Source organism: Cohnella sp. GCM10012308 (assembly GCF_042649185.1).
GTDB lineage: Bacteria > Bacillota > Bacilli > Paenibacillales > Paenibacillaceae > Cohnella.
This window is the reverse complement of sequence record NZ_JBHRYU010000007.1, coordinates 56,023-113,693: the sequence shown is the minus strand read 5'-3', so window position 1 is coordinate 113,693 and position 57,671 is coordinate 56,023. Positions and strand designations below refer to the sequence as shown.

Annotated in this window: 44 protein-coding genes (2 of these 44 only partly in view); 4 read left to right on the top strand and 40 right to left on the bottom strand. The window is 58.1% G+C overall.

Annotated elements, in window-relative coordinates:
- The 36 genes from ACFOTD_RS11040 to upp all read right to left on the bottom strand — a co-directional run.
- On the bottom strand, positions 1-1,950 hold the 5' portion of the coding sequence (locus ACFOTD_RS11040; RefSeq protein ID WP_378118580.1) for an S-layer homology domain-containing protein. 894 nt of this gene lie to the left of the window's left edge; only the first 1,950 of its 2,844 coding nucleotides appear in the window; it begins with the start codon at positions 1,948-1,950; its stop codon lies beyond the left edge, outside the window.
- Positions 1,951-2,446: 496 nt separating this feature from the next.
- Positions 2,447-6,232 carry an S-layer homology domain-containing protein gene (locus ACFOTD_RS11035; RefSeq protein ID WP_378118578.1) on the bottom strand — a complete coding sequence of 1,262 codons (3,786 nt, stop codon included), beginning with the start codon at positions 6,230-6,232 and terminating at the stop codon, positions 2,447-2,449.
- Positions 6,233-6,465: 233 nt separating this feature from the next.
- A complete protein-coding gene (locus tag ACFOTD_RS11030) occupies positions 6,466-7,596 on the bottom strand; it encodes a glycosyltransferase family 4 protein (RefSeq protein ID WP_378118823.1) in 1,131 nt (376 codons plus the stop codon).
- Positions 7,597-7,743: 147 nt separating this feature from the next.
- Positions 7,744-8,511: a WecB/TagA/CpsF family glycosyltransferase gene (locus ACFOTD_RS11025; RefSeq protein ID WP_378118576.1), complete on the bottom strand. Its 768-nt coding sequence runs from the start codon at positions 8,509-8,511 to the stop codon at positions 7,744-7,746.
- A 2-nt stretch (positions 8,512-8,513) separates the two neighbouring features.
- Positions 8,514-9,791 carry a polysaccharide pyruvyl transferase family protein gene (locus ACFOTD_RS11020; RefSeq protein WP_378118821.1) on the bottom strand — a complete coding sequence of 426 codons (1,278 nt, stop codon included), beginning with the start codon at positions 9,789-9,791 and terminating at the stop codon, positions 8,514-8,516.
- 136 nt (positions 9,792-9,927) lie between these two features.
- On the bottom strand, positions 9,928-11,967 hold the full coding sequence (locus ACFOTD_RS11015; RefSeq protein WP_378118574.1) for a DUF5693 family protein: 2,040 nt from the start codon (positions 11,965-11,967) through the stop codon (positions 9,928-9,930).
- Between the two features lie 575 nt (positions 11,968-12,542).
- Positions 12,543-14,246, bottom strand: coding sequence for a phospho-sugar mutase (locus ACFOTD_RS11010; protein WP_378118572.1), 1,704 nt, complete (start codon positions 14,244-14,246; stop codon positions 12,543-12,545).
- A 90-nt stretch (positions 14,247-14,336) separates the two neighbouring features.
- On the bottom strand, positions 14,337-14,777 hold the full coding sequence (gene fabZ, locus ACFOTD_RS11005; protein ID WP_378118570.1) for a 3-hydroxyacyl-ACP dehydratase FabZ: 441 nt from the start codon (positions 14,775-14,777) through the stop codon (positions 14,337-14,339).
- A gap of 191 nt (positions 14,778-14,968) precedes the next feature.
- Positions 14,969-15,487 carry a CDP-alcohol phosphatidyltransferase family protein gene (locus ACFOTD_RS11000; RefSeq protein ID WP_378118568.1) on the bottom strand — a complete coding sequence of 173 codons (519 nt, stop codon included), beginning with the start codon at positions 15,485-15,487 and terminating at the stop codon, positions 14,969-14,971.
- 249 nt (positions 15,488-15,736) lie between these two features.
- Positions 15,737-15,970: a DNA-directed RNA polymerase subunit beta gene (locus ACFOTD_RS10995; protein ID WP_378118566.1), complete on the bottom strand. Its 234-nt coding sequence runs from the start codon at positions 15,968-15,970 to the stop codon at positions 15,737-15,739.
- A 132-nt stretch (positions 15,971-16,102) separates the two neighbouring features.
- Positions 16,103-16,948, bottom strand: a complete 846-nt coding sequence (locus tag ACFOTD_RS10990) for a flagellar hook-basal body protein (RefSeq protein ID WP_378118564.1) — start codon at positions 16,946-16,948, stop codon at positions 16,103-16,105.
- 22 nt (positions 16,949-16,970) lie between these two features.
- Positions 16,971-17,837 (bottom strand): flagellar hook-basal body protein, encoded by an 867-nt coding sequence (locus ACFOTD_RS10985; protein WP_378118562.1) that lies wholly within the window; start codon positions 17,835-17,837, stop codon positions 16,971-16,973.
- Between the two features lie 28 nt (positions 17,838-17,865).
- The gene (gene mreB, locus ACFOTD_RS10980) at positions 17,866-18,861 is read right to left on the bottom strand and encodes a rod shape-determining protein (RefSeq protein WP_282913130.1); all 996 of its coding nucleotides are present in this window, start codon (positions 18,859-18,861) and stop codon (positions 17,866-17,868) included.
- Between the two features lie 93 nt (positions 18,862-18,954).
- Positions 18,955-19,242 carry a sporulation transcriptional regulator SpoIIID gene (gene spoIIID / locus ACFOTD_RS10975; RefSeq protein WP_090116189.1) on the bottom strand — a complete coding sequence of 96 codons (288 nt, stop codon included), beginning with the start codon at positions 19,240-19,242 and terminating at the stop codon, positions 18,955-18,957.
- A gap of 205 nt (positions 19,243-19,447) precedes the next feature.
- A complete protein-coding gene (locus ACFOTD_RS10970; protein WP_378118559.1) occupies positions 19,448-20,590 on the bottom strand; it encodes an HD-GYP domain-containing protein in 1,143 nt (380 codons plus the stop codon).
- A gap of 163 nt (positions 20,591-20,753) precedes the next feature.
- Positions 20,754-21,494, bottom strand: a complete 741-nt coding sequence (locus tag ACFOTD_RS10965) for a peptidoglycan DD-metalloendopeptidase family protein (protein WP_378118558.1) — start codon at positions 21,492-21,494, stop codon at positions 20,754-20,756.
- A 73-nt stretch (positions 21,495-21,567) separates the two neighbouring features.
- Complete coding sequence (gene spoIID / locus ACFOTD_RS10960) at positions 21,568-22,890, bottom strand: stage II sporulation protein D (protein ID WP_378118556.1); 1,323 nt, start codon at positions 22,888-22,890, stop codon at positions 21,568-21,570.
- Positions 22,891-23,069: 179 nt separating this feature from the next.
- Entirely contained in the window at positions 23,070-24,479 is a 1,410-nt protein-coding gene (murA, locus tag ACFOTD_RS10955; protein ID WP_378118554.1) for a UDP-N-acetylglucosamine 1-carboxyvinyltransferase, read from the bottom strand.
- Positions 24,480-24,708: 229 nt separating this feature from the next.
- Positions 24,709-24,960 carry a DUF1146 family protein gene (locus tag ACFOTD_RS10950; RefSeq protein WP_378118552.1) on the bottom strand — a complete coding sequence of 84 codons (252 nt, stop codon included), beginning with the start codon at positions 24,958-24,960 and terminating at the stop codon, positions 24,709-24,711.
- 40 nt (positions 24,961-25,000) lie between these two features.
- A complete protein-coding gene (locus ACFOTD_RS10945) occupies positions 25,001-27,172 on the bottom strand; it encodes a S8 family serine peptidase (protein ID WP_378118550.1) in 2,172 nt (723 codons plus the stop codon).
- A 477-nt stretch (positions 27,173-27,649) separates the two neighbouring features.
- On the bottom strand, positions 27,650-34,936 hold the full coding sequence (locus tag ACFOTD_RS10940; protein WP_378118548.1) for a cadherin-like beta sandwich domain-containing protein: 7,287 nt from the start codon (positions 34,934-34,936) through the stop codon (positions 27,650-27,652).
- Positions 34,937-35,157: 221 nt separating this feature from the next.
- The gene (locus ACFOTD_RS10935; protein ID WP_378118546.1) at positions 35,158-39,360 is read right to left on the bottom strand and encodes a cadherin-like beta sandwich domain-containing protein; all 4,203 of its coding nucleotides are present in this window, start codon (positions 39,358-39,360) and stop codon (positions 35,158-35,160) included.
- Between the two features lie 246 nt (positions 39,361-39,606).
- Complete coding sequence (locus ACFOTD_RS10930) at positions 39,607-40,068, bottom strand: Dps family protein (protein WP_378118544.1); 462 nt, start codon at positions 40,066-40,068, stop codon at positions 39,607-39,609.
- Positions 40,069-40,153: 85 nt separating this feature from the next.
- Positions 40,154-41,164 (bottom strand): YpdA family putative bacillithiol disulfide reductase, encoded by a 1,011-nt coding sequence (locus ACFOTD_RS10925; RefSeq protein WP_378118543.1) that lies wholly within the window; start codon positions 41,162-41,164, stop codon positions 40,154-40,156.
- A gap of 138 nt (positions 41,165-41,302) precedes the next feature.
- Positions 41,303-41,704, bottom strand: coding sequence for a F0F1 ATP synthase subunit epsilon (locus ACFOTD_RS10920; RefSeq protein WP_378118541.1), 402 nt, complete (start codon positions 41,702-41,704; stop codon positions 41,303-41,305).
- Positions 41,705-41,728: 24 nt separating this feature from the next.
- Positions 41,729-43,135, bottom strand: a complete 1,407-nt coding sequence (atpD, locus tag ACFOTD_RS10915) for a F0F1 ATP synthase subunit beta (protein ID WP_378118539.1) — start codon at positions 43,133-43,135, stop codon at positions 41,729-41,731.
- 76 nt (positions 43,136-43,211) lie between these two features.
- The gene (gene atpG, locus ACFOTD_RS10910; protein ID WP_378118537.1) at positions 43,212-44,087 is read right to left on the bottom strand and encodes an ATP synthase F1 subunit gamma; all 876 of its coding nucleotides are present in this window, start codon (positions 44,085-44,087) and stop codon (positions 43,212-43,214) included.
- Positions 44,088-44,171: 84 nt separating this feature from the next.
- Positions 44,172-45,686: a F0F1 ATP synthase subunit alpha gene (gene atpA, locus ACFOTD_RS10905; RefSeq protein ID WP_378118819.1), complete on the bottom strand. Its 1,515-nt coding sequence runs from the start codon at positions 45,684-45,686 to the stop codon at positions 44,172-44,174.
- Positions 45,687-45,728: 42 nt separating this feature from the next.
- Positions 45,729-46,274, bottom strand: a complete 546-nt coding sequence (locus ACFOTD_RS10900; RefSeq protein WP_378118536.1) for a F0F1 ATP synthase subunit delta — start codon at positions 46,272-46,274, stop codon at positions 45,729-45,731.
- Positions 46,271-46,756, bottom strand: a complete 486-nt coding sequence (gene atpF / locus ACFOTD_RS10895; protein ID WP_282913115.1) for a F0F1 ATP synthase subunit B — start codon at positions 46,754-46,756, stop codon at positions 46,271-46,273. Before atpF ends, ACFOTD_RS10900 begins: the two co-directional genes overlap by 4 nt.
- 115 nt (positions 46,757-46,871) lie before the next feature.
- On the bottom strand, positions 46,872-47,093 hold the full coding sequence (gene atpE / locus ACFOTD_RS10890; protein ID WP_090116173.1) for a F0F1 ATP synthase subunit C: 222 nt from the start codon (positions 47,091-47,093) through the stop codon (positions 46,872-46,874).
- A gap of 35 nt (positions 47,094-47,128) precedes the next feature.
- Complete coding sequence (atpB, locus tag ACFOTD_RS10885; RefSeq protein WP_378118533.1) at positions 47,129-47,884, bottom strand: F0F1 ATP synthase subunit A; 756 nt, start codon at positions 47,882-47,884, stop codon at positions 47,129-47,131.
- A 1-nt stretch (position 47,885) separates the two neighbouring features.
- Positions 47,886-48,296 (bottom strand): ATP synthase subunit I, encoded by a 411-nt coding sequence (locus ACFOTD_RS10880; RefSeq protein WP_378118531.1) that lies wholly within the window; start codon positions 48,294-48,296, stop codon positions 47,886-47,888.
- Positions 48,293-48,544 (bottom strand): AtpZ/AtpI family protein, encoded by a 252-nt coding sequence (locus tag ACFOTD_RS10875; protein WP_378118529.1) that lies wholly within the window; start codon positions 48,542-48,544, stop codon positions 48,293-48,295. Before ACFOTD_RS10875 ends, ACFOTD_RS10880 begins: the two co-directional genes overlap by 4 nt.
- Before the next feature lie 368 nt (positions 48,545-48,912).
- Positions 48,913-50,052: a non-hydrolyzing UDP-N-acetylglucosamine 2-epimerase gene (wecB, locus tag ACFOTD_RS10870; RefSeq protein ID WP_378118527.1), complete on the bottom strand. Its 1,140-nt coding sequence runs from the start codon at positions 50,050-50,052 to the stop codon at positions 48,913-48,915.
- 32 nt (positions 50,053-50,084) lie between these two features.
- The gene (gene upp / locus ACFOTD_RS10865; RefSeq protein ID WP_378118526.1) at positions 50,085-50,714 is read right to left on the bottom strand and encodes a uracil phosphoribosyltransferase; all 630 of its coding nucleotides are present in this window, start codon (positions 50,712-50,714) and stop codon (positions 50,085-50,087) included.
- A gap of 174 nt (positions 50,715-50,888) precedes the next feature.
- Between upp and ACFOTD_RS10860 the strand changes: the two genes are divergently transcribed.
- The 4 genes from ACFOTD_RS10860 to ACFOTD_RS10845 all read left to right on the top strand — a co-directional run bounded on the left by ACFOTD_RS10860 (position 50,889) and on the right by ACFOTD_RS10845 (position 54,744).
- Positions 50,889-51,575, top strand: a complete 687-nt coding sequence (locus tag ACFOTD_RS10860; RefSeq protein WP_378118524.1) for an S-layer homology domain-containing protein — start codon at positions 50,889-50,891, stop codon at positions 51,573-51,575.
- Between the two features lie 127 nt (positions 51,576-51,702).
- Positions 51,703-52,014, top strand: coding sequence for an acetyl-CoA acetyltransferase (locus tag ACFOTD_RS10855; protein WP_378118522.1), 312 nt, complete (start codon positions 51,703-51,705; stop codon positions 52,012-52,014).
- Between the two features lie 262 nt (positions 52,015-52,276).
- Positions 52,277-53,593 (top strand): MFS transporter, encoded by a 1,317-nt coding sequence (locus tag ACFOTD_RS10850; RefSeq protein WP_378118520.1) that lies wholly within the window; start codon positions 52,277-52,279, stop codon positions 53,591-53,593.
- Positions 53,594-53,709: 116 nt separating this feature from the next.
- On the top strand, positions 53,710-54,744 hold the full coding sequence (locus tag ACFOTD_RS10845; protein ID WP_378118817.1) for an NADH:flavin oxidoreductase/NADH oxidase: 1,035 nt from the start codon (positions 53,710-53,712) through the stop codon (positions 54,742-54,744).
- 717 nt (positions 54,745-55,461) lie between these two features.
- On the opposite strand, the gene ACFOTD_RS10840 is transcribed toward ACFOTD_RS10845, so the two are convergent.
- The 4 genes from ACFOTD_RS10840 to ACFOTD_RS10825 form a co-directional block, all read right to left on the bottom strand.
- Positions 55,462-55,998 (bottom strand): hypothetical protein, encoded by a 537-nt coding sequence (locus tag ACFOTD_RS10840; protein ID WP_378118518.1) that lies wholly within the window; start codon positions 55,996-55,998, stop codon positions 55,462-55,464.
- Positions 55,999-56,145: 147 nt separating this feature from the next.
- Positions 56,146-56,925, bottom strand: coding sequence for a DUF4247 domain-containing protein (locus tag ACFOTD_RS10835; protein WP_378118815.1), 780 nt, complete (start codon positions 56,923-56,925; stop codon positions 56,146-56,148).
- Positions 56,922-57,437 (bottom strand): DUF4178 domain-containing protein, encoded by a 516-nt coding sequence (locus ACFOTD_RS10830; protein WP_378118516.1) that lies wholly within the window; start codon positions 57,435-57,437, stop codon positions 56,922-56,924. Before ACFOTD_RS10830 ends, ACFOTD_RS10835 begins: the two co-directional genes overlap by 4 nt.
- 24 nt (positions 57,438-57,461) lie before the next feature.
- On the bottom strand, positions 57,462-57,671 hold the 3' portion of the coding sequence (locus ACFOTD_RS10825; protein WP_378118514.1) for a DUF350 domain-containing protein. Its footprint extends 195 nt past the window's final position; only the last 210 of its 405 coding nucleotides appear in the window; its start codon lies off the right edge, out of view; it ends in the stop codon at positions 57,462-57,464.

Below are 57,671 nucleotides of genomic sequence, written 5' to 3'. Positions count from 1 at the left end.
ATTTTGGGTGTTAAACTTCACACCGCTCGTATCCGTATAGGAGTATTGAACAACTGGCGCATTGACCGCAACAGCGTCTTCGTTGAACTTGAACACAAGTTTTTTACCATCGATGAATGCGGATTGCAGGGCAGGAGCAGCCGTATCCTTCGTAATTGTAACGCTCGTCGTGTAGTCAGCGCCGGTGTTGCCGACAGCATCCTTATAGCCGCTGATCGTTACGGAAGAGTTAAGGAAGTTAGCGCCGTTCAACCAGTTGTTCAGGTCGAACGTAACCGTGAATGCGCTGGAATCGTAGTTGCCACCAACAACATCCGTTTTGCCAGTAGCACTAGCAACACCGCCGTATACTACGTTAGCAGCAGACTTGCCGAGAGCTTCGCTGTACTTAACGGTCAGAACCGTTCCGTTGATCGTAGCAGAAACTACAGTCGGAGGCGTCGTGTCGTTAGGTACTTGCAGCGTAGTGTTGTACTCGAACTTCGTGCCAGCAAGATCTTGCGCGCCAACGATGTTCAGTGTGTAGTTCGTGTTCTTGCTCAGGCCTGTGATGTTGATCGAAGTAACATCAGTATCAGCGTCAACATTGTTGGTATAACCAATGCCAGCATGGTTCAGTTCAATAACAGAACCGTTGATGGAAACCGTACCAACCAGACTTGCAGCCTTGACAGGCTCACTGAACTTGATGGTAGGAACCGTACCCAGCCAAGTAACTTCAGTTACCGCAGGAGCCGTGGAGTCCGTCAGTTGAACAGCTTGCTTGTAAGCCGTCAAGGATTGACCGGAAGCAGACTTCAGACCGGATTTCACTTCGAATTGTTGGTAAGATCCAAGCCGGCTAACGAAGTTATCGAAAGTCAGCGTTGCAACCGTCTTGTCAGAACTCAAGGAAACGGACTTCGGATAAGTCGCGTTGCCGCCACTCAGAACAAAGTAAGAGTCATTAGTATTGAGCGAATAAGAAACGCCACCAACGGACGTACCTTCTTGAACAGCTTTGTTGAAGGTGACTGCAATTTGCTTGCCGTTCAATACTGCAACGGAAGAAACTGCGAATCCGCCGATCGTAACTTCCTTCTCAACTGCAGCGGAAGCCTTGTCGCCGTCGTATGCAACGACAGTGAACTTGTAAGTACCAGCAACTTGCTTAGTAGTCGTGTACGTGAAGGTCTTGTCGTCCTTCAGCGTAGCAGCTACTGCAGTAGCCGTACCTTGAGCAACCTTAACGCTGTCAGCAGTGCCGACAACCTTACCAGCTACAGTGATCGTATCGTCAGCGTTAACCGTGACCGTTACGCCATCAAGAACCGGACGGGCCTTGAGTTGCGTCACGACGTAAGCAACGTCGATCGTTTGGCCACGCGTAGCGTTAGCCTTGTAGTTCGAAGGAACAGCCAGGCCAGCGTTGGTAGCAGCTTGGATGTACGGGCCAGCCCATGCGGACGAACCAGCAACAACAGCGCCGTCAACCGGCTTGAGGCCAGCGAGGGTAACAGCAACCTTGATCACTTGCTCAACAGTTACGTTCAGCTTAGGACCAAACTTGCCAGCGCCGATACCGTTTACCAGACCAGCGTCGGAAGCGGATTGGATAGCCGTGAAGTACCAGTCAGCAGCCTTAACGTCAGAGAAAGAAGACGTCGTGTTGACCAGCTTCAGACCGCCAACGCTAGCAACGATCGTTGCGAACTCAGCGCGAGTCAGCGTGGAGTCCAGACGCGGATTGCCGCTTGGATCACCCTTAAGAACACCTTGATCAACGAACCACTGATACTTTTGAGCAGTGGTCAGTTCAGTTGTAGCGGCAGATGCCATAGAGGCAAACATGCCGAATACCATAGCGAGTGCTATGAGAAGAGACAAACTTTTCTTCATAACCTTTTTTTCTCCTCCTCGGAAAGGACTCTGTAATGTTTGTGTAGAAGATTTGTAGCTCGATTCTCTCATCGGTGTGTCACCCCCTCTCCGGAGTTGAGCGTTGTCTATAATTGATGTCTGCACATGTCTATGGTAGTAGAAGCATGTCGCAGAAACTCGTAAACACGCAGAAAATGGCCAGGGTAAATAATGCCACTTTGATCATTATACATGCGAGCAAACCTAGCGTAAAGAGAATTCTTGGAAAAGCTAGCCGCTCGTATGCCTTAAGTCCCTCTTGCGAGTCACATGATGTTAGACGCAGTTCGTCAGGAAAAGTTGCGTCGTTGCTCATTTTTTTTGAGCGTTTTTTTTTCCGGATTTGTCCTGACTACTTTTACACGGAATCATGGGCATCCAATCATGCTTGTCTTTCTTCCTCAACCTTCTATGTATAACTTAAGACTTCCATAGTATAGCCTACGTTCACTGGCGTCGTCATTGTCAAAAGTTTTCCTCCAGCGCACAATTCTATGAAAAATGAGAAAGGGAGCTGCCGCACCAGCGGCAACTCCCTAACCTATCATTAGAGTTTCTTCAGCTTTTTCATGACGCGCTGCGCAATTACAGCGGCATCTGCACGGGACAGATTCGAATCCGGCTCATAGCGGAAGGTCGCCTTGCCGCCTGCTGCCACCGTGTTGGCGATACCGGAAATGAAGCCCGCCTTGTTGACCGCCAGAATGGAGCTGACTGCGTACGCATCCGTGGTAGAAGCGTCAGTGAAGATCTTCTGCAGAGAAGCCAGATCTTTCTCGGCATCCGCGTTGCTCTTGACCAGGTTCATGGCTCGTGCAATCATGACGGCCGCTTCGCCGCGCGTCAAGTTATCGTTCGGCATGAAGAGTCTTGGCGACTTGCCACGGATATATCCCTTTTTGACCGCCGTCTCTACATAACGATAGTTCCAGTAAGGCTGATCCGGATAATCGAATGGCTGCACGTCGTCGAATGTCATGTTGTTAGGGTCGTATTGAAGCTGAATGCCCATAATCTTGACCAGCATCTGCGCGAACTCGCCGCGCGTGATGTTCTCGTATACGCCGAAGGAATTCGAATCCTTGTTATTCATAACGCCGTGCGAGAAGATCGACTCCAACGCGAGACGCGCGTACTTGTGACCGATGATGTCGCTGAAGCTGTACCGCAGCCCCATGACCGTGTAGTAACCGAAGCCGTCGAACGGCGCCGTCACCGTTTTGCTCGACGTATTGACTACGCCGCCGATGTTTTCCCATCCGTTGCTCGTATACCGCCACATGCTGAGGTTCTGACCGTAGGCATTGGAGATATCCGCGTCGTATTTGATGGTGATCGTACCGCGCTGCGAAGGCTCGAGCCACTTGGAAGGATCGTATACGCGGCCGTAGAACATATTGCCCGCTTGGTACGGCTGCATCGGATCGACGAGGTTGAAGTCGCCGGTAGGTGTCGTCGTGCCGTCGAAGTATCCCGCATCGATCCAGAATAGATTGGATGCCATGCTGAAGTTCGTCTTGGGACGCAGACGGTCCGTCGCATAGGAATCGGTAGCGACCGTTTTGATCATGCCGTCCTGCGCGTTACCCGCGTTGTCCGTTTCGCCGACCGCATTATATTTCTTGACCGTACGGCCGTCCGTGCGATCCGCAATGCCGAAGTAAATCATCTGAGAATTGAACAAATCCACCGTCTTTACGTCTTGGCCCGGGCTGGAATTCGCCTGTCTCAGGAACGTGTTCTTCGGGAAAGCAAGCTGCAGATCTCCCGTGAAGATCGAGAGCTTGCCGGAAGCTGCAACCGAAGTCTTGTACTGGGCCGTGATCGAATCATCCGCCGCATAAGTAACGTCGAAAGAGCCGTTTACTTTTTGCGTGCCCGACACGACCGTAAACTTCACCGAGTTTTTGCCTGCCTTGAGATTTTGCATCTCATAGCGGAAGATATCGCCTTCGCCCTTAACCATCGCGATCTTGCCGATCAGCACTTGGTCGGCGCCCTCCGCCTTGATGCTGATCTTCAGGAAGTTGGCGTTGATTACAGCTTCGTTGGGCAGCTTGGGCGACAAGATCAGATACGGGGACAGATCCCGTATGATCGTAATTGTCTGGGAGACGGTATTAGTACCCTTCCGCAGAATAATGGTAATGTTCGTCGCGCCGGAAGTCGGGAGCTTGATCTCGGACAGACGGATCTGGAATTCCTTCTCGCCGTTGCCCGAATCCAGCATGTAATCTTTTTTAGGCAGCGTTGTTGCATACATATCAATGTAAGGAACGATGGAATCCGTCGTAATCGGATCGGTCAGCGACAACGTCGTTCCGGTAACCGTACCCGCCGCGACTTTGTTACCGTCAATCTGAACTTCGAGAGAATCGAACTCAACGACCTTGAACAGCAGGTCCAGAGATTTTTCCGTCGTCGTATATTCATTGTCGTCCGTAACCGGGAACTTCACCGCGGTATCGGAAAACTTCCGTTGTGGCAGCGTGGTGCTGTCGTTGGACGGCGGCAGCACGTAAGGCACAGGATGCACGTTGGTGATGACCGGCGCTTCTTTGGAGAACAGGTAAATCGTAACCGATGTCGAGACCGGAATTCCGTTTGCCGTACCGGTAAATGTCAGCGTGTTGGCACCGGCGACCAATGTCAGCGCGCTTGGCGTCAATTTGAAGGTGCCGCTGGAGGGGGTGACGACAATGTCCGCCACGCCAGCCCCCCGCGACACGACTGCGCCGTTCAACGTAGCCTTGATGGTGTTCAGCTCGGCGTTGCTGCCTAGATTGAAGTTCAGCAGACGACCGACGATATCCCGCGCCTTAAATTCGGCATCGCTGCCGAACGTCTGTCCGGTAAACAGGTTGTCAATCTGAATCGCAGGCGCCGGGTAATAAGTCACGTTGCGTACGATTGAATTAGACAAGCCGCCGCTTGTGATTGTAAAGGTCAGCTTCAAATCGCCTGCGGGCAAGGATTTAAGCTTGATGACCGGATAGCCCCCGACAGTTGTACGTTGATCCTTATCGAAAAAAGCTGGAGAGGTTACATCGACGCCGTTTTGCTCCACCTTCAGCGTTGCTGTGCCGGTCGTCCCGAAGTTGCTCGCTTCAAGCACAATCCACAAAGGAAGCTGCGAGATGGATGTGTTGTTGGAGAAGTTTGCGCTTGATGGGTAGGTTATCGTGTTGTCGCCGCTGTTCTCGGTAACTCCGTATGCTTGCTTCACGCCGGTGATGACAGGCGATCCGCCTTTTAGGTAGGTAAATGCAACAAGGTCAACGGCCGAAGAACTTGGCCCGATAATCTTAAACGTATAATCCCCATTGGCGCTTAATGAGAACACGCCGGTGGTGGCAAAACTGTAAACCGCATAATCGGTTGTCGATTCAATGAATGTGCCAGGTATCGTCGTTGACGCAATCGGCGCGCCGGCCATGAGGTCGGCGGTTTTGAACAGTTGAATCGTAAAATTCGGAGGAGGAGAGCTGGCAGTCACCGGATCAGTCGTTGGAAGAATCAACCTTCCTGCAAGACTGTCGTTGTCCACATCCGCGCTGATCGTCGGCTTGCCGTCCAGTTGAATCGTGCCAAGCGTTACATTGTAAGCCGTCAGAGAAGCATTGTAATAGATCAATTGACGGGTTAACTGATAGGTCTTGCTGCCGTTACTGGCGATAATCGTAAGCTTGTTCAGTCCATGCGTCAACGCGATGCCGGACAGCACGTAGCTGGATCCGGATCCACCGAACATCTCTGTGCCGTTGATCGTTACCTTGGTTGCATTAGGAGCCTTAAGCGAGATCGTGGCGGTCGGGTTCGTCGTGACGATCGAGACGCCCTCCGGCAACGTCGTGCCGTCGATCAGCTTAACCTCGGAGATGACTGGTACGTTAGTGAAATATACGTAGGCATCCCCCGTAACCGCGTTACCCTGAGTATTCGTGCCTGTCACTGTGATTCGGTTCAGACCGTCATAAATCTGGACGGCCGTAAAGCGAAACCCGCTGGTACCTGTGATGATCGGAATGTTGGAGCCCGTGGATGACTCGGCCACTTGGTATATAGGAGCTTGGGTGACGGGGTCGGTGCCCGTCCTAACGAGCTTTTCGATCTTGTAGCCCAGGCTAGATTGGGCGACGCTATTGAACGTACCCGCAATATCGATGATATTGCCGTTCACATCGGTCGGCGATGTGACAACGGTGCTATAATCATCGAACTGAAAATAAGCCGATGCTGCGTCTGCCTTCTTGGCGGGCGCCCAGGGAAGCAGTGTCGCGACGAGCGCCAGCGTCAGCATCCAAGCGACAAACCGTTTGTTCGTAAGTTTCAAAGGAAAAGTCCTCCTTGTGCGGGATCGATAGTCATAGGCACGACAAAAACGGAATAAAGGAATGCACACCACCCTGCCTGCCACAGCGGACAGTTATCGTACCTTTGTTATCGGCCGGGCGGGTCCAATTGTTTAGCCATTTCCCCCATAATAAGACCCCGTACCCATTCGACCCGTTCAGGCATAAGAAAAGCCCTGCCCGCAAGCGCGGAACAGGGCCGTTAGATTCTAAGTTACTTGGAGCGCGTACCCGCCGTTTCCTTAACGCGCATGCGCGTGAGGAAGTTCAAGATCGGACGCTTCGACTTGTCCACGATGCCGATGAGCTCGGCGCCGATCTGCAGCAGTACGAGCAGCACGCAGATGACGACGAAGGTCAGCCAGTTGCCGACGCCCGAGTTCGAGAACACCGACTGGAGTACCGCGCAGGCGCCGAAAAATGCGGCGACGCCGTAAATGATCAGCACGGTCTTGCGGTGACTGAAGCCGAGCTGTTGCAGGCAGTGGTGAAGATGGCCTTTGTCCGGCTCGAAGATCGGCTTCTTCTGCACGCGACGGCGGATAATCGCAAAAAACGTATCCGACAGCGGCACGCCGATCAGCAGAAGCGGCGTCACGAACGAAACGACGGTAATCTGCTTGAATCCGAGCATCGACAGCATCGCAAGCGCGAATCCGAGGAATAGCGCGCCGGAATCTCCCATGAAGATTTTGGCGGGATGGAAGTTGAAGAACAAAAATCCGATAATGCCGCCGAGCAGCACCGCGCACAAAATGACGACGGTCCCTTGGCCCATCAGGGCGGACATGACGAGGATCGAGCTGATGGCGATACCGGATACGCCGGCCGCGAGGCCGTCGAGTCCGTCGATTAGATTGATGGCGTTGGTGACGCCTACGATCCAGAAGATCGTGAGCGGAATGCTGATCCAATCGGTCAAGGACTGGCTGGCTGCACCGAACGGTATATTAACGAAGTCCATTTGAATATCGAAGCCGAAAACAACGACGCAAGCCGCGGCGATCTGCACGAGCAGCTTGAGCTTGGCGGACAGCTGAAACCTGTCGTCCAGCGCGCCCAGCAGCACGATGAGCGAGCCGCCCGTCAAAAGCGCGCCGATCAAACGCTTGTCGTGAGCGCTGAACCAATGATCGGGAATAAGCGGCAGTAAGAGAAGAATAATGACCGTAAACGAAGCGTAGAAGGACAGGCCTCCGAGCCGGGGCATGATCCGCGTGTGCACCTTGCGGTAATTCGGTTTGTCGACCGCGCCGACGAGAAATGCGAACTTCTTGACGAGCGGCGTCAGCACGAGCGCAAGCGCGAGCGATAGCATAAATCCGGTGATCCCGATTCCAACCATCCAGCCTGTCGGCATTTTTACATCTCCTTTAGCTTATGTACCGGAATGAATTATACGCTCCGGCACGGGAATGAACAAGCCAATAATTTCGCCGAATTCCGGCAAAAAAGGCCGTTTTCCTGCATTCAGGTTCGTTTTCACGCGTTTTCATTTCGTTTGTAAAAGGTTATCGCCGTCTCTTGCCACTTTGATCGCGAATTGGGGAAGTACCATCATTCGCCTGATCCGGGTCGGCTCCTTAAGCAGCCGGTAAAACCACTCCAGCCGCAGGCGAATAAACAGCGCAGGCGCGCGCTTGGTCTTGCCGGCGAGTACGTCGAAGCTGCCGCCGACGCCCATCATGACGGGTACGCCGAGCGCGGCCTGGTGCTTCGCGAGCCACGGCTCCTGATTATCCATCGAGCGGGCGACGAACAGCAGATCGGGCTTCGCCTCGCGGATGGCAGCCACGACGGCTTCATCGTCTCTGTCGGTAAAATACCCGTTGCGAACGCCCGCGAATCGAACGCCCGGATAGAGCGAAGCCAGTTTAGCATGGGCCGCGTCCACGACTTCCTGCGAAGCGCCGAGCAGGTAGACGCTCCAATGGCGGCGGTCTCCCTCGCGCATCAGCTCATGCAGCAGGTCGTAACCGGCTACGCGTTCGGCGACGGGTTGACGGACGCGGCGCGCCGCCCACACGACGCCGGTGCCGTCAGGCACGACGAGCTCCGCGGTCGCCAGCGCGCGGCGGAAGTCGGGGTTCTGCAGTGACTTCATGACCATCTCCGGATTGCCGGTGACGACCCGATGGCTATTACGGAACGCTACGGCCTTAATGAGATGAGCGACCGTGTCGGCCATATTCATTTTAGAAAACGGTATGCCGTAAATCGATACGGTCGGAAAACTGCGGGCTTCCGCGGTCTGAGACATGATTATCTCCCTCTAAGTTCCAGGCAGGCTTCGACGATTCGCTGCGCCGGTACGGCCGCTTCTTCCTTCAGTCGCCGGATGGCGCTGTAATGGTCGATGCGCCACTGTGCCGGATCTTCTATGAATTGGACGGCCTTGGCCGAAAATTGTTGCAAGTCGATCGCGTCGACGGTGCCGATCGGCCGGTCGCCGAGGCGATGCAGAAATTGGTCGATCTTCGGATCGTAGGACAATCCGAGCAGCGGCACCTCGCGGTTCGCGGCATAGATGAGCGAGTGAAGCCGCATGCCGACCAGCAGGTCGCAGCGGTCGATCTCGCGCAGCATCTCCTGCGGCGCATCGTGCGCGGGCGCGATCTCGGCCGCGGCGGCGGCATCGCCCAGCCGCTCGATCACGTAGCGCGACGCATCCTCGTCCGCGCCCTCGTGAAAGGGCAAAAAGCGCAGCCGCACCGGCCGCTGCCGCGCCAGTGCCGCCAGCGCCGCGGCGATCCGGTCCAGGTCGGACCGGTCGCCGCGCCAGAACCGCACGGACACGCCGACTAGCGGCGGCCTGTCCGTGCCGCTCCCGCGCGCCGCGCCAGCGCCTTCGGCTGCCGCGGCTTCGCGCCCCTCGGCCCCCGCATCCGCGGCGCCGCCAAGCCCCGCCGCCCCCGCGCCTTCGGCCGCGCGAGGCGCACCACCCGCAGCGTCGCCAGCAACAGCGGCGCCGCGCACCTCCGCCGCGCCGCCCGACGGCGGCAGCGGCAGCCCCATGACCGGGTCCGGCACGACCGCGACCCGGTCCTCCGGAACGCCGAAGCCGGCCAGCAGCCCGGCCGATTCGGCATCCCGCACCGACACGTACGACGCCTTGCGCATCGCCCGCGCGATGAACGGACCGAACATTCTGCGTTTCACCGGCCCGATGCCCTGCGCATAGATGAACGAAGGCTTGCGCGCCCAGCGCGCCATCTCCAGGATACCCAGATAATACGGGATCGACCCGAGTCCGGTTGCATCCTGGAGCAAGCTGCCGCCTCCGCTGATGACGCCGTCGCTGGCGGCGATCGCTTCGCGCACCTCTCGCAGCTTCATGCGCGGCACCGACCAGACGCCGTATTGCCGGGCCGTCCAGGTCGGGTCTCCCGACAGGACGATCGGCTCGACGAACACGCCCTGCTCTTCGCCGGCCTGCTCGAGCGCGTTCAGGATGCTGAGCAGCACCGCTTCGTCTCCGCTATTGCGGAAGCCGTAGTAGCCGGACAATACCAGCCGCAGCTTCCGGTCCGTTTTTGCCATACCCATTATGCCATGCACCGCCTATGTTTACCTTAAATTCAGATGAATGCGGCCCGGGCCTCCCCTGTTAAGCGGCAGCTTCGAGCCCTTGTAGGCCGCATTATCCTTTACCCCGTTCGCCCTTTGCGGAACGAACTCACTTCAACGCCATTTGCTTTCTCCATGCCGCCCACAACCGCTCGAGCACCTGCCAGACGACGATCAGCACGAGTCCGATCAGGAACCCGATGCCGAGTCCCAGCAGATCCCGGGTAGCGGACAGCACGGCCGGCGTATGAATATGCGCGAACGTGTCGACCATCGACAGCTGTCCGATCGTGGCTGCGACGATGATCACGAGCGGCCACTTCGGATAGCGGAGCGACAGGAACAGGCCGAGGAGCATGAGCGGGTGGCCCATGGCGAATTCCTTGAATCTCGGACGTACGTGGAAGGTCGTCTCGAGGAACGTGCGCAGCTTCATCTCGATGCCGGATGCGGAGCCGCCGTTGCCCGTGCGAGTCAGGTAATAGTAGCCCGCCGCCAGCAAGAAGACGCCGATGATGACCCAGAACACCTTGATCGGCATGACGAGCAGTTGACGAATATTGCCCCAGAATCCGTTCGCCGAGCCGTAGAAAAATACGTACAGCGCCACCAGCGCGATCGGCGCGAGATGGAGCAGGCTCACGCCGCGGAACTGCTGCAGCACAAGCTCGTACGTAATGTCGTTCAGCAGCGCGATAACGAACGGAATGGCGATGACGGACAAAATCGCCGTGCGAATGTAGAGCATGATCGCGGAGCCCAACCGGCGTCCGGCGGACATGCGGAAGTTTTCCGGGCGGTTCCTTCTGGCCCGCAGCAGTCTGACCAGCGTTACGACGGAAACCGTCGGCGCCGCGATCGCCGCGAAAAGCGCCAACGCTTGCGTGAGCAGCGACGAATTCGTCGCAAGGACGCCCGCGCCGCCGATAAAGCCGAGGATCGTCACCGGCAGCAGCAGCGGCGGCAGGAACAGCCCGATCATCAGCGCGATAAGCGATACCGCGCCTGCGATGGCCAGACCGCGCCACACCGTTTCGGCCGGTGCCTTGTGGATCTTGAAGGCATGCGCCTCGCCGGTCTCGAAGCCGAAGTCGCGCATGCGCTCGATCGCGCCGTTGTCGCCGGTGAGCGCCGTGATGATCGTTTTGTCGATCGGATGCGTCACTCTTGCCAGCTTGTCGTTGCGCGCAGGCGCGGCGTTCAGGTAGATCATTCGAATGTTGCGGTCCTTCACCGCCAGCACGAGACGATCCTTGAGCGTCTCCGGGCTGATCACCATCATCTCGGCCTCGGACACCGAGTGCAGACGGATCGCGTTATAATCGAGCTTCTGGGCGAGCGCGCCCATGCCGAGCTGCGGCGCCTTCAGATTCTCGATGACTGCGATGCCGAACCCGCCATCTTTGAGCTGTTTGGCGAAGTCGTCAAGGCTCTTTTCCTCCGCCTGATTGTTATAGCCTGTCACGGCCTCGCCGTCGAAAATGATACGGGTCGCGCCCATCTCCTTGAATGTGGCCAGCCAATCGGCGACACGCGCGGCATCGTATGGCTGGGTACGATCGGAGATACGAGGCACGAGCATGAACCCGGCATCGTGTATCGCCTGCATGGCTAGCGGATTCGGTTCCATCGGGCGCAGTCTGGCATCGTCCGGTCCGACACCGATGATGATGCCGTCGCGGCCTTTTGCGGACCACGATTCGATACTGATTCCGGCCTGCTTGAACGCATCCTCGACGATCGGCCTAATCGCAGGCTCGGTATCCGGCTTGTTGAACAGCACGTATGTACGATTGTCGCCCGGCTGGCTCAGGTCGCCTGCCAATTGTGCCGCCTGCTGCGCGGAATACACGGTCAAGTCTCCCGTCAGACTCAGCTCGTCCAGATTGCTTTCGAACACCGCCATTGCGTTTACGCCGGCGTCCTTCAGTTTTTGGAGCTGTTCTGCGGCAAACGCCTTCGGATCCGCCTGCGTAGCCGCGATCGTCAGGATGTCCTTGTAATCCACGATGATTTCCACTTTGTCCGCCGAGTTCTCCGTCTGCACGCGCGCATAAGCGACAGGCAGCGATCCCAGCACGCCAAGCAGCACGACCCACCAGAGCCATTTCGCCAGTCTGCGATTCCATTGTTCCAGCCATACAGGCACGACTTCCACTCCCTTTTATCACATAGACGACGGCGCACGTTGGATGCCAACGCTTCGAACGGACGCCGAAATTCTCAAATAGCGCGAATTAAATGTAGTATTGCAGTTATCCGGACATTGAATGCCGAAAACGCAACATTTTCCTGTGCCTTGCCGCGATCGCCCGGACACCCCGACATACGCGGCTCTTTTTATAGACGTCGTCGCCTTCGCACAAGTTTCGCGCGTTGCGCCCGATAGTCGGCATAAAGCTTCATTTCCCGCGCAACACCGCGACAAGATGCGACATCACGCAGACACAGAGACGCCTTGCGTCTTAACTCTGCCTTATCTCTTCTTTGCCTCTATCCTTCCTCTATCCTGCCTCTATCCTGCCTCTATCCTGTCTTGCCCCTGCTAGTCCAAGCCGACAGCCTTCGGCCGCGTTCATCGTCCTCAATCTCGTCGCCCTTGCGTCACTCGTCTCGTCACCCCTAAGCCCCTCGTCTCTCCGCCCAAGCGCACAAGCGCCCGCAAGCCATGCATCGCGCATGGCTGCGGGCAAAATGGTGGCCGGAAAACACGCGTGCTTCGCTCTAGCTAAGTGCGTCCACGCGTGCCATGACCGCGGTGACGAGCGCATCCAGCGCCGCATTCGCGCCGCCTAGGTCGTCGCCGCGGACGGCGAAGTATACTTTGATCTTGGGCTCGGTTCCCGAAGGACGGAGGCAGAACCAGGAGCCGTCCGCGCGAAGGAACTTCAGCACGTTCTCCTTCGGCAGGCCGTCCAGTCCCAGCTCATAGTCGAGCGCTTGGTCCACCTTGATGCCGCCAACCTCGGCCGGCGGGTTCGTACGCCAGTCCGCCATGATCGCGGCGATCTGGGCGACGCCGTCCTTGCCCTTGAGCGTGCGGGACTCCAGCTTCTCGAGGTACGTACCGTACTTCGCATAAAGCTCGAGCAGGACATCGTACAACGTCTTGCCCTGCGTCTTATAGAAAGCGGCCGCCTCGCAAATGAGCAGCGAAGCAACGACAGCATCCTTGTCGCGCGCGTAAGTGCCCGCCAGATAACCGTAGCTCTCCTCGTAGCCGAAGAGGAACGCGTGCTCGCCCGTCGCTTCGAACTCGGTCATCTTTTCCCCGATGTACTTGAAGCCGGTCAGCGTATTAATGACCGCGCTGCCGTAGGAACGCGCGATATCTGCGCCCATCTCGCTTGTCACGATCGTCTTGATGACGGCGCCGTTGGCCGGCAGCCGCCCCTTGGCCTCCAGATTGGAGAGCAAATAGTGCACCATCAGCGCGCCCGACTGATTGCCGGACAGCACGACGTACTCGCCCTTGTCGTTCTTGACTACCGCCCCCATGCGGTCGCAGTCCGGATCCGTGCCGATGATGATGTCCGCGCCGACTTCGTCCGCGAGCTTGATTGCGAGCGTGAACGCCTCGTGCTCCTCCGGATTCGGAGACTTGACGGTCGAGAACATGCCGTTTGGCTGCTCTTGCTCCGGCACGACGTGAACGTTCGTAAAGCCAGCCGCGGCAAGCACCCAGCGCACGGGCATGTTGCCCGCGCCGTGAAGCGGCGTATAGACGACGGAGAGCGCCGATCCCGCGCCGCTTTTCAGCACCTCGGGGTGGACGGATTGGGCGGCTACCGTATGTACGAAGCGATTGTCTTCGTCCTCGCCGAGCCAGACGATAAGTCCCTGCGCTTCGGCTTCGCCCTGGCTGATGCGCTTGACGTCGTCGAACGCGTCGACCTCGCGAATCCCGGCGATGACTTGCTCGGCCTGATGCGGCACCAGTTGACATCCGTCCTGGCCGTAAACCTTGTAACCGTTGTATTCGGGCGGGTTGTGGCTGGCCGTCACGACGACGCCGCCGGCGGCCTTGAGATCGCGTACGGCGTACGAGAGCTGCGGCGTCGGACGCAGCGAACGGAACAAATAAGCCTTGATGCCGTTCGCCGCCAGCACTTGTGCCGTCTCGAGCGAGAAAATATCGGAATTATTGCGGGAGTCGTGCGCGATGACGACGGAGGGAGACTCGAAATTGCGCAGCAAATAATTGGCGAAGCCCTGGGTTGCGCGGCCGATCATATAACGGTTCATCCGGTTCGTGCCCGCGCCCATTACGCCGCGCAAGCCTCCGGTGCCGAACTCGAGCTCCCGGTAAAAGCGGTCTTCGATCTCCGCGGGCTTGTCCGCGATCGCGCGCAGCTCCTCCTTGGTCGAGGCGTCTACTTTTGGATTGTTCAGCCAGGATTCGTACACTTCGTTAGCAGCATTGGTCATCAATTTCTCATCCTTCCGTCTATGGTCTCTTTATCTATACCCAGGCGCCGCGCTTCCCGTCACAGGCAGCCCGGCGCGCCGGAGCCTTACTCATTTCCCCTTCGCCGGATCCGTCAGCGCGAACATCAGCACGCCTTCGGCTACGACCTTGCCGTCCACCTTTGCGGATGCCTGTCCCTTGCCGACAGGCCCCTTCAACCGAATAATCTCGACCTCAAGCGTGAGCGTATCGCCCGGCGTCACCTGTCCGCGCCAACGGAACTCGTCCACGCCTGCGAACAGGCCGATCTTGCCCTTATTTTCCTCGAGTCCGAGAATCGCCGTCGCCCCGACCTGCGCGAGCGCCTCCAGGATCAATACGCCAGGCATGACCGGGAAGCCCGGGAAATGTCCCGCAAAATAAGGCTCGTTCATCGTCACGTTTTTGAGTCCGACCGCGCGCTTGCCCGGTTCGAGCTCGAGGATCCGGTCGATGAGCAGGAACGGCTGGCGGTGCGGAATGATTTCCTGGATCTGATTGATGTCGAGCATAATAAAACTCCCTCCGAATATAAGGCGACCTAGGAATAACTGCGTGGTCCGGCGCCCATACTATGTATAATCCTTCCGCGTACTGCAGCCGCGAAGGTTGAATATAAGAGGGCTTGCCTCCGGTGCCGATCGCTTCCCGCGCGGCCTTGCGGCAAGTCCTTTTGTCGCCTTTCGGGCCTGCATCGCGCTATTCAGGCGGACTTCGTCTCGCTGTTCAGCTCTTTAAATGAAGTGAAGTAAACGAAGGACGTCGCGAACGACAGTCCGACGGCAATCCAGAGCGCGACGACGCCTCCCGGCTGGTCCAGGATCAGCAGGACGATAGCCAAGTAATAAATGACGGTCGTCAGCTTGCCGAACGAATTGGCGGGGACCGTCCGCTTGCCCCGAAAATGAAAGAAGGTGCCGGTCGCGATCATCCCTACCTCGCGAAACGCCATTGCGCCCGCAGCAGCCCAGGGAATGTCTCCGTCCGCCAGCAGCGCGCCGACGACGGCCAGCATCATGAGCTTGTCCGCCAGCGGATCGAGCATAATGCCGATTTGCGTAACCAGGCCGCTGCGCCTTGCGATATATCCGTCAAGCATGTCGGTAAGCCCGGCCGCGAACACGACGATCAACGCCCATATGGGATGTCCGTTCAGATATAACGCCAAGAAGACGGGGATCAGGAGAAAGCGGGACATCGTCAACAGATTCGGCACATTCACTGCCGGAGCCACCCTTTCGCCATCGGATCCGCGAACGCGATCGCGAGACCGTTGTCAGCTTTTATTATACCGCCAGTCCTGCTTCTGGTAAAATCCCGTTCCATCTTCACGGGTCAATGATACCATATGTATCGTATTTGCGCATAAAAAAACTCCCCTTGCCATCAGACGGGGGAGCCTCCTTGTAGACCTTCCATTCTCGGCGTCTGCGCATCCGCAGTGCGCATGTCCATCCATCCCGAACGGCGGCTAACGGCTGCCCTCGAAAATGAGATCGTACATATGCTTCCAGGTATTCCAGTCGAACACGTCCGACCAGTCCTGCTTGCCCAATACCGCGTAACCGATCCCAAGCCCCGCCAGGAGCGCCAGAATACAGAAAACCGGAATGAGCAAAACTTTGACGCTAGTCCAAACGATCAGCATCATGAGCCGTCCTGCGGACCGCCGCTTCTTGTCCGTCGGACGCTTCGTCGCTGACACGGTAGATCCTCCTTCAGAATAAAGAAGCCCGAATAAATCATTGCTCTCGAGTCAATTTATTCTAAGCTTTGGGTCGTAATTGCGCAAGCGGGCCGGCTATAACGCCGGACCGCCAGCGGTCGTCAGGCCGCGTCAGACGCGAAGATTGGCCGCCATCTGAGACATTTGGTCGCCGGAGCTGAGCGCCCTGGCGCTCAATTGGTAGGCGCGCTGGACGTTGACCAGATCGGCCATTTCGTCGCCCAGGCTGACGTTGGACTCCTCGAGGAAGCCCTGGCGAATCGCGATGCCGCCGGACGCGTCGGGTCTCGCGACGACATTCGCCACGACGTCCGCTACGTTTACGTCCGAAGGCACGCCGTACAGATTGTCGGCGACGGCCTGCAGCAGCTCGGGCTTATTAACCTCGACGAGCCGCAGGGTTCCTAGCTCGATCGATTCGTTGCCGTCCGCGGAACGGGCGCTCAGACTGCCGTCCGCACCGACGATCAGCTCGTAGTTGTTGGGCACGCGAACAAAAGTATCCTGACCTTGCGGCGAGACGGCGACGACCGGGTAGCCTTCGGCCGTTGTCAGGATACGGTCGCCTTCGTTCGTCGGCGACAGCTGGAAAGCGCCTTGCCGCGTGAAGGCGCGCGCGCTGTCGAGCGTGCCGCCGGAACGCACCTCGAACAGGGCGTTTCCTGCGATGGCGAGGTCGGTCAAGCTGTCCGTTTGCTGCATGGCGCCCTGGGTCATGTCGATCTGCTGGCCGACGACGCGCGCGCCCCAGCCCTGGGTGAAGCCGAGCGGCGTGCGACGGCCCGGCAGCTCGAACGATTTTTCGTGCGGCTGGATGTTCGTGAGGATATCCTCGAACACCGTGCTCTTGCGCTTGTAGCCCTTGGTGTTCACGTTGGCGATATTGTCGGCGAGTACGTCCAGCTTCTGTTGGAGAGCGCCCATGGACGCGGCTGCGCTGACGACGGAGTTATTCATCTCGATTCCCCTTCGCTTCTAGTTAGACTCTGCCGACATCGTTGACTGCCTTGTCCAGGCTGCGGTCGTAGTACTGGACCATTTTTTGGTTCGCCTCGTAGGCGCGCAGCGCGCTCATCAGATCGACCATCGACTGCGAAGCGTCCACGTTGGATCGCTCCAGATAACCCTGCTTAATTTCCACGCGCTCGCCGGCCTGTACTTGTCGCAGCCCGTTGGCGTCGCCTTGGTAGACGTATTTGCCGTCGCCCTGGCGGACGAGCTGATTGGGATCGCTGACCTCGGTAAGGAGAAGAGCCGGGCTGCCGGCCAACGGCTGCTGGGTCTCCTTGTCGACCAAGCGGCCATCCGCCGTGACCTGTACGTTGTCCCAGGTGCCGTCCACGCGAATGGCTTGTCCGTCCACGCCGAGCACTTGCATCCCGTCCGGCGTAACCAGCGTGCCGTCCGCCGTCGTGCGGAATCCGCCGTCGCGGGTGTAACGACGCTCTCCGTCCGCGTTCTGCACCGTGAACAGCGCCTGCGGCTGATAAGAGACGGTGCCGTTCGCGTCCACGAACTTGCCGGAGCCGTCGAACACTTGTCCGTCAACGAGGATATCGGACACGAGCGCCAGATCCTGGCTGCGTCCCGTCTCGTTCAGGTCGCCCTGACCCAGGTTGATCAAGCTCTCTTCGGCAAAAACGCCGGTGTTGAGCTTGCCGATCGTGCCCTTGGTATCGTCCGGGCTGCCCATCAGCGAGATCAGCATCTCGGGGAATGCCCGGTTCACCGAGTTGACGCCTTTGTACCCTGGCGTATTCAAGTTGGCGACGTTGTTCGTCACCGTGTCGTGCCTACGCTGCTCGGCGATCATTCCCGCAGCCGCAGTATACAATCCTCTGATCATGTTGCAGTTCCCTCCCGTTGTGAGAAAGCTACTTGCGGCGCGCCATCTTGTCGAGATGATCGAGCATGATGCCCGTCCCCTTGACGACGCAGTGCATCGGGTCTTCGGCGATCAACACGGGTACTTTGAGCTCGTCCGCCAGCAGCGAGTCGAGGCCGTCCAGAAGCGCCCCGCCTCCGGTCAGAATGACGCCCCGGTCGATGATATCGGCCGACAGCTCGGGCGGCGTCCGCTCGAGTACGGCTTTGGCGGCGACGACGATGGACGATACCGGCTCCCACAGCGCCTCGCGGACCTCGTCCGCGTGAATCGTCACGGTGAGCGGCAATCCCGAGACCATATCCCGTCCCCGGATATCCATCTCTTCTTGCCGTCCCCCTGTATATACGGTGCCGATCTTGATCTTGATGTCCTCGCTTGTCCGTTCTCCGATCAGCAGCTTGTATTTATTTTTAATATATCTCATAATAGCGGCGTCGAACTTGTCCCCCGCTACCTTAAGCGACGAGGCAGTCACAATGGCTCCCATGGACAACACCGCGACGTCGGTCGTGCCGCCGCCGATATCCACGACCATATTGCCGCTGGGCTGGAAAATATCCATGCCGGCGCCGATTGCGGCCGCCTTGGGCTCTTCCTCCAGGAACACTTCCTTCGCTCCGCTGCGCTCCGCAGCTTCGCGAATCGCTTTTTGCTCAACCGAGGTGATATTGGTCGGCGCGCAGATCAGGATGCGCGGACGCCCGTACCAGTTGCGGCCTCCGACCCGCTGAATGAATGCCTTCAGCATCATGTCCGTAACTTCGAAGTCGGCGATGACGCCGTCCTTCAGCGGGCGGATCGCGATGATATTGCCGGGGGTGCGGCCGACCATGCGGCGCGCATCCTCCCCGACGGCCAGCACCCTGCGGGTGTCGTTCTCTATCGCGACAACGGAAGGCTCGTCGAGCACGACGCCCTTGCCTTTGATGTGGATGGAAACGTTCGCCGTGCCCAAGTCGATTCCGATGTCTTTGCTGAACATATGAAATAACAAGCCTCCAACGCATAGATATTCCTTGTAGTATTCGCCATGATTTCTAAAAATCCTCTAACAAATCTAATGATATGACAAAAATTACGCCTTTGCTACCGCGAATACTTCCCGCTTCTTGATCGTCGTTTTCTTATACTTGATCTTGGTCGCCTCGCCGCCACGCAGGTGCCGGATCGACTTGTGGTACTCGAGGATGTGCTTGACCTGATCGGCCAGGTCCGGATTGATCTCCGGCAGACGCTCGGTCAGATCCTTATGCACCGTGCTCTTGGAGACGCCGAATTCTTTGGCGATGGTCCGAACCGTATTGCGCGTCTCCACGATGCTGCGGCCGATCTTGATGGTCCGTTCTTTGATGTAATCGTGCACGCTCCCGCCTCCCTGCTCTGATTGATTGGTACAGTATATGAGGGGGACGTTCACTTATTCTTTGTAACCAAGCCTGACAAGCCTATAAAGTCCGCAAGCGGCGGGGCTTATGGGTCAAATGGACTTCTAGTGCGTCCTAATAAACGCAAAAAAAGACGAGCCCAAAGGCCCGTCTGGCGTTATCTCTACCGTCGGTCTCAACCGCTCACCCCTTGATGGACACGGCCCGGGACACGTAAATGCGAGCGTTTACGTTAAGATCGATCTCATACGGAGACGGCACGCGGCCGTCGGCTTCCCGCACCACCAGCACGACCGGCTTGTGCGCGGGCCGATTTGCCGTATCCTTGACGATCGCAGTCTCTCCGCTGCTGAGGAGCACGGCCATCCCCGCCGGAAAAATCGTGAGGTTTTTGAGAAACGAACGCACGACGCCGATGCCGAACTCGTAATTGCCTGCCGCGAACATATATTCCATCGCCTCGCAAGGCGGATAAGGATCCCGATGATGGCGGGGAGAGAGCAGCGCGTCGAATACGTCTGCCAGTCCGACGATCTGCGCCATGTCCGGAATCTTGTCCTGCGCGACTCCGTATGGGTAACCTTCTCCTCTATAACGCTCGTGGTGAAGCAGCGCGCACTTGGCCGCAGCGTCCGGCACTTCGCGCATGCGCCCCAGCGCGTGATATCCGAGCGTCGTATGCTGCTTGACCGCCTCCATCTCAGCCTCCGTAAGCTTGCGTCTCGCGCGGAGCAGATCGGGCGAGATGCGCGTCATGCCGACGTCGAATAGCAGCGCCCCGACGCCCAGTTCGTACTGGGCGCTCGCGTCCATCCCGCCCGATGCGCCGATCACAGCCGACATAAGCGACACCTGCAGCGTATGGTCGAACAACGATTGATCGGTCTGCCTCAGCACGCTGAGCTCCTCGGCCACCGCCCGGTGGCCGACCGCCGAGAGCAGGCGCTCCCGGTAGCCCCGTTTGAAGTTCGCAAGCTCGGCGAGAGGCAGCGCAACCTTGCTGTAGTTTTCTTCCGTCTCTAAAAAACGGATCAGGCTGTGATGCGTCTCCTGAAGCTGAACCGGATCGGCGCGCAGCAGCTCGATCTCCTCGACGTTCCTGACCTTCTCGTCGGGCCGCAGCTTCATGCGGGAAGCCAACAGCGCTTCGGCCGCCGCACCGCGCTTGCCGAGGGCTACCGATTGAAATCCGAGGTTTTGCAATCGATCTATGTATTGCGACGTAAGCTCCGTGCCGGCCTCGAGCATGACCAATCCGTTTTTACCGTATACCGGCCTGTCCAGCACATCGCCGGGGTGAAGTTCGTCTACAGTCACGAGCTTCATCTATCACGCGTCCTCTCTGAAGTCGATAGATCCTTGGTAGTATCAATTATGGTACTATCGTAACACAAATGCCATCATTTGGTCAGCTATTAAAACGCAAAAATAGACAGGGTTGCCCTTGCGCGCCGCCACGCGCCTGGGCAACCCTGTCATAAGTACCAGATTACTGTTGATCTCCGATCAGCGAAGCCGGATCCACGGTCTGACTGTTGCTCTTGACCGCAAAGTGGACGTGAACGCCTTCGTCCTTCTCCAGTTCGCTGACGCCGGCCGTGCCGAGCACATCGCCTTGCTTGACCGAATCTCCTACCTTGACCTTCAGCTCTGCCAGGCTTTGGTAGACGGTGACGAGACCGTTCGGATGCTTGATATTAATCTCGTAACCGTTTTGCGGCGTCTGCTCCGCTACCGTCACTTCACCGCTCATCGCAGCCTTGACGTCGAACGCCTTGCCATCCTTGCTCGCGAGATCGATCGCCGTGTGCGGCGTGAACTGGTTGTCGTGCTTGACCATAGCGGCTGCCTGTTCTTCTTCTGTGCCGTTCTCGTTGTAGTACGGCATAGACACCGACATCGCGTCACGGTTGGTCACCGGCCAGGCGAGCGTCTCTCCGCCTGCCGCTACCGGCAGCGCGTCCGGATCCTCGGCGATCTGACCGTCTGTGCCGACTTCCTGTTGCACGCCTGCGGTGCTCGCTTCGTCCTTCGGCTTGCCGCTCGTTCCCGAGCTGGCGTTCAGCCAGAGGATCGTTACGATAATTGCCGCTGCGGCCATGTACATGGCGGGGAACACCCACCGCTTGGCGAAAAACCTTTTCGTTGCCGAAGGACGGGACGACGAGCTGACGACACTTCTGGTACTGCCTGGTTCGATCTTGCCGTTTGGTTTGTTTGAATCATTCATTTTTTATCACCTCAGTAACAGAGTGTTGCCAGGTGATAGTTTTTTAAACATGCCTTTTGCAAGATTAAGGGATTTATAGCTTAGCAGTGTCGACGCTCGCGGATTGAAGCGAGGTCACCGTCTTCAACTGTATGCCCGTATAGTAGTGAAGCACGATGTCCGCGGCGGTCGCGCCCGTCTTCGCCATCCCCTCCGCCCCCCACTGGCTCATGCCGACGCCATGCCCGCTGCCGTAGGTCGTTATCGATATTTTCCCCTTATCAATCTTCCAGTCGAACGCTGCCGACCGCAACCCTAGCAGTCTGCGAACCTCGATGCCCGACAGCGTCTTGCCGCCGACGGTCGCCGTACTCACTCTTTTCCCGTCGGTCCAGCTATTAATAACGGCGGCCGGCCGTTTGCCGAGACCCGTCAGCGTCGCCAGCGACTTGACGCCGAGCTTGCGATAGAATTCGCTTAGCTTCATTTCTACGGTTTCCTCGGCACGGGGCGAATCTTTGCGATCCCAAGGGCTGCTCACCGACACCAGATAAGGCAAATCCGCCGCGAAAACATCTTTTGCGTTTTCCGTATAGCCGTTGCTGCTTGAAAAGTAAAGAGACTCGATAGGCGCGCCGCCGTATACCATTACGATGCCGCGCGTCCGCCGTACCGCCTCGTCCACCGCTACCCACGCCGCCGGATTTCCCTTCTTGAGCTCGTCCATCTCCGCACGGGAGCGGTAGACTTGATGGGTCACCGTATCGGTCACGTCCGCGCCGCGGACAGGCACCCCGGACCGGTCCTCGTTCCACAGGCGGCGTATCAAATAGGTGCGCGCCGCGATCGCTTGCGCCTCCATTGCGGCCGGCTCGAAGTCCGTCGGCATCTCTGCCGCCACGACGCCTTTGACATATGTCTCCAAGCCTGCGCGTTCAACCCTCTTATCGTCGGATAAGTAGACGCGAACGACGAGCGCGCTGTCTTCGCGATCCGCTTGCAGCCCCCGAGCCGCCTCTGCTGCGGACAGGGCGCCTCCGTCCTGCACCTGCGTTTTTGACGACTCCCCGCCATCTTTTTCGCGTGATTCGGCGCTATTCTCTTTGGATGCATCTTTTGATATAACGACGCTGGCCGGCTCTTCATTCTTTTCTCTTACGGTGTCCGTAACCACTCCCATGCCCGCGCCCTCTTCGATGACCTGCGCCTGTTTCGTCTCTCTCGCGTGGCGTTCCGCCCAGGACCAGCTTGCAAGCAATGCGCCCGTGCCAAAGGCCAGAACGAGCAACAGGCCAACCGGCCGCAAGCCGCCTCCGCCGGTGCGCAGAAACCTGCCTTTTAACCTGCCCCTTCGACGATTCAGGCGTACCGTATACAACCCTTTGTTGCGATCCGCTTGTCCATCTTGTTTTTGCACGTCTTCGACCTTCCTCTCTTCGTTGTCCTTTTCCTCGCACGCTACCAATCTATGAATGGCGCGAAGTCGCTAGAACAAAACAAAGAGAATGCAAAAAAGCCTTCGTGCCCGGGACCGGGGTCAAACGACTCGGTCCAAGGCGCAAAGGCGCGGGGATGATAAGTGCGATTAGAGGAAAATCACGCCAGCGTCGGTTGCACGCGCAGCATCGCTACGCTGTCCGATGCGACACGCTCTTCGGACACTGCCTGAAGCGAGCGCCGGACGGCGGGCACGGGCGGTGCTTGAACGACAGCTGCGGCAGCGGGCGCCGGGGCCGGAATTTCTTCGCCCTCGCCCAGGCGGCTGATATCCGCGCCTAGCGCGGCCAGCTTACCGACGATATCCATGTAGCCGCGGTCGATGTGATGCGTACCGGTCACCTCGGTGACGCCTTCCGCAGCCAGGCCTACGCAGATCAGCGCAGCTCCCGCGCGCAGATCCGTTGCGCAGACAGGAGCGCCGGACAACCGCTTGCCGCCGGAGATGACGGCGGTGCGGCCTTCGATCTTAATGTCGGCCCCCATCTTCGCCATCTCTTCGACGTGCATGAAGCGGTTCTCGAACACCGTTTCCGTCACGATGCTCGTACCCGGGCTGGCGAGCAGCAGCGCCATGAATTGCGCCTGCATGTCGGTCGGGAAGCCCGGATAAGGCAGCGTCTTGACATCGACGGCCTTGAGCGGGCGATTCGCGAAAACGCGAATGCCGCTGTCGTCCGCTTCGATGCCGACGCCCATCTCCTCAAGCTTGGCGACGACCGGACCCAGGTGGTCGCGGATCGCGCCTTCGACGTACACGTCGCCGCCGGAAATAGCCGCGGCGATCATGTAAGTGCCGGCCTCTACCCGGTCCGGAATAACCGTGTGGCGGATGCCTTTAAGACGCTCTACGCCCTCGATGCGGATGATGCCAGTGCCTGCGCCGCGCACCTTCGCGCCCATGGCATTCAGGAAGTTGGCGAGATCGACGATCTCAGGCTCCTTGGCGGCATTCTCGATCGTCGTGACGCCGTCCGCGGTCGCGGCTGCCATCATGATGTTCTCGGTTGCGCCTACGCTGGCAACGTCGAGGTAGATGCGCGCCCCGCGCAGTCGTCCGTCTACCTTGGCTTCGACCGAGCCTTGGCCGAAGCCGATCTCGGCGCCCATCGCCTCAAAGCCCTTGAGGTGCTGGTCGATCGGACGGGTCCCGATCGCGCAGCCGCCGGGCAGCGAGATCTTGACCTTGCCCTCTCGGGCGAGAAGCGGTCCCATGACGAGGAACGACGCCCTCATCTTGCGAACGAGCTCGTATGGCGCCTCGTGCGAGATCAGCCGGTGCGCACGCAGCGTCACGCGGGATTCGTGGCGAAGCGCCTGAACGCCAAGCGCCGAGAGGACTTCCAGAATGTTATACACATCGTCCAAGGCGGGTACGTCATCGATGACGCAAGACCCTTCCTCCGCCAACAGAGTGGCGGCGAGGATCGGCAGGACGGAATTTTTGGCGCCGTGCACGCGGACAGTCCCATTAAGGGGACGGCCGCCGCGGACGATGATTTTGCTCATGGGTGGTTCCCTCCGCGGGTGTAGAATCATTTCCGGAGACCGTGCTTTCACCGATTCCGGCTCCAGAAAACCCAAATTTCATCATACCACCGTCCGTCGGTTCGGTACAAGCGGCATGTTATGACAAACTACAAACATTTTGTCCGTCAAGATTCGCCCTCAGGCGACTTGCTTCTGCTTTATTACCCATTGTGATCATTTTGATTCGACGTTATGCGGAAAATATCCGCTACGACGAATTGAACAAATGCCTTAGCGACGAAGCCCAGTTCCAGTAATCCAGCACGAATCCGGCCAGCAGGCGTCCTGCGATGATCGCCAGGATGAGCTGCGCGAGCCGCGTCCTCGGACTTTTGGGATGCCGGAAAAATTGTTCCCACTTGACCTCCTGCAGCACGACCCACGCTACCGCGATGAATCCGAGCGTGATGAAAATGGAGAACAAGCTGTCCCAGCCCATTGAGTAATAAATGGATTCCATCCGCCGACAACGCTCCTTATAGCCGCAATTCCAAAATGTTTCAGTGGGCGCTCGTCACGCCGAAACGATAATACGCGGAACGATCCGCGCGATCGGCCGTGATCCGGGCATAATAAGTCCCGGCAGCCAGCTTCTGCGGAACGTTCAGGGAAGCGCTCTGCGCCTTGCTGGACCATTGGCCGAGCGGCTTCAGTGCTTTGTCGTATACCGCCAGCTTGAACGTCGAGCCCTCCGGTATGCCGTCGAGCTTCCATGCGAAGTTGCCGCCCGTCGTCTTGAACCGGAACCAGTCCGCGTCTTCCTTGGACGAGATGAGCCCTTTGAGGATGCCTGCATCCCCGGAAACGAGCGCTGCGGCCGTCAGCGGACCGTCGTTCGGCTCGCCCAAATCCGCGTACGTAGTAATGTATTCCAGTCGGACCGTATAGGTCCCTATCACGGGCGGCGCCCCGTCGGCGGCTGCGTTGCTGACCCCTATGTAGTATCTGCCTGCCGGCGCATTCTTGATCGTAGCCGTCTCCGGCAACCCGTCGCCGTTCGTGTCCGTCCGGACTTCGGCCTGCCCGGCTCGCTGCAGCGTAATCGCAGGGTCGATGCGCGTCGTGTCCGTCTCCACGGTTACTTTTAAGGTGCCCGACTGGGGCAGCTTGACCGTTGTCCAATCGTTGTCGTCTTCGCGATCGAACGTCCCTGTCCAAGTCTGCGTGCGGGGTTCGATCGCATAAGCCGAATCCCGCGACGCCCCGGGCTCGGTCCGATCCGCCAGCATTCGGAAGCCGGAGGTGAGCCGGTAAGGCAGCGACGATGCTCTCGCGGAACCGTCCACCCGCAGGTAGTATTTGCCCTTGGCTACCTTCCAAGTCATCGTTCCACCGCTTGCGCCGCTCGCAGCGGTCGGAGCGGTCGGATTAACGCCTCCCGGACGGTATAGCGACAATTTAACCGCGGCGGGGCCGATGTCAAACAGGTTCGTCTGCATACGTACGGATAGCATCCCGTCTGCATGCGCTTCGACCGCGTACCAGTCGGTATCGAGCGAGCCGCTCCATGCCGAATAGACCTCCGTGCCCGGAGGAAAGGGCGACGCCGACCGCTGCGCTCCGTTAGGCTCGCGCCAATCGGCTGCGAACGCGGCCGCCAAAGCGCGATCCGCGCGTACGAGGCCATAGCCCGTCGCGTCGTCGCGGCCCTTGGCGCCGATATCCTCGGCCGTGCGGCGCAGCGTCTCGCGGAGGAACGCAGGCTTCCAATCCGGATGCGCAGCCCGCAACAGCGCGATGGCCGCAGCCACTTGAGGCGCCGCCATGGACGTGCCTTCCATGGCAATACGGCCGCCGCCCAGCGCGAGCGTATCGACCTGCCAAGACGCGGCGAGATCGACCTCGGGGCCTCCCGTCGAGTTGATCTGGCCCTGGCCCGCCTCGGCGCCTGCCACAGCCACCACGGTCGGATAGGCGGCCGGATATTGCACCGCCGCCCGATCGCCAAAATCGGCCGCGTCATTGCCGGTCGCCGCGACGAGCAGCACGCCCTTCGATTCGGCCAGGTCGATGACGCTGCGCATGCCGGGCGCGTCCCTGCGGAGCCCGAGAGACAGTACGACGATGTCCGCGCCATGCTCGATGGCGTAGCGGATCCCGCCCGACAAATGCGATTCGTCGCCCTCGCCCTTGTCGTCCAACGCCTTGACCGGCATCAGCTTCATCTTCCATGAAGCCTCTGCGTCCTTACCCGCTTCGGCCGCGGCTGCGATGACGCCGGCCACTGCCGTGCCGTGCCCGTTGTCGTCCTGCGGCGGCTTTTTGTCATCCAGCAGATTGACGCCTTCGGTCAGATAAGGCTGGAGCGCCGCATTCTTCAGATCGATGCCCGTATCCACGATCGCAATCGTACCGGTAACGTCGCGTCGCAGCAGCTTCCAAGCATCGGCAATGCCCGTCTCCTTAAGAAAAGAAGCGTTCGTTAACGCCGCGATCGCGACCGGCTTACGTGAAGCGGAGGTTCTTGCGGCCTTGCCTAAGCGGTCCGCCTGCTTTGCAGTCGCGGGGAAAGCGGACGCGCCGAGTTTCGCCGCCTCGGCTGCCTCAATCCGCCCGTCATCTGCGGTCAATCGCGAATCCGGGGAACCGGTCGCCGCCAAAGCTGTGCCAAGCAGCACAGCCACAGCCGCCGTACGAACCGTACGCCGTTTCCCATTTAATCCTGCTGCCATTCTTGCCACGCCCTTGCCTGTCAGTAAGTGAAGCTATGAGTATATACCCACATTTTGGCGTTCAACCAACACGTATCCGTCATTCGACATATGTAATTCGAATCCGTGGGCGGGACATAAGGCCGAGCAGTATCCAGTCATCGCGAATCCAGCCTAATATATATCGCTCATTCATTATTCATGCATTTGCATGCTCTATCAAGTTAATAATATTTAATGCTCGACGCGCGCTGTCTCATCTTTTTCTCATAATCGGACCGCCGTCGATTCCGGTTACCACTCCATTCCCGGCACCGTCCCCCCAATGCTAGACCGTGTCGCTTTCATATCTTATAGCTATTCTATTTTTCGACATCATTTCCCTTCTTTCGGGATAAAAAAAGTACTTAGGTCACGGTTATAGACGCGGAGTCCCTATTAAAAAAACAACCCGGCTCAGAGGAAAAGTTCCTCTAGCCGGGTTATCCCAATTTATTTTTAAGCTGCCTGATTAGTCCCCGCGCCAAAACTCAAAAGGTATACGGCGGTCCGATCGTTCTGTTGGACCACAACTTTATAAGTTCGAACATCGCGATCCGACTCCAGCCAGTTCAACGGGAGATTCCAATGCCAATCCTCATTGACTCCCGTACGCGCCAGCGGCTGATCGTCGTCATCCATCGCATAAATCTGGACGTTGCCCGACAATTGAGAGACTCGCAGCTCGACGCCGGTCGGTATCATCGTATTGTCGTTCGACCAGAAATAGGCGCCTGGCCTCTCGTCATTTCCGTAAACGAAACGAGGAATCGACGCAGACGTCCATTCAAAGCTCCCGCCCTGAAATTTGGCTTGGAACAACGGCATACTGACTGGCGCGAACACGCCGACTGCCCGCGTGACCGAATGATTCGCCGAATCATTATGCGTAAAAGTGCCTTCGTAGAGGGAATTCGTGAAATACCAACCAACAAGATTTGAAGCCCCCTGCCCTTCCAAGGTGCTGATTTTCACTTGGGGCGACTCGGAGGACGCAAACCAACTGGACGGCAGTGTTGCATAATAAGTATTTTGCCACTTAATCGCTCTAACACGTTCCGGGCTTGTGCCCTCCGTCATGTTGGTTACAACGACAGAGTTCCAATTATAAACAACGAACTGGTACGTAGCGGCAGCAGTATCTTTCCCGTCCCATTTGACTTGCACCGTAAGCCTGTTAATACCGCTATCCGGATACCAGCGCTGCTGATCTGCATCGAATTCGGATCCGTCTGTCTCAAAGTAGAGATGGTATCCGTCGGGAGTGCCGAAATTCATGCTTAACCAGTCGCCATCCTCCAGCTCGAGTGCACCCGAATTCCAAACATCGCTGCCTCCGGACGTCCATGATACCGGTACGTCACCATTGATCTTGGCGGCTTCCGTCAACAACCGCTCCACTTGAATATGATAGACGCTGGTTGTGTAGGACCCATCAACGGAACTGACTTCGAGCTCGTACTCCCCGGCTTCGTTCGGTGCGAGCGCATGCGCTTCGTCGTCGTCATCCCATAACCAAGGCTCGCCGTTAACGGTCAAGCTCATATGATCCTGGTCGGCGGAGACGGCATGCACCACCATCGACTCGGGCGCTCCGTACGGAAGATAGACGGTATAATCGTATTGTCCTTGATCTACAGACACCATTTCGCTGCCGATTCGCAGGCCGCTGAGCTGGGCGGGAGGGACAGCTCCTTCAACCCTGTTAATCGTAAGCGTGTAAGTTCGCTCTATCGTGCCCGTTGGATCGGTAACCTTGATAACAACCGCATTAGGTCCTGTAGTTAGTGAAGAGAGATAATACAAATTCCCTTCGTTATTCGGTTTTTCGCCGTTCAGCGTCAATTCTAGCTTGCCGTATGTCGAGCGCGGTGCCGCAGTAATATATGCGTATTCAATATCAGCGTCCACATACGCGGTATAGTTCAGCCCGCTCCGCTCCATCACGATCGGCTCGAACGCATGCGCGTAATCCTTCGTCAGACTGAACGAATCCGATGACGTATCCAATCCTCCCTCTTCCGACGCTTCGAGTTCGGCAGCCGTTCCAGCGAAGACCACCCAGTCCGTCTTATGGTAAAACACGATCTGTCCTTCAGCTGCTATCTCGAATCGCTGAAGCGTCGAGACATAATGATATCCCGGCGTCAGATCGAGAGATAAGGATAGCTTCGTATCGTCATCCAAAGGATAGTTATTCCCGTCCACCGTCACTTGCTCGAATGTGTTCGTCCCGTTTTCGGATTGGGCCAGTCCTACTTTCATCTCTAACTCGTTCTGGCCGGCTTCCTCGGAGACAATCGCATAATATCGGCTATAGCTCTGGCCTTCGTTTCTGTCATTGAAGCCTTCGGCCGGCTTCCAATCCACCGTATGCTGACCTACTTTGGCATTCAACAGACCGAAGCCGGGATTGTCGATTCCGACCAGAAGCGTCAAGTCGTACACATAAGTCGCTCCCTCAACGCTATCAACCTCGAGCACGAATTGATAAATGCCGTGTTCCATTGCGTCTATCGTGAAGGAATACGGATAATTTCCGTTACCGATATATTTGGGGAGCTCCTCGCCGTTTTTAAGAAGTCTTGCATCGGACACGATCGACTTATCGAATTTCATGTCAAAATACAGTCCGTTGCCGGCAAAGTCTACTGAACCAACATAAGACGGCGTAGCCTCTGTATCGTCGGCCACCCAAGTGTAAAGCGGACGCCCCTCGCCGAGGTTGTTAGTCATCCATTTCGACAAGCCGAATATGGATGCCGGGCCATTGCCAATCACTAAATTTATTTCGGTCTCATAGTCTTCCTCATCACTAGGATACAAGACAAGCGTATATTCTCCCGTACCCGGTGCCGGATGATCGATCGTCTGCGTCCAATCTCCGCCATCCGCTTGCCATGACGCAAGGCTCTCTCCATCCCATGCAGGGTAGAGCTCGGCGCTGCTGTACACCGTAGGATCAAGTTGAAGCGTCATTAGAAGCGCCGATTGCTTATCATTCCACGAAGCATAGTAATAGTGGCTCGAGTAAAACGCATCCGACTTCAACTCGGCCCCTTCCAAATGCCAGTCGAGTACGCCTTCGGGCAATTCCGCTTGTTCCGGGTCGAGCGTATGGAAAATATGAATCCGATGCCTGAATCCATGCCCTTCCGCGTCTTTGACCACGATCTCGACGTTGTCGCCCAATTCTAAACCAAAGCTGTACTGGCCTTCTCCGTTAGACGGAAGCTCCGTTTGTCCATCTTCGTTGTTCACGACATAGACGCCGAGGATTTCCGATTGAGGATCGACGAGGATTGGAGTGAACGAAATATCCGCGTTCGTGCCATTTGCGGTCACATTGTAAAATCCGAAGCTGCCTTGGTTTACCGCATAGAAAGATTGGCCGTCGTTTTCGAACGCCATATCGCCAAGCGCCAGCTTCAGAGAATCGGGACCGGACTCGCCTTCCTCAGAAGGCCGCCATACGTTAATGACCGTGTCCTGAGCAGCCGAATTCCCGGCGATGTCCTTCATTTTGACGACGATCTCGTTCCAGCCGTAATTCAGGGAATTTGCCCCGGCAAAAAACAGGCCGCCTTCAATGCCGTAATCTTCGGTCTCGAGGCTCGAAGTTACGTTTTCGGGTACGAGATACACGCGGAAACTCGCGTTCGGAGCCGGCAAGATCATGGTGTAATCGTATGTGCCGTTATGACTGACGGGCACGGCTGCCGACTCCTGGTTGGTATCAAGGTATGCATACACCATGGCCAAGGCCTGACGCGACTCGCCGATCTTTATATCGATCGTGTACTCGTCCGTCTCATCGTATTCCTCATCGTATTCCCTCGTAATACGGAGGACAAAGACGTTATCCCCCTCCTCAAGCGAACCGAAATCGACCGACATCATGCGGGAGACGTCGCCGTCATAGCTTGCGACTGTCTCTTCACTGTATTCTTTTCTTAAAGAGGCGTATGTTACCGTCTCGTCGAAGATCAAGCTTGAGCTTATGGAGACGGAAGTGTCCGGAAGTTCGGCGTAGAATACTTCCTCATACCTGTAATCCCGCCCTTCATGCCATGCGACTGCTTGATTGTCGCTTCGCGTATCCGTCCAGGATGTAACGCCTCCAATTACCGATACCGCAGCGTTTTCTTCCCGCGTAACGATAATTTTATATTCGGACACGGTCGTACCGTTTTGCGCCGTTACGGTGACTTTTAATTCATTTTCGCCGACCGCCAATGCGTGAAGCCCGTCGCCCGTCAGCGTAGCGAACGGGGAGCCTGCTGTCGCATTAATCGTCACTTCGCTTATGGCATAAGGCGCCGAAAGCGTATAGTCCTTCGTATAGGCGCTAAACGATGGCGTAAGCGTCCCATCCGAAATAGACAAGCTGCTTAACGTCGAGTCCTGCGAAGCCGGCAGTCGCGTTACGAGAATAACGTAACTTTGCTTAAACCCGCTTTGAGACGTTACCTCCACATCAACCGTATTTTGACCCACGCTTAATTCTATTTCTCCAGTCGCGCTTCCGCTAATCGCACTCTGTCCGTTGACCTTGATCGTAGAGGTTCCTACGGCAACGGTCGGCGTCACGTTTATCGTCGTCGACGTGTACGGCACGCTAACTGTATATTGGTTGACGCTGCTCTTGAAGCCCGGAGATAACGCGCCCTGGGAAACGGACAAGCCGCTAAGATTCGCGTTGCTATCGGCCGAACGCGTCACGACGATAACATATGTCTTGGGCGACTTCCCGCTTTCGGTCGTGACGACCGTTATGGTCTTTGGCACACCCGCCACAAGATCGATAGCCTGCGAATTTTCGCCGCTAACGACCGCCGTTCCGTTTACGGTCACCGTGCCGCCGCCTTGCGCATTTACGGTCAGACTAGATGTATCGCTGGAAGCCAGCACATCGACATAGTTATAAGTCGTTTTGACAAAAGAAAATCCGCTGACTATTCCGTTGAGCGCCAAACCCGTCAGATCCGCACTCGCCGCCTGCGTATAGCTGGCGCTGCCCACCGGACTATTCGGCGTTCCCGAGCGCGTCGCTATGGCCTTGATCGTGCCGGCCGCATCGATCGTCGGCTTGCCGCTCGCGGAATATTCCTTCGTCGCACCCGTAACGCTGGTCGCTGGATTGCTGCCGTCCGTCGTGTAGTAAATATGCTCGGCGCCTTCCGATGAGATCGTCACTGGCGTACCGAATGCGACCGCGCCCGACGGCGGATTAAACGTCGGCGTTGCCAATGCCGAGTTTTCGCGCGTGACCATGATCGTATATTTCAGCTTGGAGCTATCCTGGGCCGTAACCTCGACCGTGATCTGATTGGAGCCCGCGTTAAGCGGGATTCCGGCGCTCGCGGTGCCGCTCGCTACGGCCGCGTCGTTGACCTTGATCGTCGCCGCGCTGCTCGCAGCCGTCGGCGTCACCGCGATGCTGGTAACGGCGTTGCCGACGCTCACCGTATAGCTCGTCGTCCCGCTCGCGAACGTCGGGCTCAGCGTTCCCGCAGACAGCGTGAGTCCGCTCAGCGAAGCGTTGGCCGAGGGCAGGCGCTGGATCGCGATCGAATACATCTTCTGCGTCGTGCCGTCCGCGGCGCGCACCGTAAACGACAAGCTCGTGTTCACGATCGTATACGGAATCTCGGCGCCTGACGCGTACTCGTTGGTTCCGTACAGCACCTTGGCGCTAGCGCTAAACGTATTGATCTTCAGCTTGATCGCAGACGTATCGGACGGCACCTTCACGGTCCAGCCGTCCCCGCCGGAGACGACTTCGTATACGGTCGTTCCGTCCGTTCCGGTCGCCGCAACGCTCTGCACGGCCGTCTCGTTCGTCAGCGCCCGGATCGCGATCAGCTTGTACGACATGACGATGCCGTCGATCGTCGCTTGGATGATAATCTCGTTGGATGCAAGCGTCAGCGGAATGGTGTAACGCCAGGCGACCTGATCCGGCAGCACCGTAAGCGCCGCCGTGAACGTCGGCTGCGGCACGACGTTCTGGCCGTTGACCGCGATGTTCAGCTCCGGACCGGTCACGGGAACGACCAGCGTCATGCTGCTCGTGCCGCTTGGAATGCTCAGCGGAGCCGGCGCGCTTGTCGAGTTGAAATCGATGCTGATTCCCTCGATGCCAGGGAACTGGACGCTAACGCTGTTGAGCATCTGTCGCGTGACCGTGATTTTGTAGGATTTGCTCGCGCCGCTCTGCGCGGTGACGACGATCGTAATTTCGTTAGCGCCGTAGGCAAGGTTAACGGAACTTTGCCCGCCGCTCGGCGCTTGCCCGTTGATCGTGAGCGAAGCAGAGCCGCCCTGTACGCTCGCCCCGACGACGATGCTCGTCCGGCTGCTCTCGACGCTCGCCGTGTACGACGTGACGCCCGCATTAAATGCAGGGCTGATCGCCGCGCCCGACAGGCTGAGCGAACCGAGATTCGCATTGGAAGTATCGTTGCTATTCGGCGCCGGCGTACTCGACGGACTCGTCCCGTTGTTGTTCGCCTTGTCGGTCTGATACTGCTGCTTCTGCTGCTCGTTCAGCTTTTTAAGCAGCTCTTCCTCGGCCTTCCGCTTCGCCTCTTCAGCCGCCAGCCGGTTCGCCTCGACCTGTGCCAGCTTGGCCGCCTCGATGGCCTTGAGTGCCGCGGCATTGATCTTGTCCGCAAGCTCCTTCAGCTTGGCCGCTTCCTCGGCCGCTTTTTTCTTCGCGGCTTCCTCGGCCAGCTGCCTGGCCTTTTCTTGCTTCGCCTTCTCCTTCTCGCTAAGCTGGCTCAGCTGATCTTTGTCCAGCCCGAACGACGTTTGTTCCTGCTGTTCGATCTTCTTGACCAGCTGCTCGTCGATCTTCTTCTGCTCGATCGCCTGCTTGGCGATGACGCCCAGCAGCTCCTGCGTATTTTGAATAAACTGCGCCAGCTGCTGCTGCAGCCCAGCCGGTACGCCGCTTTGCTTGAACTTTTCGACCGTCTGCCGGTTCTCTTCGTCGATCTTCTCTTTGCTGCGCAGGATCGCTTCGATGATTTCCGGAGACGCGTTTTTGACGATCTCCTCGATATCCACGAGCGTCGTCAGCTCGCTCAGATCGGTGCCGCTCGTCGAATCGAGCGAGAGCTGCTGCGTCGGATACAGGTCGATCGTCTTGACGCCCGACGAACCCGTTTTCCCGCCGCTCTCCCCGGTCCCGCTCCCTTGCTTCTCCCCGTTTTCCGACGTGAACCGCACGACGCCCGACATCACCGACGTATTCGTCCCGCCCGTCTCCGGGTTGACCCGCGCCAGGAACGCCGTGCCGCGCACGCCCATGATCGCCGTCGGCGTCTCCAGCTTGAAGTCGTCGTCCTGGCTCTTGATCGACTTCACGTCCACCCAAGCCGTTCCCTTGAGCATGCTGACCTTCGTCACCGTGCCCTTTTTGTCCGACAGCTTCGAAAACGTCAGCGTCGCGTTCTCCCCGACCGTGAACTTGTCGTCCTCCGACGTCCCGTTCGCGAACTGCAGCACCGCCGATCCCTTGCTCCCGGTGATTAGCTTGTCCCCCTGGTTCAGGCTCAGCTTCGCGAACGCCTTGAACAGCTTCGAGCCGCCGGCTTTTTGCACCTGCACGTCCCCGCTAAGCTGCTTGATCACCGCGATCCGCGACGAAGAAGCCGCGTGCGCCTCCCCGCCGAACGCAGCCGATACCGGCAGCAGCAGCAATAGCGCCGCCAGCAGGTACATGCTCAACTTTCGATACATAAACTTCACTCCTACTTTTCTAAGTACTTGAACGCTATCTATGTAGCTGTCAATGCAAGAAATCAATGGAACAGGCTATTTGATTATATCGTAAAATTAGCATTTTTTGTCGATTATCATGCGATATCTTCGTTAAAATTAAGCCAGTTTCATGTAAAAAAAAGTCTCCCGCTCTCCAAGGGACGAAGGCGGGAGACTTGCTGGCGGGCCAAGTCTATCTTTTACTCGGAGGCGCGCTTGATAACGAGATTGCAGGACCAGGCAATCCCTTCGAACAAGCCGGTTGCTTGAACGACGATCTCGCTCGTTCCGGGCTCCGGCGTCAGCGTATACAAACCGTCGCTGTTCGGAGAGTACGGGATGTCGCCCACCTTTAAGACGGCGTCCGCGCCTGCGGGCAGTCCCAGACTGATCCACATCATTTCCGGAAACTCGTCGAGACTCGCTTCATAACGGCCGGTAGATTCATTGTACGCAAATGCCATGCTGGAGCCCCATCCGGAATAGGTTAACCTGGGGTAGACGGGCGCCCCGCGATATACAACGAGATCGTAATCGAGCCGCGCCCCCTCCTCATCCCTGACAATGACGGTATATTCGCTTCGTCCCATAGGCAGCGCCCCGACGTAACGGCCCGTTTCCCCTGCACCGTAAGGCCCCAGGACAACCGCTTGCGTCGTACCTTCGTCCGTTACCCAACGCAGATCCAGCAGATCATGCGCCTCCGGCACGATCAGACGGAACCTCTTCTGTCCTTCGTAAACCCAGGAGGATGCTGCCGCAGGGTCTTGACCGTGCGAGCTTTGCGCGCTCCAAGAGGCTAGCCCTACAGGCTTCAACCCTAGCGAACCATAATAAAGATGAATATCGATACTCGCGTACCTACCGTATGAATCCATCGTCTCTATCAAAAAGGCGTTGTCCCCGTCAGCAGGCACGAACGGGTATGCGAAGCCGGATTCCGCCTCGTCATATGGAACGGCGACATCGTTGACCCGAACGGACGAATCCGGATCCGCACCGGTTACGCTCAGTTTAAAGTCAGTTTGCCCGGGCGCATCGGCAAGCATCGCGTGAAGGCTGCCGGCAAAGGTATCGAGCTCGGTCTCGCGCAGCTCGCCGTCCAGCTTGTATCCGATGCCGGCCTGAACGTCCGTCGACATGCCTAATTCAAAAGCCAGCGTGTACGCCAACGGCGGACCCTCGCCCGAGACCGGACGGACGACGACGAAGCCGAAGTTCGCCCAATCGCCGTACACCTGCACCTCATAACGCCCCGAACCTGCGGGTTCTTCGCTCACCTTGTCAAAGGAAGTATATCCTCCCTGATAGACGGTATCGACCTTCACGCCTGCGCCCGGCACAGGCTTGACGTTCACAGCTGCTGAATCGGCAGGCAACGCCGCGCGGTATACAGTCTGCTGCGTCGCGTCGCGGATGAATTCGACGGGCGCCGCAGAGGCTTCTGCCGGATACTGCACGGGCGTTCCTGTCACGCCCGTCATCTCGTAGCCCTCCGGCAAGCCGTCGCCTCTCCATATGTGAACGACGCCTTCCTTTGCGCTGCCTTCGTAGCCCGGGTAATACGTACGAACCTCCGCGACATTCCATCCGGGCGACAAGGAAACGATATAATAGCCCTCGGCATTCCGCTGTGCTTTGACTCGATTTCCGGGGCTGCCTGGATTGTGCGGGTCTGCCTCGTAAATAAAAACGTCGGATTCGACGGACATATCGAAGTTATTGCTGCGAAGCATCACCGTTTCGTCTCTTCCCCGGACCGATACCGTGTAGTCGCCGCCTCCGACAGGCACGAGATGAACCTCGGCCCTGCCGTCCGTCGCCAGGTTGGCAGCCCATTGCTGCTGCTTGACCGCGATATAATAGACTTCATAATCCGTTGTCGCGTTGTCTTCGGTCACGGAATAGGAGAGTCTGACGCTAACGACAGGTTCGTCAATCGACAAGCTGCCGTACAATGAGCCGTCTGCCTCTTCGTAGATCGTCTCTTCGCCGACCGTGAGCCTTGCATCGGATACGACGGCAGGATCGAATTGAAACTGTATTTCCAATTGCCCATTCTCTTCCTCCGGCACAAAAAGGCCATAGGACTTGCTCGCATACGATCCGTCTTTAAAGCTGTATAGTAGCATCGGCTCGACCGGCGTTCCTCCCCATGCGATGCCGGACGACACCAGTCCCTTGAGCTCTATGTCGAGCGGTTTGACCCATATGAATACGGTCGCGGGCGCCGACTCTTCCCCATTTGCCATTGCCTTGTACTGAAAGCTGTCCATGCCCGAGAAGTCTTCGTCTGGCGTATAGCTGAAGGAACTGGCGTCTGCCGCATTTAAAGTCACTTCGCCGTGCTCGCCGGCGGTGACGATCTCGTAGCTCACGGCTCCGATGCTGCCATGACTGCGTAAAGTACCGTTGACCGGCGTGTTGAAATTCGTCTCTAACGAGAAGCTGCCCGCGGTAAGCGAAGCCGCCCTGTTGACGAACAGCTGGTAGGTCTTTGTCGCGCTGCCGATTTGCGCTTGAATCGCGATCGTATTAGCGCCCGGCTGCAACGGTACGTTGTAAGTCCAAGCCGCATCGGAAGCGACATAGGCGAGCGAAGCAAGCGTTGCGCCGACCGGCGGCACGGACTGCCCATTTACCGTCACAGACGGCGCTTGTGCAAGCGGCAGCTTCAGCGTCAGCGATGCCGTATTCGCGGGTACGTCGAATGTCGCAGCTGGATTTTCGGCGGTAAAATCGATATGAAGCGGCGCGCCGCCGGCGATCTCGATATCGGCGCCGTCTAACAGTTGGCGCGTCGCCGTAATCTTGTAGATCCGACTCGTCGTGCCGTTAGCCGCCGTTACATGAAGAAGGACCTCGTTCTCTCCATAGGCAAGCGGGATATGAATGGCGCCTCCCGCCCACGCCGTTCCGTTGACGGACAGCTTCGCGCCTGAATCGTCCAAAGCAGGCGTGAAGTCCAGTGCGGAGACAGCACCGCCCACGCTGACGGTGTAGTTTAGCACATCCCGGCTGAATGCGGGACTTAGCGAAATGCCCGCCGACAACACCAGTCCGTTCAGACGAGCGTTGTCCGATCCGGGCGTCGGCGTCGGTCCGGTTCCCCCAGTGGGCGTCGGGGTCGGCGCGTGCGTCGATGTCGGGATCGGCGTCCCGTAGTTGTCCGCCTTGTCCTTGTTGTATTGCTGCTGCTGAACGGGCGTCATCGCGGCAAGCAGCGCCGCTTCGGCCTTCGCCGCCGCCTCGGCCGCAGACTTGCGGTTCGCTTCCGCTTGGGCCAGCTTGGCCACCTCGATCGACTGCATTTGCCCCGCCAGCCGCTGCTCGAGCTCCTTCAGCTTGACCGCTTCCTCGGCCGCTTTTTTCTTCGCGGCTTCCTCGGCCAGCTGCCTGACCTTTTCTTGCTTCGCTTTTTCCTTCTCGCTAAGCTGGCTCAGCTGATCCTTGTCCAGCCCGAAAGACGTTTGTTCCTGCTGTTCGATCTTCTTGACCAGCTGTTCGTCGATCTTCTTCTGCTCGATCGCCTGCTTGGCGATGACGCCCAGCAGCTCCTGCGTATTTTGAATAAACTGCGCCAGCTGCTGCTGCAGCCCAGCCGGTACGCCGCTTTGCTTGAACCTTTCGACCGTCTGCCGGTTCTCCTCGTCGATCTTCTCTTTGCTGCGCAGGATCGCTTCGATGATTTCCGGAGACGCGTTTTTGACGATCTCCTCGATATCCACGAGCGTCGTCAGCTCGCTCAGATCGGTGCCGCTCGCCGAATCGAGCGAGAGCTGCTGCGTCGGATACAGGTCGATCGTCTTGACGCCCGACGAACCCGTTTTCCCGCCGCTCTCCTCGGTCCCGCTCCCCTGCTTCTCCCCGTTTTCCGACGTGAACCGCACGACGCCCGACATCACCGACGTATTCGTCCCGCCCGTCTCCGGGTTGACCCGCGCCAGGAACGCCGTGCCGCGCACGCCCATGATCGCCGTCGGCGTCTCCAGCTTGAAGTCGTCGTCCTGGCTCTTGATCGACTTCACGTCCACCCAAGCCGTTCCCTTAAGCATGCTGACCTTCGTCACCGTGCCCTTTTTGTCCGACAGCTTCGAAAACGTCAGCGTCGCGTTCTCCCCGACCGTGAACTTGTCGTCCTCCGACGTCCCGTTCGCGAACTGCAGCACTGCCGATCCCTTGCTCCCGGTAATCAGCTTGTCCCCCTGGTTCAGGCTCAGCTTCGCGAACGCCTTGAACAGCTTCGAGCCGCCGGCTTTTTGTACCTGCACATCACCGCTCAGCTGCTTGATCACCGCGATCCGCGACGAAGAAGCCGCGTGCGCCTCCCCGCCGAACGCAGCCGATACCGGCAGCAGCAGCAATAGCGCCGCCAGCAGCGTTAATCCTAACTTCCGAATCATATTCGCACTCCCAATCCATCCTTAAAATAAGTGCTTTTGCACGATCGTTCGCCTATGTATAGATGCCGCAATCACCATTATAAATTTGGAAAATTGACGAATATATGCGACTACATACACAATTATCGTCATAAGCGGTCACTGAATCTGTAATGGCCGCCACATAACCGCGCTCCCGAACAAAAAAATCCCGTTCGCCGGAACTTAATCCGGGCGAACGGGATTTTTATATCGTAACGTATTCGCTTAAGCCTTCACCTTGGTCGGCACTTCGATGCCGGCAGTCGCGCTCAGCATCCAAATGTGCTTTTGCAGCGCTTCGACCTGCTTCGTGAGCAGATCTGCCGTCGGCGCGTCGCCGGCTTCGTCGGCCAGCTCAAGCGTTTCGTTCAATCCATTGGTCAGCAGGATGAAGTCGTCGATGACGGCCTTGACCATGTCGACATCCTTCGTCTCGCTCCCGCCTTCCTTCACCTTCGTGAGCGACAGATATTCCTTCATCGTAGATGCCGGCTTGCCGCCGATCGAGAGAATGCGCTCGGCCACTTCGTCGAGCGACAGCGCCGCGAAGTCGTAGAGCTCTTCGAACTTCACGTGAAGCGTCTGGAAGTGAGGCCCCTTCACGTACCAGTGGAAGTGGTGAAGCTTAAAGTAAATGACGCTCCAGTCCGCCAGATTTTGATTGAGATTGTTCTGGATCTTAGGCATGTGAATCCCTCCCGATTGGATAAGCTTGCTCTCCTAATTTACCCGGGATGGGCGCAGTTCAAGCAGATCTGTCGACAAAGCCGCCTTAAACCGTCCGCAAAGATGCCAGGTGCGCCGCGATTTTGCGTCCATGGTAACGTCCGCTTTCGATAAATATTTCATTGGCGTCCCGACCCGTGGAAACGACGCCGGCCAGATAAAGTCCCGGCACGTTCGTTTCCATCGTCTCCGGATCGTGCGTCGGCGGGATGATTCCATCCGGCGCCTCAACGCCCATCGACCGCAGGAAAGCCCGATCCGGCCGGAATCCCGTCAGCGCCAGCACGAAGTCCGCAGGCAGCGTTTCCTTGACGATCTCTGTCCGACAATCAACCGAGTCCGCCTCCTTCACGCTCTCTACCGTGACCTGGTCGTAGCCGATCTCCACGACTCTACTCTGCAGGCGCAGGTCGATCCGTCCTTTTGCCGCATAGCTGTCGAAAATCGGGCGTACCCAAGGCTTAATATTGGCGGATACCGATTCTCCCCGGTATACCACCGTCACCTTCGCGCCTACGCGCTCCATCTCCAGCGCCGCGTCGACGGCGGAGTTGCTGCCGCCGATGACGATTACGCGCGTCCCCGCGTACGGATGCGCTTCGGTGAAAAAGTGGCTCACATGCGCGTGATCCTCGCCAGGAATGCCAATCCGGTTCGGATGGTCGAAGTAACCGGTCGCGATGATGACCTTTCGAGCGTGGGTATAGGCAGGCTGGCCGGATCTGCCCACCGACGTGACGCGATAAGCGTCGCCGTCCCGTTCGACGGCCGTGACGCCTTCATAGCGGCGAATCCGCAGCTCCCGCCTTTCCGATACGATGCGATAATAGTTCAGCGCCTCTAGCCGGGATGGCTTGTCGTTTGGCGTAATAAACGGCACGCCTGCGATCTCGAGCATCGGCGCCGTGCTGAAAAATTGCATATTGACCGGGTAACGGGAGATTGAGTACCCGACGTTTTCCTTTTCGAATATTAAAGGGTTGAAGCCCTGGTCCTGCAGCTCGGCCGCGGCCGACAGGCCGCAAGGCCCTGCTCCTACGATGACGATATCTTCCATGGCGCAGTCGTCCGCCTTTCCTCGTGATGGCTTCGTTTAAGTATACGCCCGCTCGCGCCCAGTGTAAAAAAACGCAGAAATCGCCGGGAGGCGGCTTCCTGCGAACAGGTGCCGCCTCCCGGCGATATGCGTTTAAACTTAGTTTCCGCCGCCGACCCGAATCCGGGTGAGTGCGCGCTGCAGTGCAGCCTCGGCCCGTTTGTGGTCGACTTCGGTTTGCTTGTGGTTCAGACGATCCTGCGCGCGTTCCTTGGCAAGCTCGGCGCGATGAACGTCGATATCGCCGCCAAGCTCCGCGGATTCCGCCAGGATGACGACCTTATCCTTGCGGACTTCCATGAAGCCGCCGTGAACCGCGATGTACTCATCGTTGTTCCCGATCTTCGCCTTGACGGGCGCGATCTTGAGCGGCGTCACCAGCGGAATATGATGCGGCATGATGCCCAAATCCCCGTCTACGCCACGGACGACAACCATGTTGACATCCTTTTCGTAAACGATCCGCTCGGGGGTGACGATTTCCAAACGTAAGGTGCTCATATCGATACCTCCATCAAAAGCGGATTAGAGCCCTTGTGCGAGCGTCTTCGCCTTCTCGACTGCGCCTTCAATCGAGCCGACATTATGGAACGCCGGTTCCGGAAGATCGTCATGCTTCCCTTCAAGGATCTCTTTGAAACTGCGAACGGTATCTTTAACCGGCACGTATACGCCAGGCATGCCGTTGAAGGCTTCGGCAACGTGCAGCGGCTGGGATAGGAACAGTTGGACACGACGCGCGCGCAGAACGACGAGCTTGTCGTCCTCGGACAGTTCGTCCATACCGAGGATAGCGATAATATCGAGCAGTTCCTTGTAGCGCTGGAGCAGCTTCTTGACGCCTTGCGCGACGGCATAATGCTCTTCGCCGACGACTTCCGGCGCAAGAACGCGGGAGGACGATGCCAGCGGGTCGACGGCCGGGAAGATACCCATTGCCGCGATGTTCCGCTCGAGGTTCGTCGTCGAGTCCAAGTGAGCGAACGCCGTAGCCGGAGCCGGGTCGGTATAATCGTCCGCCGGTACGTAGATCGCTTGGATCGAGGTAACGGAACCCTTTTTCGTCGAAGTGATCCGTTCTTGCAGTTGACCCATTTCGGTTGCCAGCGTCGGCTGGTAACCTACCGCGGACGGCATCCGGCCGAGAAGGGCGGATACTTCGGAGCCGGCTTGCGTGAAGCGGAAGATGTTGTCGACGAACAAAAGCACGTCGCGGCCTTCTTCGTCGCGGAAGTACTCGGCCATCGTCAGACCCGTCAGCGCAACGCGCAGACGCGCGCCCGGAGGCTCGTTCATTTGACCGAACACCATCGCGGTCTTCGCGATAACGCCGGAGTCGCTCATTTCATGGTACAAGTCGTTACCTTCGCGCGTACGCTCGCCTACGCCTGCGAATACGGAGATACCGCCGTGCTCCTGAGCGATGTTGTGGATGAGCTCTTGCATCGTAACCGTCTTGCCGACGCCTGCGCCGCCGAAGAGGCCGACCTTACCGCCCTTGGCGTAAGGGGCCATCAGGTCGATGACCTTGATGCCGGTTTCCAGGATTTCTTGCGACGTCGACAGCTCGTCGAACGGAGGCGCCTGGCGGTGAATCGGATTCGCGATCGTGCGGTCGACCGTACCGGCGTTGTCGATCGGGTCGCCCAGCACGTTAAATACGCGGCCGAGCGTCGCCGGTCCGACCGGTACCGTGATCGGCGCGCCGGTATCGACGGCTTCCGTACCGCGGATAAGACCGTCCGTCGAAGACATGGCGACCGTACGGACCATGTTGTCGCCCAGATGCTGCGCGACTTCGACCGTCAGCTTGACTTCGCGTTCGCCGGTCTGATGAATTTGGATTGCGTTGAGGATGTCCGGCAGATGGCCGTTGTCGAACTCGATGTCGACGACCGGTCCCGTAACCTGGACAATGCGCCCCTTGCTCATTCGTGTCCCTCCTGTAACTTCAGTCTATATCCGTATCCTTCGCTTCGCGGGCGGACAGGCCGCCGCGAACGAAAGTTTAGCTCAATGCGTTTGCGCCGCCGACGATCTCAGCGATTTCCTGCGTAATGGCCGCTTGACGTGCGCGGTTGTACGTCAGGGTCAGCTCGTTGATCCGTTTGGTGGCGTTCTTGGTTGCGTTGCTCATCGCAGTCATCCGCGAACCGAATTCGCTCGCCTTGTTCTCCAGCAGCGCGCTGTATACCAAGGTTTCCGCGTACTTCGGCAGCAGGACGTTAAGCACAGCTTCCGGAGACGGCTCGTATTCGTAGCCCGCGCTCGGACCTGCCTGATTCGTCGCGCCGAGCGCCGAAGCGTCGAGCGGCAGCAATTGCTTGACCGTCGGCATTTGCGTGAGCGCGTTGATGAACCGGTTGTAGACGAGATAGACCTCGTCGTACGTCCCCTGCTCAAACCCGCTCACAGCCGCAGCCGCGATAGCCTTTACATCCGCGAACTTCGGAGAGTCGGGCACGCCGATGACGTCCTGGACGATCGCGTAATCGCGACGTTTCAGGTAGTCGCGGCCTTTGCGTCCGATGACGAACAGATCGTACTCCGCCTTGGACTTGTGCTTGCTCTTCAGCGTATCCACGAACTTCTTCAGCAGACCGCTGTTGAGACCGCCTGCCAGACCGCGGTCGGACGTAAAGACGATATACGCCGTCTTTTTCACCTCGCGGGATTGGAGCATCGGGTGCTTGACGCTGCCGCCGCCGCCGGCGATGCTCGAGACGACTTCCTTGAGCTTGTCGGCATAAGGCCGGCCCGCGAGCGCCGCATTTTGCGCGCGCTTGAGGTTCGCAGCCGCGACGAGCTCCATCGCCTTGGTGATCTGCTTCATGTTCTGCGTGCTCTTGATCTGACGCTTAATCTCGCGCATCCCTTTAGCCATTCATGTCACCACCTTATTGTCCGCGCCGGGCGACCTGGCGGCCTTGCGCAGCGCGGAAGCTTCTATGGCCGAAGCCTTCGCTAATTAAGCGGTCGTAGCGAAGCTCTTCTTGAAGGCGCCGATCGCTTCGACGAGCGCCTTGTCGTTGTCGGGCAAAATGTCCTTCGAATCGCGGATGGACGCCAGAATCTCCGGGCGTTGCGCATCCAGATAGCTCAGGAACTCGGATTCGAAGCGGCGAACGTCTTGTACCGGCACGGTGTCGGCGTGGCCTTTGGTGACCAGGTACAGGGAAACGACTTGACGCTCCAGCGGCATCGGTACGTTGATGCCTTGCTTCAGAATCTCGAGGGTGCGGATACCGCGGTCGAGACGGGATTGCGTAACCTTGTCGAGGTCGGAGCCGAACGCTGCGAACGCAGCCAGCTCGCGGTATTGGGCGAGGTCGGTCTTGAGCGTGCCCGCGACCTTCTTCATCGCCTTCGTCTGCGCGGACGAACCTACGCGGGATACCGAGTTACCGACGTTAACCGCCGGACGCTGACCGGAGTAGAACAGGTCGGACTCGAGGAAGATCTGACCGTCGGTGATCGAGATGACGTTCGTCGGGATGTAAGCCGAGATGTCGCCGGCTTGGGTCTCGATGAACGGCAGCGCGGTGAGCGAACCGCCGCCGAGCTCGTCGTTCAGCTTGGCTGCGCGCTCCAGCAGACGGGAGTGCAGGTAGAATACGTCGCCCGGATAAGCTTCGCGGCCCGGAGGACGACGGAGCAACAGGGACAGCTCGCGATATGCTGCGGCTTGCTTGGTCAAGTCATCATAGATGATCAGGACGTGCTTGCCGTTGTACATGAATTCTTCGCCCATAGCGCAGCCGGTGTACGGCGCGATGTAGAGCAGCGGGGACGGCTCGGATGCGCTCGCCGTAACGACGATCGTGTAATCCAGCGCGCCTTGACGGCGGAGGGACTCAACGACTGTACGGACGGTCGATTGCTTCTGGCCGATGGCGACGTAGATACAAATAACGCCATTGCCCTTTTGGTTGACGATCGTGTCGATCGCGATCGTCGTCTTGCCGGTCTGGCGGTCGCCGATGATGAGCTCCCGTTGGCCGCGACCGATCGGGATCATCGCGTCGATTGCCTTGATGCCGGTTTGCATCGGCTCGAATACGGACTTACGGGCCATGACGCCCGGAGCCGGGGATTCGATCGGACGGAACTTCGTCGTCGCGATCGGACCGTTGCCGTCGACCGGCTGGCCAAGCGCGTTAACTACGCGGCCAAGCATCGCTTCGCCGACAGGCACTTCCATGATGCGGCCGGTACGCTTGACTTGGTCGCCTTCGCGAATGCCGGTGTACGGGCCCAAGATGACGACGCCGACGTTGTCTTCTTCGAGGTTGAGGGCCATGCCCACGACGCCGTTCGAGAATTCAAGCAGCTCGCCGGCCATCGCTTTTTCCAATCCGTGGACGCGAGCGACGCCGTCGCCGACCGTGATGACGGTACCGACGTCAACGACTTGGATATCGGATTGATAGTTCTGAATCTGCTGCTTGATCAGCGTGCTGATTTCTTCAGGACGGATACTCAATTCGTTCACCCCTGTCTCCTACTTACAAGATACATGCGTATATTACTGACTCGTTTGAAGTTCTTTGGATAGACGGTTCAGCTTGCCGCGCAGGCTGCCGTCGTAAAGCGTGTCGCCGATGCGTACGGTAATGCCGCCGATCAGCGATTCGTCTACCTCGCCGATGACGCGTACCTTTTTGCCGATGACCGCGGCGAATTGCGCGGCGATCTCATCGGACTGCTCGGACGTAAGCGGCTTGGCCGAGGTGACCAGGGCGTCGGCGCGTCCGAGGACGCCTCCGGCGACCGACATGTACGCGTCCAGCACAGCCGGGATCTCGGTCTCGCGACCGCGCTCGACCAGCAGGCTGACCGTGTTCAGCACGATCTGGGATACGTTGTCGCCGAACGTGCTGCGCAGCAGGGCGATTTTCTTGTCCAGCGTAATGTTCGGGGCCGACAGAAAAACGCGCAAGTCTGCGTTCGCTTCGATCGCGTCCGCGACCAGCTTCAGCTCGTTCTCCGTGCTGGCTACCGCGTCTTGCTCGCTCGCCAGATCGAAGAGCGCTCTGGCGTATCGTTTGGCTACGACCGTGCCGCGGCTCATGACTTCTTACCTACGTCTTTGAGATATTGATCGACCAGTTCGCCTTGGGCGCCCGCATCGACTTGCTTCTCGAGGATCTTGCTGGCGATTTGAACGGACAGGCCGCCGACTTCGGACTTGAGCGAAGCGATTGCCTTGTTCTTCTCGGCTTCGATGTCGCGTACCGCCTCTTCCTTCAGGCGGCTCGATTCGCCGCGCGCCGCGGAGATGATGTCGTCGGCTTGCTTGGAGCCGGTCGACTTCGCTTGTTCGATAATATCATAGGCTTCCTTGCGTGCTTGCTGCAGCGATTGCTTCTGCTCTTCGAGGAAACGTTCGCTCTCGGAGCGGTTGCGCTCGGCCGTGTCGATCTGCTCTTTGACAAGCTGACGGCGCTTTTCCATAATGCCGAACAGCGGACCGAAGGCGTACTTCGACAGCAGCAGGTACAAGATGCCGAATGCGATGACTTGAACAAAAAAGTTGGTCCATGTGATGGTCAACGATAGCCACTCCTTTCACCCAAAAACTGTCGATCAAATCCGAATTGCGCCCTCTTGCATAAGGAAGGCGTGGAGGCAGATGGCTCTCCGCGCCTAACGTTATAGATGAAATTGCTTACTTCGCCATGAAGATGAACGCGAGGACGAGGGAGATGATCGGCAGTGCTTCTACCAGACCTACGCCGATGAAAGCCGTCGTTTGCAGAGCGCCGCGCAGTTCTGGCTGGCGGGAGATGCCTTCGACCGTCTTGGAGAAGATCAGACCGTTACCGATACCGGCGCCGAGCGCGCCAAGGCCGAACACGATTGCAGCTGCTAACAGAGCATAAATTTCCATTTGTGAATATCCTCCTCGAATTGGGTACTTTGAGATTAATGATCTTCTTCGTGAATGCTAGCCTGACCGATATACACCATGGTCAGCATCGTAAATACGAACGCTTGGATGGCGCCTACGAATATACTGAAGCCCTGCCAGACGAGCAGCGCCGGAATCCCGACCCAACCCATGCCAAGGATAACGCCGATCATGACTTCGCCGGCGTAGATGTTGCCGAACAGCCGGAGACCCAGCGTCAGCGGCTTGGCCACCGTCTCGATCAGGTTGATCGGAAGGAAGAACGGCCACGGCTCGAAGTAATGCTTGAGATAATGCTTGCGGTTGTGGCGGAATCCCTGAATGTGCGAGATTACGATCACGGTGAGGGCGAGTGCCATCGTCATAGCGGCGTCTGCCGTAGGAGACTTCCACCATGCGAAGTGGGCTTCCTCTTCGCCGTTCATGAACAGGTCCATACCGAGGAACGTCGCGTGACCGTGCGCTTCGGTAATGAAGTTGAACGGAAGGCCGAGCATGTTGCCGATGAAAATGTAGATGATCAGCGTAAGACCGAGGCTCAGGTAGACGCGACCCCGCTTGAAGTCTGTCGCCATCCCGATGATGTTGCTGACGAACTCGACGACCCATTCCATAAAATTCTGCAGCTTGCCGGGATTGTCCACGGACAGATTGCGGACGGAAAGGCGCGCGAGTACAAATGCGACGATGCTGGTCACGATGACCATTATGATAGCCGCAAGGTCGAACTTCACACCGCCGAGAATGACGATTGGCGCTAAGTGATCCATGTTAGTGCTTTTCACCCCTTTCATCGGTGGCGTGGCCGCCTTGGCGGCGTCTGGACAAGATACCCAGTAGGAGTGTTGCCAACGGCGCCGCAATTAATCCCGCTACGGTAGCCGGGAGATTGAACTCGAGCAGGCGAACCGATACGAACGCGGCGAGCAGGGCCAACGCGGCGCGGGAAAGGAAGCCGAACCCCGAACGGGGTCTTCTGCCGCCGGACGCGGCTTCGCCGATCCGAACGGTCTTCCAAGCCAGATGCCACGCGACGAGCAAGCTGCCGATCGCACCGATCAGGAATCCTCCGAAGACAGTCTTGTAAGCGGGCAATAGCGCCCACCCCAGACATCCTATGGACAAAAAAAAGAACGTAATGCGGGAAACCTTCTTCATCAAAGCAGGCAAATCGTCCATCATTTGCCCCTTCCCTTGACGGCGAACTTCCGAATAAGGCCCACAGCCGAACCGATGCCGGCGACGAGGCCGACGATAAGTCCGACCAGATACCAAGTTGAGGTGCCGCGGTTGCCGTCAACCACGGATCCGATCCACCAGCCCAGGCCGACGCACACGGCCAGTTCGACACCGATAGCGGTTACGAGCCCGGCTGCGCGCCATGGATTCTCGTCCGGCGGCAGAGGCGGTTTTCGTTCGGATTCGGGCATGGACATCCGCTCCTTCGATCCCACTAACAAGAAAATCGACTAAAAGTAAGCCCTTTCTTCCTAATGGTTCAGGTAATATTGTATCCTTGGCCGATGGGATTTGTCAATTCGCATAAATTCAAACATTATGTGAACGCAAGCCCGCCAAACCCTTGATAAATCTGGATTCTTCCGCTGTTAAAACCATACAGTTGCGCTGTATGCTGTAGACAATTCACCCGGCATTCCTTCTGCCGTGCGAGCGGATTCGTCATCCGGCGAAAAATCCGCCGTCATTATTTGGCGATTTGGCTCCTCGCCTACGCACAAAAGGCGACGGCCCGCCCAAAGGGTCTCTCTCCCCTCACGCTTAACCGTCGCCGGGCTCGTCAACCCTCGAAAGCCGACGGCCGTTCTCCCTTGCCAAAATGATGCAGAATCGCTTGCGCGATCCGTCGCGAAGCCTGCCCGTCCCCGTACGGGTTCGCGGCATGGCTCATCCGTTCGTACAGCGCCGGATCGGTGAGCAGGGCGCTCGCCCTGTCGAAGATCAGATGCTCGTCCGTACCGACGAGCTCCAGCGTGCCGCCTCCTACGCCTTCCGGGCGCTCCGTCGTATCCCGCAGCACGAGTACGGGCACCCCGTAAGAAGGCGCCTCCTCCTGAATGCCGCCCGAATCGGTCAGGATCAGATGCGTGTGCTTGTAAAAGTTATGCAGCTCGACGACGTCGAGCGGATCGATCAGCCGGATCCGCGGATGATCGCCCAGAATCTCCTCGGCCGGTCCCTTGACGGCCGGATTCGGATGAACGGGGTACACCACGGCGATATCTTCGTGCGCTTCTGCGAGCTTGCGGACCGCGCGAAAAATCTGCCGGTGCGGCTCCCCTTGGTTCTCGCGGCGGTGCGCCGTCATAAGGACCAGACGCTTGCCGTTGGCCCAGTCGAGTACCGGATGCGAGAAATCGGGCTTCACCGTGTATTGGAATACGTCCGTCACAGTATTGCCCGTCACGTAAATCCGATCCTCCGGCTTGCTCTCCTTGCGCAGGTTGCCCGCCGACCATTGGGTCGGCGCGAAGTGAGCGTCCGCCAGCACGCCGGTCAACTGCCGGTTCATCTCCTCCGGATACGGAGAGAGCTTGTTCCAGGTGCGCAGGCCCGCTTCGACGTGGCCGATCTGGATCTGCTGCAGGAACGCGGCATAGCTCGCCAGGAAGCTTGTCAGCGTATCGCCGTGCACGAGCACCATGTCTGGCTTGGCCTCGGCCAGTATCGGCTCCAATCCTTGCAGGACGCGGATCGTGATCTCGTTCAGCGTCTGGCCGACCTGCATGACGTTCATATCGTAGTCCGGCCGGATATCGAAAATATCCAGCACCTGATCGAGCATCTGCCGGTGCTGCGCGGTCACGCAAACGGTGGATTCGATCAGTCCGGGGTATTTTTGCAGCTCCAGCACGAGCGGCGCCATCTTGATCGCTTCGGGGCGCACGCCGAATATCGACATGATTTTTATCGGTTTCACAAGTCCGTACCTCCCACAAGCCTAGCTCTGCTTTATTTGGTTCCGTAAAGCCGGTCGCCTGCGTCGCCGAGGCCCGGCACTATGTAACCGTGTTCGTTGAGATGCGAATCCAGGGCCGCGACGAAAATGTCGATCTCGGGGTGCGCCTCCTGGACAGCCTTGACGCCCTCGGGCGCCGCGATGAGGCACATCAGCTTGGTCGGCTTGCAGCCGCGCTGCTTCAGGATCGAGATCGCCGCGTTGGCCGAGCCGCCCGTCGCCAGCATCGGGTCGAGCACGATGAGCTCGCGCTCCGTCACGTCGGTCGGCAGGCTGACATAGTACTCGACCGGCTGAAGCGTCTCTTCGTCCCGATACAGCCCGATATGGCCTACCCTTGCGGACGGCAGCAGCTTGAGCACGCCGTCGACCATGCCGAGACCGGCGCGCAGGATCGGGATCAGGCCGACCATCCGGCCCGCGATGATCTTCCCCTCGGCTTCGACGACAGGGGTCTGCACCGTCGTCGTCGTAAGCGGAAAATCGCGCGTGGCCTCGTACGCCATCAGCGTGGAAATCTCGTCCACGAGCTCCCGGAATTGCTTGGTTTCCGTCTTTTTATCGCGCAAAAAAGTGACTTTATGCTGAATCAGCGGGTGGTCGCAAACTTGCAATCGCCCCATGGTGTTCCTCTCCTTTGTCCGTTCAGATGCCCGTTCATTATATCATTGTCTCCTCCGCGGCGCATCCATGCGTCGCCAACGCTCCCGGGCCGTCCATGCCGCGCAAAATCATCTGCAACGTTCGCCGCGGCGCGCCGATATTCATATCAGAAACAAATAGGGAGGCGTGTCCATATGAAAAAGACAAAGCAGGCCGTATCCGCGTTGGCGGCAGCCGCGCTCTTGCTGGCGGCGCTCGGCGGAAGCGCAATCGCGGCTTCGGCCGACAAGACGGCGGCGGAGACCAAGCTCAAGGCGCTGATCGATGCCGGCATCGTGTCCGGGGACCAGCAGGGCAACCTCAACCTGGGCGCCAACATTACGAGAGCCCAGCTCGCGATTATTATGGTTCGCGCATTCGGCTTGGAGAGCGAGGCCAAGCCGCCTGTTCAGACACCTACATTTACCGACGTAGCGCCCGGTTCCTGGTACAGCGGCTATATCTCGGCGGCCAAAAACCTGATCGAAGACAACGGATACACGCTCGGTACCGGGGACGGCAAGTTTAACCCGAACGGCAACGTGACTTCGGCCGAAGCCGTCGCGTTGCTGTGCAAGTTCCTTGGCATCCAGCCGGACGCAACAACGGCCGATTGGTCGGCCGCCTACGTCAAAGCCGCGTTGGAAAAAGGCATTCTGGACGCCAACTCGGCAAAAGGAATCAGCAAAACCAAGCCCGCCACCCGCGAGACGGTCTTCACTTATGCGAATACCGCGTTCGGCGCCGTGAAGGACAAAGAAGGCAGGACGGTTTACGATAAATTAAAAGAAGGCGTCGGCAGCGGCGTATACAATAAGAAGGAGAGCGGCACCGCACCGTAAGCCCGACTCCGCTTCAACCAAAGCCGCTCTTGTTCTTTCGACGAAGCATCCGACCACCCGAAGCATTCGTCACCCCCGGGCCTTTCTCCGCATAGGCTAATGACACAAAGCCCAGGGAGGATTGACCATGACTTCGAAAAACAAGGCCTTGGACAACAGCGCGCATATCTACGAGGCCGATCAGGATTGGGTGGCCGGCGCCAAGCAGATCCGGCAAAAGCTGTCCGACGTCTGCGGCGCCCATCATAACCGGAACGTGCGCGTAAAAACGATCGACGGACATTCGTACGAGGGAACGGTTGTCGGGATCGACGGCTGCCACCTTCATCTGGCCGTTTCGCCCAGCGTTATGGACGCCCGCTTCTTCGGTCCGTTCGCCGCGAATTCCATTCTGACGCTCGTGTTGTACGAATTGCTCGTTATCACGTTGCTTATTTAACGAACAGTACCGCAGACCCGCTGAACGCTCAGCTTGCCTGCGGTACTTTTTTTGTGCGAAGGCAGTATCGCCGCCCTCACCTTTTTTTTGCTATAATCAAAACACACTATGGAGGTGTGTTTAATTTCCCTCGAGACTCGCCGCGGCGGACCATCCCCGATTTTTTTCAAATAATCATCATGTTATCCCTTGCATTCGTTCATCCTAAGCAGACTGCGCCCGGACCGGGCATGGAATTTTCGACAGTCACCAGGAGGTCGGTATGCCGGGTAACTCTTCTAAATCCCCGTTCTCGCCGCAGTGGGGCAAGACGAGCGGAAGAACATTTACGGACGTCAGCCCTAAAGGGGGCAAGTCGGCCAGATTCGACCGCCAGGCGGCGCTGCTGCTGGCCGTGCACGCGCTCTTCACCTGCGGCAATGCGCTGTCCGCAACGTTCGTCAATATTTACATTTGGAAAATCAAACAGGATTACGCGCTTCTCGGGTGGTTCGCCGTCGTTCACCAGCTCGCGATGTCCCTTACGTTTTGGCTGGCCGGAAAATGGGTCAAAGAAGGCAACAAAATGAACGCCCTGCGGGGCGGCGTCATCGCAGCAGCCGCTTTTTACGGACTCGTGCTCGCGTTCGGCACGCGCGCCGCGGATGCAGTCCCGTTGCTTGGGCTTGTCCAGGGCATCTCCTCGGGGTTGTTCTGGCTGTCCTTTAACGTCGTCTACTTCGAAATTACGGATCCCGGCAACCGGGATCGCTTTAACGGCTGGACCGGCTTGCTCGGCTCGCTGTCCGGCATGCTGGCGCCCTGGCTGTCCGGCATTCTGATCGCCAGCAGCGGAGGCAATACGGGCTATCGCCTCATATTCGGGATCTCGCTTGCGATCTTCATCGCAGGTGCGGCGCTGACGTTCGGACTGCACAAGCGCGAGCCTGCCGGCCGCTACGACTGGCGAATAGGCCTAGGCCGGCTGCTTCGTGCTGGCAGTCCTTGGCGCGCCATCACCTGGGCGATGGTGGCGCAGGGCCTGCGGGAGGGCATCTTCGGCTTCGTCATCGCGCTTCTCGTTTACACGTCGACAGGGAGCGAGATGAAGCTCGGCAGCTTTTCGTTGTATACGTCCGCCGCGGCGCTGATCAGCTTTTGGATCGCGGGCAGACTACTCAAGCCGAAGGGCCGATACTGGGGCATGTTCGCGGGTGCTGCCATGCTCATCGCGTTTATCGTTCCTCTATTCTGGGGCACGGGCTATTCTCAGCTCCTTATCTTCGGCCTGGGGACCGCGATCTTCGTTCCGCTTTATTCGATCCCATCGGTCTCGGTCGTTTTCGACCAGATCGGCGGCAACGAAGCGGATGTCAAGCAGCGGGAAGAGCGCGTCATCCTGCGGGAGCTGGCGCTCAACGCCGGCCGCTTCATCGGCACGATCGTGTTCATCGTCTGCGTATCGCAGAGCGCGAACCCGACGCTCATCCGCATGCTCCTGCTCGTCTTCGGCAGTTCGCCGTTGTTAGCGTGGGCCATGCTGCGCAAGCGTCTGCGCAATGGGACAGGCGCGGTAGCGGCAAGTAAGGGACGCCCCTAGCTAGCCAAGCTAATCGTAAATCCCAGCTTTCAGCTTGCATAACTGTGTACGATCAAGTTACAATTACAACTGATACTTTATTGCATACAGTTGAATGGAAAGTGAGCGTGATGAACGTGAGCAGTCTCGGATCTCCTTATTCGCTAAAGGGATTATCGCTTCGCAACCGCATCGTCATGAGCCCGATGTGCCAGTATTCCGTCGACGCGGAAGACGGCGCTCCTAACGATTGGCACTTCGTTCACTACGTTTCCCGCGCAGTCGGAGGCGCCGGTCTCATTCTCGTCGAGATGACCGACGTAGAACCTGACGGGCGCATCTCGAATAGAGATCTCGGCCTATGGTCGGACGAGCAAATTCCCGCTTACCGGCGTATCGTAGACGAGGTCCACAAGCACGGCGGCAAGATCGGCATCCAGATCGCGCATGCCGGGCGCAAAGCGCTTGACGCGGAACCGCCTGTCGGCCCGTGGAACGAGCCGTTCGACGCCACCGCCAAGCAGCCCCGCGCGCTCAGCACCGAAGAAGTCTGGGCACTGGTCGGCAAATTCGCCGATGCCGCAGCCCGCGCGGTCAAAGCCGGGTTCGACACGATCCAGCTCCACGGCGCTCACGGCTACTTGATCCACCAATTCCACTCGCCGGGCATTAACAAGCGCGACGACGAATTCGGTCGCGACAAAGCCAAATTCGGCGTGGAGGTCATCAAAGCCGTCAAGGCCGTCTTGCCCTCCGATATGCCCCTGCTCATGCGGGTGTCCGCGATAGAGTATGCAGAGTACGGCTACGACCTTGACCATATTCTAGAGGTCTCGCGCGCTTACCGCGACGCGGGCGTCGACCTGTTCGACGTCTCCACCGGCGGCGAAGGCGGCCCGGCAGTGAAGGGCAAGCCCGGCAACTATCCAGGCTATCAGGTACCGTTCGCGCGTGCGCTGAAGGAAGCGCTCGGCGTCCCCGTCAGCGCCGTCGGCATGCTTGACGATGCCGAGCTCGCCGAGCACGTCGTCGCATCGGGCGACGCCGAGCTGGCCGTCATCGGCCGCGCCATGCTGCGCAACCCGTACTGGGCGATCGACGCGCTGCGCCGCCTCGACGGCAAAACCGACATCCCGAAAGCCTATGAACGGGGCTATCCCGTTCATCGCTAATTTAACGCCGTTCATAAGCCGACGCGGTCCAGTTGCCGCGTCGGCTTTTATATTGTCGTCGGCTAAACTTCGCTTCGCACGGCCACCGCGCACCATTCTTGTGCATCCTCGCCTCTCCGCCCCCGCGTCGTCGCCCCGACCAACCCACCATGCACATTTCTTATGCATCTTCGCTCCTACCGCCCCCCCGCCTCATCGCCCAACCGTCCCGTCATGCACATTTCTTAGGCATCTTCGCTTCACCCGTCCGCGTCTCATCCTACCTCGCGCCCACCATGCACATTTCTTATGCATCTTCACCCCAACTCCCCCCATCTCATCGCCCGACCAACCCATCATGCACATTTCTTATGCATCTTCGCTCCTACCGCCCCTGACCCATCTCCCCACGTGCCCACCATGCACATTTCTTATGCATCTTCGCCTCATCCGCCCCTGACCCATCTCTCCACGCGCCCACCATGCACATTTTTTATGCATCTTCGCTCCTACCGCCCACCATGCACATTAATTGTACACGGATGCTATTCGACTCTTGTGCCCAGCAGATAACGATACTTGTGCTTGTGATCCACACTCTCGGGCACGATCAGTCCCTTTCTTACTAACGATGCGATATATTTCGATATCGTATTTCGATGCAGCCCCAATTTCCCCCGTAATTCATAAGGCTCCAACGGCCCCGAAATACGAGACGCATAATCGAGTATTCGCGTTTCAATCATCGTCAGTGCCGTACTCTCCTCGTCCCCCACCCTCATTTTCCCTAGCATCTGCTGCAGCACCTGCTGACACTGCCTGGGTTTGTCGCGGATGGAGAGAAAGGCAAGACGCAGCACGGACCAACCGTCGATGACGAGATGGTTTTGGCGTGAGCTCATCTTCGTATTCAGCAGGCGTGGCGTTCATGCGGTGAGAAGCGCGGCCATCCACTTCGATCGCTACACGATACGCGTTCGTGAAATACACAAAATCGATGTACCGGAAACCGTCTTTGTAATCCTCCACCTCGTATTCGGGAATCAGTCCCTTCAAGCTGCCGAAAGCTGGAAACCAGGTGAAGCGTAAAAAGTACATGGAAGCATACGTCAATCCGGACTTTAGCCGGAGTAATCTGGCACCTTTAGCTGCCCGGAGCGTCGTGGCCCACCAGGAGGCGAATGCTTTTTCAAACTGTCGGTTGGCCTCCGGATCTCCCTGCCGATACAAAGCATCGGCCTTAAACTTTTCCAGGTTAAATAAGTCTGGACTCATCGCATCTTTGCTCCTTTTTATCACCTTATGTAAAACAAAAACGCCGCCCGCCTCCCTCATCCGAAGATAAGGAATGCAAGCGGCGCGTGCTTCACGCCGATAAGATTATTGGTCTATTTCCCGTTTCCGCTTCCGTTATCGTTATCGTCATCGTCGCCTAATGCGTCCCGAGCCGCCGAAGCTCGTTCGCGGCTTCGTCGTCTTGCGCGGCTTGAAGCTCGAGCCGGACTTGCTCCCGGAGCTGCCCGTGCCGTCGCGCGTAATGCTGCCCGTCGTCGACTTTTTCTTGCCGAACAGTCCGTCGGAGCCTACGCTGCCGCTGGAGCCGGACGAGCTGCCGCGCTTGAAGATCGAGCCCTTTTTGTCCACCGTGAGCGGCGGCGCGACCTTCTGATCGCTGACCGTCGGCGTGCGGTAGGTACCCGAGGTCGGCGGATATGACTTTTGGCTCCCGTAGCCGCGATAGTCGCCGTAATAGCCGCCTCTCGACGAATCGAACAGGTTGCCGATCAAGCTCGCGAGCAGGTAGCCCTCCAGGAAAGATGGACTGTAGTTCTGCCGCACGTATTCCTTGGAGTCGACCTCGACCAGGCTGTCCTCCGGCTTGTTCGGATCCTTTTGCACATGAATGACCTGATCCGAATAGACGAGGAACATATGCTCGGGATCGTCCTTGGACACCTGCTCAGGCTTCTTCTTGGCCTCGAGCGCCGTAGCGACCTCCTGAACCGTCTCCCCCGCCGCCCTGTAGACGTAGGAGGTCTGGCTGCCGCTGCCGCTGACCGACTCGAGCGGATACGTCTCCTGAACGTTAAGGCTCGGCCCGCACGCGGACAACAGCGTCACGACCAAGGCCAGCATAACGGTCAGGTGAATGGAGGAACGCAGCCATCCGCGACCGGAACGCCGGCGCGCCGGCCGGCTCATCGTCCGCTTCCTCTCAGCCACTCCACGTCTCCCGGCAGTACGCTTTCGCCTTCATACAGCATGAAGCGCCCGTCCTGCCATTCGATCCGCAGCAGGTTACGCCCGTCCGATTGGAAACGCCATACGTAAAGATCGCCTCCCGCCGAGGTAAAAGGCGTGCTGCCCGCCTCGACGATCCGCGTGTTGTATTGGTCCTCCAGGTGGTAATCGATACCGTCCAGCTCGATATGCGCCGGCACTTCGTCCATCGAATCGAGACGCCCGTCAATCGTGCTGAACAAGGAATACGACAGATCGAGCCGCTGCTCGATGTTCAGATAGCGGACGTCCGCGCCGTCCCGAAGCGTCAGCCAAACTTCGTTACGGGCTGTCGGCTTCGTGCGCCCGGTCACCTGGTAAGTGACAAGGGACACCTCGCACACGTCTCCCGGCCCCATCGTCAGCACGCTTCGCTCCTGCGGAAGCGGCTCAGCTTTTTTCAAAATATTTTTAACCCGTTTGAACAAGCTCATCTCTTGTCCTCCTCTCCCGCAGCCTTACAGGCACGAGCCGATGATCATCGCACCGACCAGATGCAGGGAGCCCGCGATCAGGCCATACCCTACGACGCCGTCCCGCACGCCTTCGTCCAAACGCAAATCCCCGATGCGCCTGAACGCGAATTCGACGATCCACTCCAGCACGAAGAGGATGACGAACGAAATGAAGGAGACGAGCAGCGCCTCGCCCAGATCGTCTGACGTCAC

What these genes read in the sequence shown, in the direction of transcription:
- ACFOTD_RS10940 (WP_378118548.1), bottom strand. Translation starts at nt 34,936, where the DNA reads ATGTATCGAAAGTTGAGCATGTACCTGCTGGCGGCGCTATTGCTGCTG.
- ACFOTD_RS11030 (WP_378118823.1), bottom strand. Translation starts at nt 7,596, where the DNA reads ATGGTTGGAATCGGGATCACCGGATTTATGCTATCGCTCGCGCTTGCG.
- mreB (WP_282913130.1), bottom strand. Translation starts at nt 18,861, where the DNA reads ATGTTCAGCAAAGACATCGGAATCGACTTGGGCACGGCGAACGTTTCC.
- ACFOTD_RS10880 (WP_378118531.1), bottom strand. Translation starts at nt 48,296, where the DNA reads ATGATGGACGATTTGCCTGCTTTGATGAAGAAGGTTTCCCGCATTACG.
- ACFOTD_RS10950 (WP_378118552.1), bottom strand. Translation starts at nt 24,960, where the DNA reads ATGGAATCCATTTATTACTCAATGGGCTGGGACAGCTTGTTCTCCATT.
- atpG (WP_378118537.1), bottom strand. Translation starts at nt 44,087, where the DNA reads ATGGCTAAAGGGATGCGCGAGATTAAGCGTCAGATCAAGAGCACGCAG.
- ACFOTD_RS10875 (WP_378118529.1), bottom strand. Translation starts at nt 48,544, where the DNA reads ATGCCCGAATCCGAACGAAAACCGCCTCTGCCGCCGGACGAGAATCCA.
- ACFOTD_RS10935 (WP_378118546.1), bottom strand. Translation starts at nt 39,360, where the DNA reads ATGATTCGGAAGTTAGGATTAACGCTGCTGGCGGCGCTATTGCTGCTG.
- ACFOTD_RS10925 (WP_378118543.1), bottom strand. Translation starts at nt 41,164, where the DNA reads ATGGAAGATATCGTCATCGTAGGAGCAGGGCCTTGCGGCCTGTCGGCC.
- ACFOTD_RS11010 (WP_378118572.1), bottom strand. Translation starts at nt 14,246, where the DNA reads ATGACCAATGCTGCTAACGAAGTGTACGAATCCTGGCTGAACAATCCA.
- ACFOTD_RS11025 (WP_378118576.1), bottom strand. Translation starts at nt 8,511, where the DNA reads ATGTCTCAGACCGCGGAAGCCCGCAGTTTTCCGACCGTATCGATTTAC.
- ACFOTD_RS10860 (WP_378118524.1), top strand. Translation starts at nt 50,889, where the DNA reads ATGAAAAAGACAAAGCAGGCCGTATCCGCGTTGGCGGCAGCCGCGCTC.
- ACFOTD_RS10990 (WP_378118564.1), bottom strand. Translation starts at nt 16,948, where the DNA reads ATGAATAACTCCGTCGTCAGCGCAGCCGCGTCCATGGGCGCTCTCCAA.
- ACFOTD_RS10855 (WP_378118522.1), top strand. Translation starts at nt 51,703, where the DNA reads ATGACTTCGAAAAACAAGGCCTTGGACAACAGCGCGCATATCTACGAG.
- ACFOTD_RS10830 (WP_378118516.1), bottom strand. Translation starts at nt 57,437, where the DNA reads ATGAGCTTGTTCAAACGGGTTAAAAATATTTTGAAAAAAGCTGAGCCG.
- ACFOTD_RS10970 (WP_378118559.1), bottom strand. Translation starts at nt 20,590, where the DNA reads ATGAAGCTCGTGACTGTAGACGAACTTCACCCCGGCGATGTGCTGGAC.
- atpB (WP_378118533.1), bottom strand. Translation starts at nt 47,884, where the DNA reads ATGGATCACTTAGCGCCAATCGTCATTCTCGGCGGTGTGAAGTTCGAC.
- ACFOTD_RS10930 (WP_378118544.1), bottom strand. Translation starts at nt 40,068, where the DNA reads ATGCCTAAGATCCAGAACAATCTCAATCAAAATCTGGCGGACTGGAGC.
- upp (WP_378118526.1), bottom strand. Translation starts at nt 50,714, where the DNA reads ATGGGGCGATTGCAAGTTTGCGACCACCCGCTGATTCAGCATAAAGTC.
- fabZ (WP_378118570.1), bottom strand. Translation starts at nt 14,777, where the DNA reads ATGCTCGACATCAATCAGATCCAGGAAATCATTCCGCACCGCCAGCCG.
- ACFOTD_RS10850 (WP_378118520.1), top strand. Translation starts at nt 52,277, where the DNA reads ATGCCGGGTAACTCTTCTAAATCCCCGTTCTCGCCGCAGTGGGGCAAG.
- ACFOTD_RS10840 (WP_378118518.1), bottom strand. Translation starts at nt 55,998, where the DNA reads ATGAGTCCAGACTTATTTAACCTGGAAAAGTTTAAGGCCGATGCTTTG.
- ACFOTD_RS10985 (WP_378118562.1), bottom strand. Translation starts at nt 17,837, where the DNA reads ATGATCAGAGGATTGTATACTGCGGCTGCGGGAATGATCGCCGAGCAG.
- atpE (WP_090116173.1), bottom strand. Translation starts at nt 47,093, where the DNA reads ATGGAAATTTATGCTCTGTTAGCAGCTGCAATCGTGTTCGGCCTTGGC.
- ACFOTD_RS10945 (WP_378118550.1), bottom strand. Translation starts at nt 27,172, where the DNA reads ATGGCAGCAGGATTAAATGGGAAACGGCGTACGGTTCGTACGGCGGCT.
- ACFOTD_RS10965 (WP_378118558.1), bottom strand. Translation starts at nt 21,494, where the DNA reads ATGAATGATTCAAACAAACCAAACGGCAAGATCGAACCAGGCAGTACC.
- atpD (WP_378118539.1), bottom strand. Translation starts at nt 43,135, where the DNA reads ATGAGCAAGGGGCGCATTGTCCAGGTTACGGGACCGGTCGTCGACATC.
- ACFOTD_RS10920 (WP_378118541.1), bottom strand. Translation starts at nt 41,704, where the DNA reads ATGAGCACCTTACGTTTGGAAATCGTCACCCCCGAGCGGATCGTTTAC.
- ACFOTD_RS11020 (WP_378118821.1), bottom strand. Translation starts at nt 9,791, where the DNA reads ATGGCAAAAACGGACCGGAAGCTGCGGCTGGTATTGTCCGGCTACTAC.
- murA (WP_378118554.1), bottom strand. Translation starts at nt 24,479, where the DNA reads ATGAGCAAAATCATCGTCCGCGGCGGCCGTCCCCTTAATGGGACTGTC.
- ACFOTD_RS10835 (WP_378118815.1), bottom strand. Translation starts at nt 56,925, where the DNA reads ATGAGCCGGCCGGCGCGCCGGCGTTCCGGTCGCGGATGGCTGCGTTCC.
- ACFOTD_RS10900 (WP_378118536.1), bottom strand. Translation starts at nt 46,274, where the DNA reads ATGAGCCGCGGCACGGTCGTAGCCAAACGATACGCCAGAGCGCTCTTC.